Raw genomic sequence first — 56,011 nt, 5'->3', positions numbered from 1 at the left:
CTGTTCCTTCGTGCCGAACATCTTCAGGGGCTGCGGCACGCCGATCGACTGGTGCGCGGAGAGCAGGGCGCCGATGGCAGGGCTGACCGAGCCGACGAGGGCGAGCGCCTTGTTGTAGTAGACCTGGGTGAGGCCGAGGCCGCCGTACTCGGTGCCGATCTTCATGCCGAGCGCGCCGAGTTCCTTGAGCCCGCGCACCGTCTCGTCGGGGATCCGCGCCTCCCGCTCGATGCGCCGCCCGTCGATCTCGTTCTCGCAGAAGTCCCGCAGCCGGGCCAGGAAGGCCTCGCCGCGCCGGACGTCCTCGTCGGCGGGCGACGGGTGGGGGTGGATCAGGTCGAGCCGGAAGCGGCCGAGGAAGAGCTCCTTGGCGAAGCTGGGTTTGCGCCAGTCCTGCTCGCGGGCCGCTTCCGCGACCTGCCTCGCCTCGCGCTCGGTCACCTTGGGCTGTACGGGCCGTGTTGCCGACATCCGGGTACTCACCTCGCCGCATCGGGGGGCCTACCGATCGGTGCTACCTGTCAGTCGTACCCGCTCCGGGGGCCGGGGAAAATACGGGCGCCTGCAAAAGGGGGATCCCCGCCCCGGAGGGCGGGGAGGAAAAGGGGGACGGCCGGAGCCCCCGCACAGTAGGCTCCGGCCGTCGGTCTGGGACCGTACGAGTCGGTCAGATGTCGAGGCCCGTGAGGACCAGGACGCGCTCGTAGGTGTAGTCGTCCATCGCGTAGCGGACGCCCTCGCGGCCCACGCCGGACTGCTTGACGCCGCCGTACGGCATCTGGTCGGCGCGGTAGGAGGGGGCGTCGCCGATGATCACGCCGCCGACCTCGAGCTCGCGGTGCGCGCGGAAGGCGACCTGGACGTCGCGGGTGAAGACGCCGGTCTGCAGGCCGAACTTCGAGTCGTTGACGGCGGCGAAGGCCTCGTCGGTGTTCTCGACCCTGGTCAGGGTCAGGACCGGGCCGAAGACCTCCTCGGTGGCGAGCTTCACGCCGGCCGGGACGTCCGCGAGGACGGTCGGCTCGACCGTGGCGCCGTCGCGCTTGCCGCCCGTGAGCAGCTTGGCGCCGGCGGAGACGGCCTCGTCCACCCAGGACTCGACGCGCTTGGCGGCGTCCTCGGAGACGAGCGGGCCGACGTCGGTGGCGTCGTCGGAGGGGTCGCCGGTGACCTGGGCCCGGACCTTCTCGACGACCTTCTCGACGAGGCGGTCGTAGACGGAGGCGTCGGCGATCACGCGCTGCACGGAGATGCAGGACTGGCCGGCCTGGTAGTTCGAGAAGGTCGCGATGCGGGTCGCGGCCCAGTCGAGGTCGGCCTCGGAGGACCAGTCGGCGAGGACGACGGCCGCGGCGTTGCCGCCCAGCTCCAGGGTGCAGTGCTTGTGGGGCACCGACTGCTGGATGGCGTAGCCGACGGTGTCGGAGCCGGTGAAGGAGATGACCGGGAGGCGGTCGTCCTTGACCAGGGCCGGCATCTTGTCGTTGGCGACGGGCAGCACGGACCAGGAGCCGGCCGGCAGGTCGGTCTCGGCGAGCAGCTCGCCGAGGATCAGGCCGGAGAGCGGGGTGGCCGGGGCCGGCTTCAGGATGATCGGCGCGCCGACGGCGATGGCGGGGGCCACCTTGTGGGCGCACAGGTTCAGCGGGAAGTTGAACGGCGCGATGCCGAGGACCGGGCCCTTGACGAAGCGGCGGGTCAGGGCCAGGCGGCCGACGCCGCCGGCGTCGGTGTCCAGGCGCTGGGCCTCTCCGCCGTTGAAGCGGCGGGCCTCTTCGGCTGCGAAACGGAACACGGACACCGCACGGCCGACCTCACCGCGGGCCCACTTGACGGGCTTGCCGTTCTCGGCGGAGATCAGCTGGGCGATCTCCTCGGTGCGCTCCGCGAGCCGCTTGGACACGTGGTCCAGGGCGGCGGCGCGTACGTGGGCGGGGGTCGCGGAGAACTCCGCCGTCACGGCGTACGCCGCGGCCACGGCCTCTTCGACCTGGGCGTCGGTGGGCACGCTGACCGTGCCGACCAGGCGTCCGTCCCACGGGTTGTGGACGTCGAAGCTGTCCTGGCCGGTGGCCTGGCGGCCGGCGAGCCAGAAGGCGTGGGTGGAAGTCATGCGAATCCCGGCCCTTCGGAGTGTGCGGTGGGTCGTTGTCCCCACCACGGTAGGACTCCGCCGGGCTTTCGGTGTTTATCCGGCATGGAGCACCTTCCCGCGCCCCTGCTCCGCTTTGGCACTGTCCCTCTCCCGGTACTCCGGTCAGGAGGCCGGCGGGCTGGCCTTCAGGGCGAGCCACAGCTCCATCCGGACGTCCGGGTCGTCCAGGGAACGGCCGAGGATCTCCTCGACGCGCTTCATGCGGTAGCGCAGGGTGTGGCGGTGGACGCCGAGGTCGGCGGCGGCCGCGTCCCACTGGCCGTGGCGGGAGAGCCACGCCTGCAGGGAGGCCACCAGGTCGCCGCGGCCGGTCGCGTCGTGTTCCCGCAGGGCCCGCAGGGTGCCGTCCGCGAAGGCGCGTACGGCGTCGTCGGCGAGCAGCGGCAGGACGGAGCCCGCCGCGAGGTCCTCGTGCTCGACCAGCGCCCTCCCCCGCCGCCGGGCCACCGCGAGGGACTGGTCGGCCTGCTTGAGGGCCGCCGCGACCCCGGCCGGGCCGGCCGGCGCCGACAGGCCGACCACCAGTTCGTCGGGCTCCGGCCCGGCCGCGTCCCGGCCGCGCCGGGACTCCTGGGCCTCCGCGTGGTCGGCGCACGCCTGTGCCGCCGAGCCGCCGTCGGCGGCCAGCACCACCAGCCGGCCCGGCTCCGGGACCACCAGCAGCGTCTCCCCGGTCCGCGCCGCCGCCGACTCCACCGCGTCGGCCAGCAGCGCCAGCCCCTCCGGCTGGGCCGTCCCGGGCAGCGCCGGCTCGGCGACGATGATGCGGAACGGTGCCTCCAGCAGGGCCCCGTACAGATCACCGGCCACGGCCCGCGCGTGCTCCGGCTCCCCCTCCAGCAGCATCCGCAGCACCGCCGCGCCCAGCCGGGACTCCGCGTCGTGCAGCGACCGGGAGCGCTCCGTGGTCAGGGTCAGCAGCGCGACGGCAGAGTGCACCGCGTACCGCTCGGCGGTGCCCAGCGGGGCCGCGGTCCCGACGGCGAGGGCGCCCCGGGCCCGGCGCCCGGTGCCGAGGGACTGGAGCTCGACCCGGTCCTCGGCGCCGCCCACCACCGCGCTCGCCGGCGCGGGCCGCTCCCGCAGCCGCTCCACGTCGGGGGTGAGCCGGGCGGCCCGCCGCGCCGCCCAGTCGGGGGCGGCGGCGACGACCGCGCCGGAGGTGTCGTACAGCGCGGCCCAGCCGTGCACGTGGGCCGCCAGCCTCGCCAGCAGGTCGGCGGGGCCGTCGGAGGACAGCGCGGCCCGGGTCAGCTCCCGCTGCGCCTCGAAGCCGGCGGTCACGGCCCGGTACTGGTCGGCGGCCAGCGCGGCGGAGACGGCCTTGCTGATGGCGAGGAACGGGGTGCGCCGCGGCACCTCCAGCAGCGGCAGGTCCTCCTCGCGGGCGGCCTGGAGCAGTGCTTCGGGGATGGCCTCGTAGTTGACCCCGACGGCGAAGCCGATGCCGACGACCCCGGCGGCGGCCAGCCGCCGTACGTAGCGGCGCATCTCCTCGGGGTCGTCCGCGTCGAGCTTCATCGCGGTGACGAGCAACAGCTCGCCGCCCTCCATGTACGGCACGGGGTCGGCGAGTTCGCTGACGTGGGCCCAGCGCACGGGGGTCTCGAGGCGGTTCTCCCCGGCCCGGACGGTGAGCTTGAGCGCCGAGTGCTGGACGAGCGAGGCAAGGGTGAGCGGCATCGGGTTCCAGACGGGGAGGGAGGGGGACGGGGCCGCGGAGCGGGTCTTCGCCGTGTCGTATGAACGACCCTTTCGATTCTGCCATCCCGTACGGGTCCCCTCAGCCGGTGCGCACGCCGGTGCTCAGCCGGTCCCCGACAGCCGGAGCAGCAGCGGAGCGGCCCGTTCCCCCCGTACGGAGGTCAGTGACAGCACCGCGCAGCCGGGCGGCACGGCATGTGCCAGCTCGGAGGCGGACCAGCGTTCGCGCTCGACCTGGCGCACGGTGACCGCGTCGGTGGTCACGGCCTTCCCGGTGACCAGCTTGCGGAAGGCGTGCAGGGCCCGGGTCAGCGGCTGGTCGGCGAAGACCGTCCGGTGGGTGACGTCCCGGGTCTCGACCCACTCGGTGCCCCAGGCCTCGGCGAAGCGCTGCCCGTCCCAGGTGGTGACCCCGGAGAACGCCATCCGGCAGCCGACCGCGCCCAGCAGCGGCGTGCGCAGGGGCTCCGGTACGTCGTCCAGGGTGCGCAGGGTGAGCAGGACCCCGGCGTTGGCCGAGCGCAGGCGCTGTACGCCGCGGACGGTCTCCGGGGTCAGGGTGTGCGCGGCGTCGTCCAGGGCGAGGAAGGCGAACAGCGAGCGGTCGGCGCGGGCGGCGGCGGAGGCGTTGAACTGGGCGAGGAGCAGCCGGGCCAGCATCCGGGAGGCGTCGGCGTGCCCGCGTTCGGGGAGGTCGACGCGGACCCGTACGGGGTGTTCGAGGGCGCGCAGGGAGAAGGGGCGCCCCCGCCGCTCGGAGCCGCCGGCGGCCGCCCGGGCGTCGTAGGCCCCGACGTCGAAGAAGCCGGCGAAGGCGGGCCGGTCCAGGAGGGCGGCCCGGCCGGCGAGCGCCGGTCCGGGGTCCCCGGGGGCACCCTGCTGGCGCAGGCGCGCGTCGAGTTCGCGGAGCATGGCCTGCCGGCCGGTGCCCTCCAGTGCCTGGCGGAGCGCGGTGAGGGCGGAGGGCACCCCGTCGAGCAGTTCGCGCAGTTCGGGTACGGCGGGGAAGCGGCCGTACGCCTCCCGGAAGGGGCCGATCAGCTGGGCGAGGGTGGTCGCGGCCCGGCGTACGTCGACGCCGGGGACGTCTCCGACGAAGGCCTCGGCGAGGAGGCCGGCGGCTTCGTCGGGGTCGGCGGTGCCGCCGTAGAGGTCGAGGTCGTGGACGGAGGCGGGGTCGCCGACGCGCACGACGATGTCGTAGGCGCTGTCGGGGCCGAGCTGCGCACCGGCCGCGCCGACGGCGACGACGGCGGCGCGGCCGGCCAGCGCCTGGAGCGCGAGCGATTCGACGACGGGCCGGACGAGGCGGGCGGTCTTGCCGGTGCCGGAGGGGCCGACGGCCAGCAGGGAGGTGCCGAGCACGCCGGGATCGAGGGCGAGGCCGGTGCCCCGGCGGGCGTAGGGGTTGCGCTCCCCGTCCTCGACGGTGCCGAGCAGCACCTGCCGGGCCAGCAGGTCGTGGCGGGCGGCCCGGGCCGGCAGGTCGCGGTCGCCGGAGGGGTGGACGCAGGCGGCGGCGCCCTTCTCCCGGACGGCGGTGTCGAAGGCCCGCAGCCGGGTGGGGTCGGCCCGTACGGACTCCCAGGCGCGCCGGATGCGGGTGTAGTCCACGTCGTTCATCCGCCCGGCCGCGGCTTCGGCGCCCAGCCGCTCGGCGGCCGCGGCGAGTCCCGCCGCGCGCAGCTCCGGCCAGTCGGCGGGGTCGGCGCCGGGGGCGGCCTGCACGGGGGCCGTCCCGGCCCCCGGAGCGGGGGCGGGCCGGCGGGCCAGCCGGGCGAAGAAGACCAGGACCGGTGCCAGCACCACCCCGTACACGAGCCAGGTGACCAGCTGCTGCACGCCGGGGCTCATCTGCGCGTAGGGCAGGTGGCCCCCGACGAGGCCGAGGAGGGGCACGGTCCGGGTCCAGATGATCACCACGACGAACAGGGCCAGCGCCGCCGCGCCGAGGACCCGCGCGCGGGGGCCGCGGGCCGCGACGAGCCGTTCGAAGGCCAGGCCCCAGGAGCCGAGGCGGCTGAACCACACCACCAGCGCCGCGGTGACGAGCAGCATGTACGCCTGGAGCGCGGCGACGCCGGGCCCGGGTCTGGGCGCGCCGCCGAGTTCCCACCAGTCGTGCGGGGTGAGCAGTTTGACCGGCAGGTCGGTGTACGGGATGTAGTTGTCGGTGATCAGCGACCACAGCAGGACGCAGGCGAGGAAGGAGATGACCACCCCGCTGAGCAGCGACCGGTCCGTGACGGGGTCCTCCTCGCTCCCGGCGCGCGGGACGTGTCCGAAGCGCCAGACGCCCGGTTCGGCCCCCGGGCGCGGGGTGCGCAGCCAGTCGGTGAAGGGGGAGGCTGTGGCGGGGGCGTGCCGGGGCTTCGGCGGCGTCCCGGGCGGCGGCTGCGGCCCCGCCGGCCGTGGGACGTGACCCTCGCGGGTCGACGGTCCGTCGTGCGTGCCCTCGGTGTTCATGAAACCCCTGCCCCCTGCCCGTTCCCAACGCGCCGCGGCGCTCAATCTAGTGCCCGGGCGGGCCCTTGGCCCCGCACCCCGCGGTGATCCGCGGGACGGGCGCCGGTTCCTTCCTATGGCCGTCACGGACAAGGACACGCGGGCACCACTCCCGAACGGAGCATGCCCTACCCCCTCCGGCGGGCCTAGCCTGCGGACAAAGACACAAGTGCGTCCGAAAACACCCCCCAGGAGCCCTCCATGACCGCTGTCCCGCAGGAGCGTCGCATCGTCACCGCGATCCCCGGCCCCAAGTCTCGGGAGCTGCAGGCCCGCCGCCTCGAGACGGTGGCCGGCGGCGTGGGCTCCGTGCTCCCCGTCTTCACGGCCCGCGCGGGCGGCGGCATCATCGAGGACGTCGACGGCAACCGCCTGATCGACTTCGGCTCCGGCATCGCCGTGACCTCGGTCGGCGCCTCCGCCGAGGCCGTGGTGCGCCGCGCGTCCGCGCAGCTCGCCGACTTCACGCACACCTGCTTCATGGTCACGCCGTACGAGGGCTACGTCGAGGTCTGCGAGGCGCTCGCCGAGCTGACCCCGGGCGACCACGCCAAGAAGTCGGCGCTGTTCAACTCGGGCGCCGAGGCCGTCGAGAACGCCGTCAAGATCGCCCGTTCGTACACCAAGCGCCAGGCCGTCGTCGTCTTCGACCACGGCTACCACGGCCGTACGAACCTGACGATGGCGCTGACCTCGAAGAACATGCCGTACAAGCAGGGCTTCGGCCCGTTCGCCCCCGAGGTCTACCGCGTCCCGGTCGCCTACGGCTACCGCTGGCCCACCGGCGCCGAGAACTGCGGCCCCGAGGCCGCCGCCCAGGCGATCGACCAGATCACCAAGCAGATCGGCGCCGACAACGTCGCCGCGATCATCATCGAGCCGGTCCTCGGCGAGGGCGGCTTCATCGAGCCGGCCAAGGGCTTCCTCCCGGCGATCGTGAAGTTCGCCAACGACAACGGCATCGTCTTCGTCGCCGACGAGATCCAGTCCGGCTTCTGCCGCACCGGCCAGTGGTTCGCGTGCGAGGACGAGGGCATCGTCCCGGACCTGATCACCACCGCCAAGGGCATCGCGGGCGGTCTGCCGCTGGCCGCCGTGACCGGCCGGGCCGAGATCATGGACTCCGCCCACGCGGGCGGTCTGGGCGGCACCTACGGCGGCAACCCGGTGGCGTGCGCCGGCGCGCTCGGCTCCATCGAGACCATGAAGGAACTCGACCTCAACGCCGCGGCGAAGAAGATCGAGTCCGTCATGAAGGCCCGCCTGACGGCCATGCAGGAGAAGTACGAGATCATCGGCGACATCCGCGGCCGCGGCGCCATGATCGCGATCGAGCTGGTGAAGGACCCGGTCTCCAAGACCCCGTTCCCGGAGGCGGCCGGCGCGCTCGCCAAGGCCTGCCACGCCGAGGGCCTGCTCGTCCTCACCTGCGGCACCTACGGCAACGTGCTCCGCTTCCTCCCGCCGATCGTCATCGGCGAGGACCTGCTCAACGAGGGCCTGGACATCATCGAGGGTGCTTTCGCGGCGCTCTGACCGAACGTCAGTTCCGCAGGCCTAGAACGCCTGGACGCGGCGCCCGCCCCCTACCACCGGTAACGGGCGGGCGCTGTGAAGAAGCTGTGGGGGGCCGATGGCGGGTGCGCGTTCCCGCTGTCGGTCCCCTTTTCGCTGGCGTACGGTTTCTGCAGATGAGTGAGACAGACCGTTCCCGGGAGACCGGGGACGACACCGGTACCGGGCTTCCCCAGCGCCGTACTGGTCATGCGTTCGCGCACACTCCTCTCCGATCGGACGGCCGTCCGCCCCACACCCCCCGGGGCGCGCGGCAACCCGGTCCGGCCGGCCGCCCCGGAACCATCCCCCCTGTTCCGGGGCGGCCGGCCCTCCTCACCACGGCCCTGTGCCTCGGCCTCTTCGCCCTGATCACCTGGCAGGTCCTGGTGTCGGGGCCGCTCCTGGTCCCGGACCACGCGCTCAGCGGCGCCCTCGTGCGGACCGTGCCCGACGCCGTCACCGAGCGCCTCGCGGACCTGGGCAACGTCCCGGTCGCCGTCCCCGTCCTCGCGCTGGCCATGGCGTACGCCGCCCGGCGCGGCCGGCGCCTCGCCGCGCTGGCGGCCGGCCTGGCGATGGCGCTGGTGCCGGCGCTGATCGTCCCGCTCAAGGCGTGGACCGCCCGGCCGGGCCCGCTGGAGCCCTGGGCCGCCGGGTACTACCCCTCGGGCCACACGGCGACGGCCCTGACCGCCTACGTGGGCGCGGCGCTGCTCCTCGCCCCGTACACCCGCCGTCCCTGGCCGGTGCCCGCCGCGGTCCTCCTCTCGGCGGCGACGGCCACGGGCCTGGTCCTGCGCGGGTTCCACTGGCCCCTCGACGTGCTGGGCGGCGTCCTGCTGTGCGTACCGCTGCTGCTGGCGGTGCGCCGGGCGGCCGGCGCCCGCGGCGGGAGCTGAGCCCCGGCGCCCCGCACCGGGGCGGCCCGGCCCCGCCGCCGGGGTCCGGGCGGTCAGGGCCTGCGGGGCTCCTCCGCCAGTGCCGCCGCGGCCTCGTGCAGCGCGAGTTCCAGCGCCGCCGGGCCGGTGAGCGTGCCGCGCCCGTCCGGCACTTCCAGCCAGCGGACGCCGCCGGTCGCCCGGCCGGGGTACGGGACCACGATCCAGGTCCCGCGCCCGGCCCCCCGTACGCCCGTGCCGATCCAGCGGGCCGCCGTGCCCGGGGGCACGAAGAACCCCACCCGGGCGTCCCCGGAGTCGGCCAGCACCGGGCCGGGCGGAACGGACAGCAGGCGCAGGACGTCGAGGGCGGGCAGCCCCAGCTCCCCCGGCACGATCAGCACGTCCCAGAGCCGGCCGGCGGGCAGCAGGACGACCCCGAGGGGATCGCGCTCCCACTCCCACCGGCAGGCAGCCGGATCCGGTGCTGCCGAAACCAGCCATTCCACCGCGGTCCTCGCTCCCGGGAGCGTCATCGCCCGGCCTCCGTCGTCTCGTCTGGGTGTGGTTCTCACCGGGAGAGAGCGGGGCCGGGCGGGGCTATGACGCGGGTTGCGTTACTCCATGGAGGTGAAGCGCACCCGGGTGGACCGCGGGGGCGCGCCGGGGCGTACGAGTGTGCCGGCGTACGCGTGTGCGCCGTGGCGTACGGGGGTCAGCTGTCGAAGCCGAGCCCGAGGCGGTCCATCGTCCTGAGCCACAGGTTGCGGTGGCCGCCGCGGGCGTCGGCGCGGGCCAGCGACCACTTGGTGAGGGCGATCCCGGTCCAGGCGAGGGGCTCGGGCGGGAACGGCATGGGCTTGGACCTCACCATCTCCAGCCGGGTGCGCTCGGTGGACCGGCCGTCGAGCAGGTCCAGCATCACGTCGGCGCCGAAGCGGGTGGCCCCCACGCCCAGCCCGGTGTAGCCGGCGGCGTAGGCCACCCGGCCGCGGTGCGCGGTGCCGAAGAAGGCCGAGAAGCGGGAGCAGGTGTCGATCGCCCCGCCCCAGGCGTGGCTGAAGCGCACCCCCTCCAGCTGCGGGAAGGCGGTGAAGAAGTGCTCGGCGAGCTTGAGGTAGGTCTCCGGGCGGTGGTCGTACTCGGAGTCGAGCTTCCCCCGGTAGGGGTAGACCGCGTCGTACCCGCCCCACAGGATCCGGTGGTCCCTGGTGATCCGGAAGTAGTGGAACTGGTTGGCGCTGTCGCCCAGTCCCTGGCGGTTCTTCCACCCGATGGAGGCCAGCTGCGCCTCGTCCAGCGGTTCGGTCATCAGCGCGTAGTCGTAGACCGGGACGGTGAAGGGGCGGATGCGGCGCACCAGCGACGGGAAGATGTTGGTGCCCAGCGCGACCCGGCGGGCGAGGATCGTGCCGTAGGGGGTCTCCACCGTCATCGCGGCGCCCGCCTGAGCCAGCTTCAGGCCGCGCGTGTTCTCGTAGATCCGCACGCCCTGCTCCAGGCAGGCCCGCTTCAGGCCCCAGGCCAGCTTCGCCGGGTTGAGCATGGCCACGCCGTCGCGGTCCCACAGGCCCGCGAGGAAGGTGGGCGAGTCGATCTCCGCGCGCAGCGCCTCCCCGTCCAGCCACTCGGAGCCCGCGCCGAGGCCCAGCCGGCGGGCCTGCTCGTGCAGCTCCCGCAGCTCCTCGACCTGGTGCGGCTCGGTGGCCACGTCGATCTCGCCGGTGCGCTCGAAGTCGCAGTCGATGCCGTAGCGGGCGACGGCCTCCTCGATGGCGTCGAGGTTGCGGGCGCCCAGCTCCTCCAGCTTGGCCAGCTCACCGGGCCAGCGGGCGAGGCCGTTGGCCAGGCCGTGGGTGAGGGAGGCCGCGCAGAAGCCGCCGTTGCGGCCGGAGGCGGCCCAGCCCGCCTCCTTGCTCTCGATCAGTACGACGTCCCGTCCCGGGTCGCGCTCCTTGGCGAGCAGCGCGGTCCACAGGCCGCTGTAACCGCCTCCGACGACCAGCAGGTCGCAGCGCTCGTCGGAGGTGAGGGCCGGCTGCGGAGCCGGGCGGCCGGGGTCGTCCAGCCAGTACGAGACCGGCTTCGCTTCGGAAAGGGATTTCGCGACACTACGCATGGCGACTGGGGCCATGGCTTCCAACTCCCTACGGGGATCTACTTCGGTTGTGCCTTCTTGCGGCGGTTGCCGGCCCACTGGCCGGCGAGGACCACCAGCACCGCGATGACGAACATCGCCGTGCCGATGACGTTGATCTGGACGGGCGTACCGCGCTGGGCCGATCCCCAGACGAACATGGGGAAGGTGACGGTGTTGCCCGAGTTGAAGTTGGTGATGATGAAGTCGTCGAAGGAGAGCGCGAAGGACAGCAGCGCGCCCGCCGCGATTCCGGGGGCCGCGATCGGCAGGGTGACCCTCAGGAAGGTCTGCGCCGGTCCGGCGTAGAGGTCGCGGGCGGCCTCCTCCAGGCGCGGGTCCATCGACAGGACGCGTGCCTTGACGGCGGCGACGACGAAGCTGAGGCAGAACATCACGTGGGCGATGAGGATGGTCCAGAAGCCCAGCCGGATGCCCATGTTGAGGAAGAGGGCGAGCAGAGAGGCCGCCATCACGATCTCGGGCATGGCCATCGGCAGGAAGATCAGGGAGTTCACCGCACCGCGCGCCCGGAACCGGTACCGGACCAGCGCGAAGGCTATGGCGGTGCCGAGGACCGTGGCCCCGATGGTGGCCCACAGGGCGATCTGGAGGGAGAGCGCGAGGGAGCCGCACAGGTCGGCGACCCCGCAGGGGTCCTTCCAGGCGTCGAGGGAGAACTCCTGCCAGGCGTAGTTGAACCGCCCGGTGGGGTCGTTGAAGGAGAACACCGTCACGACGACGTTCGGCAGGATCAGGTACGCGAGCGTGGCGAGGCCCGCGATGACCACGAGATTGCGGCGGAGCCAACGCATCAGACCAGGTCCTCCGTCCCCGCTCGGCGGATGTAGATGGTGACCATGATCAGCACGATGGCCATGAGGATGAAGGACAGCGCGGCCGCCGTCGGGTAGTCGAGGATCCGCAGGTACTGCGACTGGATGACGTTGCCGATCATCCGGGTGTCCGTGGAGCCGAGCAGTTCGGCGTTCACGTAGTCGCCGCTCGCCGGGATGAAGGTGAGCAGGGTCCCGGAGACCACCCCCGGCATCGACAGCGGGAAGGTCACCTTGCGGAACACCGTGGCGGGGGTGGCGTACAGGTCGCCCGCCGCCTCGTGGAGGCGGGTGTCGATCCGCTCCAGCGAGGTGTAGAGCGGCAGGATCATGAAGGGGAGGAAGTTGTACGTCAGGCCGCAGACCACCGCGAGCGGTGTGGCCAGGACCCGGTTCCCCTCCGTCATCCCGAGCCAGCCGGTGACGTCGAGGAAGCCCACCGCGTCGAGGGCGCCGACCACCGGGCCGCCGTCGGCCAGGATCGTCTTCCAGGCCAGGGTGCGGATCAGGAAGCTGGTGAAGAAGGGGGCGATGACGAGGACCAGCAGCAGGTTGCGCCAGCGGCCCGCCTTGAAGGCGATCAGGTAGGCCAGCGGGTAGCCGAGCAGCAGGCACAGCGCGGTCGCGGTGCCGGCGTAGAGCAGGGAGCGCAGGAACTGCGGGAGGTACTCGGTCAGGGCGTCCCAGTAGGTCCGGAAGTGCCAGGTGACCTCGAAGCCCTCTTCGAGCGAGCCGGTCTGCACCGAGGTGGAGGCCTGGTAGATCATCGGCAGCACGAAGAAGACGAGCAGCCACAGGATGCCGGGGAGCAGCAGCCAGTACGGGACCAGGCGCTTCTTCAGGGCCGCCCGGTGGACCGGGGGCCCGGCGGGAGCGGACGCCTCGGGGGGCGCGGCGGTGGCCGTCATGCGCCCTCCCCGACCGTCTCGATGCCGGCCTCCATGTCCTGGGCGGCGTCCAGGCCGAAGGTGTGCTCGGGGTTCCAGTGCAGGACGACGTCGGCGCCGGGGACGAGGCGGCTGTCCCGCTCGATGTTCTGGACGTACACCTCCAGCCCGGGGCAGATCCGGCTGTCGATGACGAACTGGGTGGAGACGCCGATGAACGAGGAGTCGGCGATCGTGCCCGCGACCTTGTTGCGGCCGGCCGCGACGGTGGACTCCTCGGCCGCCGGAACCAGGGAGATCTTCTCGGGGCGCACGCCCACGAGGAGCTTTCCGCCCGCGCGGGGCGTGGTCGAGCACCGGGCGGCGGGCAGCCGCAGCGTGGTGCCCGAGGCGGAGACGGTCACGTCGGATCCGGTGGACTCGACGGAGGCCTCGATGAGGTTCGAGGTGCCGAGGAAGTTGGCGACGAAGGTGGTGCGCGGGTTCTCGTACAGCTCGGCGGGGGCGCCCAGCTGCTCGACGCGGCCGCCGTTCATCACGGCGACCGTGTCGGCCATGGTCATGGCCTCCTCCTGGTCGTGCGTGACGTGGACGAAGGTGATGCCCACCTCGGTCTGGATCCGCTTGAGCTCCAGCTGCATCTGGCGGCGCAGCTTCAGGTCGAGGGCTCCCAGCGGCTCGTCGAGCAGCAGCACCTGGGGGTGGTTGATCAGGGCGCGGGCTACGGCCACGCGCTGCTGCTGGCCGCCGGAGAGCTGGTGCGGCTTCTTGCGGGCGTGCTCTCCGAGCTGGACGAGGCCGATCATCTCGTCGACCTGCTTGCGGACGGAGGCGACACCGCGGCGGCGCAGGCCGAACGCGATGTTCTCGAAGACGTCCATGTGCGGGAACAGGGCGTAGCTCTGGAAGACGGTGTTCACCGGGCGCTTGTACGGCGGCAGGTGGGTGACCTCGCGGTCGCCGAGGCCGATGGTGCCCGTGGAGGGCTCCTCCAGGCCGGCGATCATGCGCAGGGTGGTGGTCTTCCCGCAGCCCGAGGCGCCGAGCAGGGCGAAGAAGGAGCCCTGGGGGATGGTGAGGTCCAGCGGGTGCACGGCGGTGAAGGAGCCGTAGTGCTTGCTGATCCCGGCGAGGCGTACGTCGCCGCTCGCGGTCTTGTCGGTCATGGGCCTGGGCCTTCGGTGGTGTGTCGGGGGAGGGGACGGACGGGGCGCGGGGGGGGCGGGGCGTGGGCCCGGTCAGGCGCCGATGAGCTTGGCGAACTTCTCCTCGTACGCCGTCTCTTCCTCGCTGGTGAGGGAGCGGAAGGCGTGGGCCTTGGCTGCCATCTCCTTGTCCGGCACGATCAGAGGGTTGTCCGCGAGCGCCGGGTCGATCTTGGCGAGCTCTTCCTTGACGCCGTCGACGGGGCAGACGTAGCTGATGAACGCGGCGAGCCGGGCCGCGACCTCGGGCTGGTAGTAGTAGTCGACGAGCTTCTCCGCGTTGGCCTTGTGCCGGGCCTTGACGGGGACGAGCAGGTTGTCGCTGGAGGTGATGTACCCGGCGGCGGGGATCGCGTACTTGATGTCCGGGTTCCCGGCCTGGAGCTGGATGACGTCGCCCGCCCAGGCGAGACAGGCCGCCAGGTCGCCCTTGTCGAGGTCGGCGGTGTAGTCGTTGCCGGTGAAGCGGCGGATCTGCTGGGTGTCCACGCCCTTCTGGAGGCGGCCGATCGCCGTGTCGAAGTCCGCGGTGGTGAAGTTCGCCGGGTCCTTGCCCTGGTCGAGCAGGGTCATGCCGACGCTGTCGCGCATCTCGGTGAGGAAACCGACGCGGCCCTTGAGCGAGGGGTCGTCGAGGAGCTGGGTGACGGAGTCGACCTTCCTGCCGCCGGTGGCCTTGGAGTTGTAGGCGATGACGGTGTCGATGCCGGTCCAGGGGTAGCTGTGGGCGCGGCCCGGGTCCCAGTCGGGGTTGCGGAACTGGGGGATCAGGTTGGCGTAGGCGTGCGGGAGGTGGGAGGGGTCCAGCTTCTGCGCCCAGCCGAGACGGATGATGCGGGCGGCGAGCCAGTCGGTGACGACGATCAGGTCGCGGCCGGTGTCCTGGCCGGCGGCGAGCTGCGGGCGGATCTTGCCGAAGAACTCGACGTTGTCGTTGATGTCCTCGGTGTACTTGACCTGGATCCCGGTCCGCTTGGTGAACTCCTCCAGCGTGGGTCGGGTCTTCTCGTCGTCGCTGGTGTCCATGTACTCGGTCCAGTTGGAGAAGACGACCTCCTTCTCCTCGTCCGAGTGGTCGTCGGACGCCACGGCGCCGCCCTCCCGTCTGGCGGGCGGGATGCCGCAGGCGGTGAGGGCCGAGAGGCCGCCCAGGGTGAGCGCCCCGACGCCGGAGGCGCGCAGCAGCGAGCGGCGGGTGAGGGCGCCCCGTCCGCTGCTGAGGCTGCGCCGCATCGCGGCGGTCTGCGCCGCCGAGAGGCGGTCGGGCTCGAACTGCTCCATGCGCGTTGCCCTTTCGGGAGGAATGGCCACTGGTCAGACGGCCGGCTTCTGTCGGTCCCCGAAGATCGTGCGGTGCCAATCCTTCGCGGCTACCGCAGTATTGTCGAACATCACATGCTTGACCTGCGTGTACTCCTCGAACGAGTAGGCGCTCATGTCCTTGCCGAAGCCGCTCGCCTTGTAGCCGCCGTGCGGCATCTCGCTGATGATCGGGATGTGGTCGTTGACCCAGACGCAGCCCGCCTTGAGCTCGCGGGTCGCGCGGCCCGCCCGGTAGAGGTCGCGGGTCCAGGCGGAGGCCGCGAGACCGTACGGGGTGTCGTTGGCCAGGGCCAGGCCCTCGTCGTCGGTGTCGAAGGGCAGGACCACCAGCACCGGGCCGAAGATCTCCGACTGGACGGCCTCGCTGTCCTGCGCGGCGTCGCGGATGAGGGTCGGCCGGTAGTACGCGCCCGCGGCGAGGCTGCCGCCCCCTTCCCCGGTCCGCGGGATCTCGCCGCCGGTGACGACGGTCGCGTACGAGCGGGCGCGCTCGACGAACGCGGCGACCCGGTCGCGCTGGGCGTGTGAGACGAGCGGGCCGAGGTCGGTGGCCGGATCGAAGGGGTCGCCGAGGCGGACGGTCTCCATCAGTTCGGCGACGCGGGCCGTGAAGGCGTCGTGCAGGGGGCGCTGCACGTAGGCGCGGGTGGCTGCGGTGCAGTCCTGGCCGGTGTTGATGAGGGAGGCGGCGACGGCACCCTGGGCGGCGGCCTCCAGGTCGGCGTCGTCGAAGACGACGAAGGGCGCCTTGCCGCCGAGCTCCAGGTGGAGCCGCTTGACGGTGGCGGTCGCGATCTCGGCGACCCTCCTGCCGACCGCGGTGGAGCCGGTGAAGGAGGTCATCACCACGTCGGGGTGGCCGACCAGGTGCTCGCCGGCGTCGCGCCCGGCGCCGGTGACGATGTTGACCACGCCGTCGGGGATCCCCGCCTCCTTGGCCGCCTGGGCGAACATCAGGGAGGTCAGCGGGGTCAGTTCGGCGGGCTTGAGGACGATCGTGTTGCCGGCGGCGATGGCCGGGAGGATCTTCCAGGCGGCCATCTGGAGGGGGTAGTTCCAGGGGGCGATGGAGCCGACGACCCCGATGGCCTCCCGGCGCACGTAGGAGGTGTGGTCCGCCGAGTACTCACCGGCCGCCTGGCCCTGGAGGTGGCGGGCCGCGCCGGCGAAGAAGGCGGTGTTGTCGATGGTCCCCGGCACGTCGAACTCCGTCGACAGCCTGAGCGGCTTGCCGCACTGGAGGGACTCGGCGTACGCGAAGTCCTCCGCCTGCTCCGCCAGTACGCCGGCCAGCCGGTGCAGGGCGTCCGAACGCTCACCCGGAGTGGCGGCCGACCACGCGGGGAAGGCCCGCTTGGCGGCGGCCACCGCCTCGTCCACGTCCGCCGGGCCGGCCAGCTCGTAGGTGAGCACCTCGTCGCCGGTGGCGGGGTCGACCACGGTGTGCGACCGCCCCGAGGTGCCGGAGCGGAGCCGTCCGTCGATGTACTGCGCGCCGTCTGCGAAGCGGTCCTTGACCTGGAAGCGGTTACCCATCGCTCTCACGCTCTCCGTAGCTACAGCTCGAATTGAGTGCCGATCCTGGCAGAGGCGTTCCCCCGCGCCAAGTGATTCCGTTGTTGCCTTTTGATCACGCGACGGAATCGGTCGACCATATGTCGAGGCATCCCCGAAATCCCGTACGAAGTGTCCGTGGTGACTGCGAGACTCGCGTGCATGGACATGTTGGACACGCTGATCGAGCAGGTCAGCCGGGGTCAGCGGGTGAAGTACCTGCCGTTCTGGGGGCACCGGCCGCGGCCCGACGGGAAGCTCGGGCCGAGCTGCCTGAGCCAGTGGTGGCCGTCTCCCTTCACTGTGGGTGACGTCCGGTACGCCACGGCCGAGCACTGGATGATGGCCGGGAAGGCACGCCTGTTCGGGGACGCGGAAGCCGAGCGCGCCGCGCTGGAGGCCCGCGGCCCGGCGGCGGCGAAGAAGGCCGGACGGCTGGTGCGCCGGTTCGACGAGACGGTCTGGGAGCGGGAGCGGTTCGCGCTGGTCGTGGAGGGCAGCGTGCACAAGTTCGGCTCCGACCCGGCGCTGCGCTCCTACCTGCTGGGCACGGGGACGCGGGTGCTGGTCGAGGCGAGCCCCCTGGACCGGGTCTGGGGCATCGGCCTCGCCGCCGACGACGAGCGGGCGCTCCAGCCCGCCCGCTGGCGCGGCCTGAACCTGCTGGGCTTCGCCCTGATGGAGGCCCGGGAGCGGCTGCGCGCGGAGGGGGCGTGAGGGAGCGGCGCCGGGTGGCGGCCGTCATCGTGCGCGACGGCCTGCTCCTGATGGTGCGCGAGCGGCACCGGGGGGCGTCCGGGCTCCATGACGGAGCGGAGTACTGGACGCTGCCCGGGGGCGGAGTGGAGCCCGGGGAGGACCTGGAGGCGGCGGTCCGGCGGGAGGTGGCCGAGGAGACGGGGCTGCGCCCCCTGGAGGTGCGGTACGCCTTCGAGGCGCCCTACCCCTCGGGGTGGACGACCTGCTTCCGGGTGGAGGTGGCGCCCGGGGAGCCGGTCCTGGGGGTCGACGGGGACCTGGAGTGCCCGTGCCCCCGGATGGTGGGGCTGTCCTGGGTCCCGCTGACCCGCGCCGCCCCGGACGGGCCGTACATGGTGCCGACGCTGCTGTCGGCCGCCCCGCTCTGATCCGGGCGGCCGGAGCGGGGCGGCCGGAGCGGGGCCGCCCGTCAGACCCGTTCGCGGGGCGTGTCGATCTGGGACACGGAAGACGGGGAGTCGCTGCCGCCGTCGTAGTCCTCGAGTTCGGGAACCAGGAAGACGAGCAGCGTCATGCCTATGCCGAGCACGACCCCGACCGCGCCGAGGATGATGCCGGCCAGCGCCACACCGCCGTTGGTGGCTTCGCCCCGGGCGGCCTTCCCCCTGCCCAGCGCGCCGAAGACGATCGCCGCGATACCGAGGGCGATCGGGCCGACCATGGTGGCGCAGACGAACACCGACAGGATGCCGAGCACGAGGGCGGTGACCCCGAAGCCGTTGCTCGCGGGCGGCACGGCGTACGGGTACGGGTATCCCGGCCCGCCCGGGTAGCCCGGGTACCCGGGGTGACCCGGCTGGCCCGGGTAGCCGGGGTAGCCCGGCGGGACGGGCGGGCCCGGGTAGGCGTACGCGCCGCCGGCCGGCTGCGCCGGGTACCCGTACGCGGACCCGGGGGCCGGCGGCTGCGGGTACGGGTACGGGGCGGCCTCCGGCGGTGCCGGCTGGGGCGGCGGATACCCGGAGGGGTCGGACGCCGGGTTCGCGCCGGGCATCCCCGCCACCGTCGGCTGGTCGTGCACGGGCGGGACCGGCGGCACCGGACGCGCCCCCGGCGCCTTCTCCGGGCCGGCCGCCGGCCGCTCGGGCGGCGCCCACGGGTCCCTCGGTTCAGGGCTGTGGTCGGTCATGCGGCGCCCCCCTCTCTCGTACGGCCATGCTAAGCGCTGCCGCCGACACCGCCGGGGCCTGCCTACGATGAGGCCGACCCGCCCGACCCGTGTCCTCCCGGAGGCCCCCATGCCCGACCTGCACCCCTTCATCGCGGGGCTGCCCAAGGCCGAACTCCACGTCCACCACGTCGGCTCGGCGTCCCCGCGCATCGTGGCCGAACTCGCCTCCCGCCACCCCGACTCGAAGGTCCCCACCGACCCCGAGGCGCTCGCCGACTACTTCACCTTCACCGACTTCGCCCACTTCATCGAGGTCTACCTGTCGGTCGTCGACCTGGTCCGCACCCCCGACGACGTCCGCACCCTCACCTTCGAAGTGGCCCGTGACATGGCCCGCCAGAACATCCGCTACGCCGAACTCACCATCACCCCCTACTCCTCCACCCGCCGCGGCATCGACGAGCACGCCTTCATGGAAGCCATCGAGGACGCCCGCAAGGCGGCCGAGACCGAGCTCGGCGTCATCCTGCGCTGGTGCTTCGACATTCCCGGCGAGGCCGGTCCCGAGGCCGCCGCCGAGACCGCCCGCCTCGCGGTCGACCTGCGCCCCGAGGGTCTGGTCTCCTTCGGCCTGGGCGGCCCCGAGATCGGCGTCCCGCGCCCCCAGTTCAAGCCGTACTTCGACGCGGCCCGCGCCGCCGGGCTGCACAGCGTCCCGCACGCGGGCGAGAGCACCGGGCCGGAAACCATCTGGGACGCCATCCGCGAGCTGGGGGCCGAACGCATCGGCCACGGCACCACCGCCCCCCAGGACCCGGAGCTGCTGAAGTACCTCGCGGACAACCGGATCGCCCTGGAGGTCTGCCCGACCTCCAACATCGCCACCCGCGTGGTGACCGACCTCGACCGGCACCCCGTCAAGGAGATGGTGGCGGCGGGCGTGCTCGTCACCATCAACAGCGACGACCCGCCGATGTTCGGCACCGACCTCAACAACGAGTACGCGGTGGCCGCCCGCCTCCTCGACCTCGACGAGCGCGGCCTCGCGCGGCTCGCCAAGAACGCCGTCGAGGCCTCCTTCCTGGACCCGGCCGGCAAGGCGGCGCTCCTCGCGGAGATCGACGCGTACACCAGCGAATGGCTCGCCCGCTGACTCTAGTTGCTCCCCGCGCCCCGAGAATGGGGCGCATGAGCAACCTGACTGCCGTCGGTCACCGCGGCGATCCCTACCGGTTCCGTGAGAACACCCTCGCCTCCGTCCGCTCCGCCTTCGCCCGGGGGGCGGACGCGGTGGAGGTCGACGTACGGCTGACCCGCGACGGCGTGCCGGTCCTGCTCCACGACGAGACGCTGGAGCGGCTGTGGGGGCACGACGTGCGGCTCGACGCCGTCACGGCGGCCCAGTTGGAGGAACTCACCGAGGGCCGGGTCCCGACGCTGCGCCAGGCGCTGACGGAGGCCGGCGCGGAGGACGGGCGGCTGATGATCGACCTGCCGGGTGCCTCGTACGAGACGGTGAGGACCGTCGTCGGCCTGGTGCACGAGTGCGGGGCGCGCGACCGTACGTACTACTGCGCCGGGCCGAACACCATGCTCGCGGTCCGTGCCGCGGACCCGGGCGCCGAGATCGCGCTGACCTGGACCACCCTGTCGCCGCCTCGCCGGGTGCTGATCAACGCCGTGGCCCCGCGCTGGCTCAACTACCGCTTCGGCCTGGTCAGCCGCGAGCTGACCGGGGCCCTGCACCGGGACGGGCTGCTGGTGTCGGCCTGGACGGCGGACACCAAGCGGTCGATGCGCCGCCTGCTGAGGGCCGGGGTGGACTCCGTCACCACGAACCGGGTGGACGCGCTGGCCGCCGTACGGGCCGAGCTCGGCCGGTGACCCGCCCGCCGGGGGGAGGGCTGCGCGGACGGGTGCTGCGGGCGGACCCGCGCCGGCAGGACCTGGGTCTGGCGCTGCTGGTGCAGGTGGCGACGACCATTCCGTTCGTGGTGCCCCGCGACCCGCAGCATCCGCCGGCCACCTGGACCGCGTACCTGGTGACGACGCTGGGCACGGTGCCGCTGGTGTGGCGGCGCCGGGCCCCGGTGGCGGCGGTGCTCGGGGTGATCGCGGCGGGCTCCCTCTACCAGCTGGGCATGGACGGCCCCGGGCAGCCGCTGCCGTACGCCGGGCTGATCTGCGTCTACACGATCGCCCTGGTCAGCCCGGCGCGGGTGCGGCTCGTCATGGGCGGGCTCCTGACGGTGGTGATCGCCGTGTCGGTGGCGCTCAACACCGGGTCGGCGCGGGAGCTGCTGTTCTCGCTGTTCGTCTTCGCGGCGGCCTTCGCGCTGGGGCGGCTCCAGGCCACCCGGCAGGCCTACACCGCGGCCGTGGAGGACCGGGCGGCGCAGCTGGAGCGCGCGAACCGGATCGAGGCCGAGCAGGCGGCGGCACGCGAACGGGCCCGCATAGCCCGGGAGATGCACGACGTCCTCTCGCACGCGGTCAGCATCATGATCGTGCAGGCGGAGGCCGGGCCGGTGGCGGTGCGCGCGGCCCCGGCCCGGGCGGAGGCGGCGTTCGAGGCCATCGCCGAGACGGGGCGGGACGCGATGGCGCAGCTGAGGACGATGCTGGGGGTGCTGCGGGCGGAGGAGCCGGCGGCGGCTCCGCGCGCGCCGCAGCCCGGGATCGGGGAGTTGCCGGTGCTCCTGGACCGGGTGCGGGCCGGCGGGCTCGCGGTGTCGTACGGGCGGACGGGCCGGGTGCGCGACCTGCCGGCGGCGCTGGAGGCGACGGTGCACCGGGTGGTGCAGGAGGCGCTGACGAACGTGGTGAAGCACGCGGGGGCCTCGACGGTGGAGGTACGCCTGGAGTACGGGGAGGACGTGCTGACGGTGACGGTCGCGGACGACGGCCGGGGCCCGGCGCCGACCCCGGGCGGCGGGCACGGGCTGATCGGGCTCCGCGAGCGGGCGGCGGCGCACGGCGGGACGGCGCGGACCGGCCCGGGGGCGGACGGGCGGGGCTTCACGGTGCGGGTGACGCTGCCGACCTCGGTAACCTCGCCGCTGGGGGTGGGGAAGTGACGATCCGTGTGGTGGTGGCCGACGACCAGGAGCTGGTGCGCAGCGGCTTCGCGATGATCCTGGACGTCCAGGAGGACATCGAGGTCGTGGCGGAGGCCGGCGACGGGGCGGCGGCGGTGGCGGCCGTGGAGCGGCTCGCGCCGGACGTGGCGCTGCTGGACGTGCGGATGCCGGTGCTGGACGGGATCGAGGCGTGCCGGGCGATCTCCGCGCGCGGCGCGTGCCGGGTGGTGATGCTGACGACCTTCGACTCGGACGAGTACGTGTACGAGGCGCTGCACGCGGGGGCGAGCGGCTTCCTGCTGAAGGACGTGCGGCGGGACGACCTGGTGCACGCGGTACGGGTGGTCGCGGCGGGCGAGTCGCTGCTGGCGCCGTCGGTGGCGCGGAAGGTGATCGAGGAGTACACGGCGGCGACGGCCCGGCCCTCCGGTCCCGCGCTCGCGCTCGCCGCGGAGCGGCTGGAGGTGCTGACCGCGCGGGAGCGGGAGACGCTGCTGCACCTGGGACGGGGGCTGTCGAACGCGGAGATCGCGGCGGCGCTGGTGGTGAGCGAGCACACGGTGAAGTCGCACGTGGGGAACGTGCTGGCGAAGCTGGGGCTGCGGGACCGGATCCAGGCGGTGATCTGCGCGTACGAGACGGGGCTGATCGCGGCGGGCTCCGGGGTCTCTCCCCCCGGGTTCTCTCCCTCGGGCGTCTCTCCCTCCGGGGAGGGAGGGGGCGGCGTGTCGGATCCCTCGCGCCGGTGAGTTGTCGTACCGCTGAAGACCCCTCTCACTGGTGATCCGCGACTGCCCCCGCGGGGAGCAGCATTGAGGTCGTCGGGGCAGTCGGCCCCGTGGAACGGACCGCACACAGGGGGAACCGTCATGAAGGCACGTACGCACACGCTGCTCGCCGCCGCTCTGGTCCTGGGGATCGCCGCCGGACCGGTGGCCGCCGCGCAGGCCGCTCCGGCTCCGGCGCCCGTCTCGGCGGGGGTCGCCCCGCCCGTCTTCACCACGCCGCCGGACGCGGCGGCCCTGGAGAAGGCGATCGCGGGTGTCGGCGCGCGGAACGAGGACGCCACGGCGGCCCTGGTCCGGGTGGGGGGTACGAGCGGCGGCTGGCGCGGCAGCTCGGGCGTCGCGGACGTCCGCAGCGGGCGCGCGGCGATCGAGAACGCCCGCTTCCGGGCCGGATCGGTGACCAAGACCTTCACGGCGGCGGTGGTGCTCCAGCTCGCCGCCGAGGGGCGGGTGGACCTCGACCGGCCCGTGCAGGAGTACCTCCCGGGGCTGCTGCCGGGCGGCCCGGGCGGCTTCAAGCCGGTCAAGGTGCGGGAACTGCTGAACTACACGAGCGGCCTGCGGTCCGCCGACGGCCCCGGGGACGCCTTCGCGGACGAGTACGCGCACCGCTTCGACGTGGTCGACCCGCGGGCGCTGATCGCCAACGCGGTGGCCAAGGGGCCCGAGTACGACCCGGGCAGCAAGCAGCGCTACAGCAACATCCACTACACGGTGCTGGGCGTGCTGATCGAGAGGCTGACGGGGACGACGTACGAGAAGGCCGTGTCCGACCGGATCACCAAGCCGCTGGGCCTGCGCCACACCTCGTTCCCGTCCCGGACCCAGAACCGCATACCCGGCGCCCACAACCACGGCTACCAGGCGGTGGAGGGGGCCGACGGGAGCAGCTCGCTGGTGGACGTGTCGGAGTGGAACTCCTCGTCCAACTGGGCCGCCGGGGACCTGATATCGACCACGGCGGACCTGGAGCGCTTCACGGTGGCGCTGTTCCGCGGCGAGGTCGTCCCGAAGGCGCAGCTCGAGGAGATGTTCACGGTGCCCGACGTCCCGGACGCCGCGAGCGAGACCGGCGCGCACGCCGTGCAGACGTCCGGCATGAAGGAGTTCGTGCTGGAGGACGGCACGAAGGTCTACGGCAAGACGGGGGCGCGTCACGGCTACAGCACGGTCATCGGCGCCGCCCGCGACCTGTCCCGCACGCTCGTCTACTCGGTGAACTCCACCGACGCCAAGGGACGGGACATGAACCGGGTGGCCTACGGCATCGTCGCGGCGGCGTTCGCCAGGTAACCGGGGGCTTGTCCGGCCCGGACGGTGGTCACAGTCCGACGATGGCGTTCCAGCGTTTGGCGAAGGAGGGGCGTTCGGCGGAGGAGATGTCCCGGGCGACGGCGAGGCGTGCGCGCATCGCCCCGTCGGGGAAGATCAGCGGGTTCTCGGCCAGCCGGGCGGTCTCCCCGTCCGGGGAGGCGGCCAGGACCTCTCGGGCGGCGGGCACCGGGCAGACGTAGTTGACGGCCGCCGCGAGTTCGGCCGCGACCGCCGGGTCGTAGTAGTGGTCGACGAGTGCCTCGGCGTTGGCCTTGTGCCGGGCGAGGTTCGGGACGAGCAGGCTCTCGGCCCACAGCTCGGCGCCCTCCTCGGGGACCACGAACTCGATGTCGGGGTTGTCGGCCCGGAGCTGGATGGCGTCGCCCGAGTAGGCCTGGCAGGCGAGGACGTCGCCCTTGCCGAGATCGGAGGTGTAGTCGTTGCCGGTGAAGCGGCGGATGTGCTTCTTCCTCACCATCCTCTCGACCTGGTCGCACATCCGGTGGAAGTCGGATTCGGTCCAGCGGGTGACGTCGGTGCCGTTGCCCTGCATCAGCAGGGAGAAGGATTCGTCGAGCCCGGAGAAGAGGGTCACCCTGCCCGCGAGGTCCGGGTGCCAGAGGTCCCTGACGGATCTGATCTCCCGGCCCAGCGCCCTGCGGTTGTAGGCGATGCCGGTGATCCCGGACTGCCAGGGGACGGTGTGCGTGCGGCCCTCGTCGAAGGCGGGGGAACGCAGCTGCGGATCCAGGTGTCGGGCGACGTTGGGCTGCGCCGAGCGGTCCATCCTCTGGGCCCAGCCGAGACGGACGAAGCGGGCGGCCATCCAGTCGCTGACCACGACCAGGTCGTGGCCGGTCGCCTGGTGGTTCATCAGGGCCGGGCCGACCTTGCCGAAGAACTCGTCGTTGTCGTTGATCTCCTCGGTGTAGCGGACCTCGATGCCGGTCCTCCGGGTGAAGGCCTCCAGCGTCGGACGGCTCTCCTCGTCCTGGTCGTCGGTGTCGATGTAGAGCGGCCAGTTGGAGAAGGCGAGGGCACGGTCGCGGTCCGACAGGTCCCGGCCCCGGCGCCGGTCCTCCGGGACGTACGCGGCGGGCACGCCGCAGCCGGCCAGGGCGGCGAGCAGACCCGCGGCGCCGAGGCCGCGCAGCGCCGCGCGGCGGGAGACGAGTTCAGGCATGGCCTCACCCTCGGACAGCACGACGGGGCGGGCAATAGACAAGGTGTCTACTGCCCGCCCCGTCAGGGCCCTGCGGTGATCAGTGCGCCGGCGCCGGTTGCGCCGGCCGCGGATCAGGCGTCGAGCGAGGTCATCACGTGCTTGATGCGGGTGTAGTCCTCGAAACCGTAGGCGGAGAGGTCCTTGCCGTAGCCGGACTTCTTGAAGCCGCCGTGCGGCATCTCGGCGACGAGCGGGATGTGGGTGTTGATCCACACGCAGCCGAAGTCGAGGTTCTTGGACATGCGCATGGCGCGGGCGTGGTCCTTGGTCCAGACGGAGGACGCGAGGGCGAACTCGACGCCGTTCGCGTACTCGAGGGCCTGGGCCTCGTCGGTGAAGGACTGGACCGTGATGACGGGGCCGAAGACCTCGTTCTGGATGATCTCGTCGTCCTGCTTGAGGCCGGAGACGACGGTCGGGGCGTAGAAGTAGCCCTTCTCGCCGACCTGGTGGCCGCCCGCCTCGACCTTGGCGTGGGCGGGGAGGCGCTCGATGAAGCCCGCGACCTGCTTGAGCTGGTTCGGGTTGTTCAGCGGGCCGTACAGCACGTCCTCGTCGTCCGGCTGGCCGGTCTTGGTGTCGGCGGCGGCCTTGGCGAGCGCGGAGACGAACTCGTCGTGGATGGACTCGTGGACGAGCACGCGGGTGGCGGCCGTGCAGTCCTGGCCGGCGTTGAAGTAGCCGGCGACCGCGATGTCCTCGACGGCCTTGGCCAGGTCGGCGTCCTCGAAGACGACGACGGGGGCCTTGCCGCCGAGCTCCAGGTGGACGCGCTTGACGTCCTTGGAGGCGCTCTCGGCGACCTGCATGCCGGCGCGCACCGAGCCGGTGATGGAAGCCATCGCCGGGGTGGAGTGCTCGACCATGGCCTTGCCGGTCTCGCGGTCGCCGCAGACGACGTTGAAGACGCCCTTGGGCAGGATCGAGTCGATGATCTCGGCCATCAGGACGGTCGAGGCCGGGGTGGTGTCCGAGGGCTTGAGGACGACGGTGTTGCCCGCGGCGATCGCCGGGGCGAACTTCCACACGGCCATCATCATCGGGTAGTTCCACGGCGCCACCTGGGCGCAGACGCCGACCGGCTCACGGCGGATGATCGAGGTCATCCCCTCCATGTACTCGCCGGCCGAGCGGCCCTCGAGCAGGCGCGCGGCGCCCGCGAAGAAGCGGATCTGGTCCACCATCGGGGGCAGTTCCTCGCTGGCCGTCAGGGCCAGGGGCTTGCCGGTGTTCTCCGACTCGGCGGCGATCAGCTCGTCCGCGCGCGCCTCGAAGGCGTCCGCGATCTTCAGCAGCGCCTTCTGGCGCTCCGAGGGCGTGGTGTCGCGCCAGCCCGGGAAGGCCGCCGCGGCGGCCGCCATGGCGGCGTCGACGTCGGCCTGGCCCGACAGCGGGGCGGTGGCGTACACCTCGCCGGTCGCGGGGTTGACCACGTCGGTGGTCCGCCCGTCGGCGGCGTCCTTGAACTCCCCGCCGATGTAGTTGCGCAGACGACGCAGTTCGGTGGTCACTACAGCCACTCTCCTGATCACATGTCCAACGAATGAGACGACCTGCCAAGCCTAGCCCCTCCGTCGACGCTTTCGACAGAGCCGGACCCCACCACCTACGAAATCCGTTCAATCGGAGACCCGCGACAACGGATTTCATCGGTTACGGGTTGCGGAACAGACGACTCCTCGTGCACAGTGAGGTCGTGGTCAGTCGAAGCGCAGATTCCAGGAACAGACAACCGTCCCCTTCGGTCGATGCTGTGTCCCTGGCGATCATCGAGCAACTGCAGGAGGACGGCCGCCGTCCCTATGCATCGATCGGCAAGGCCGTGGGCCTCTCCGAAGCGGCGGTGCGCCAGCGCGTGCAGAAGCTGCTCGATCAGGGCGTCATGCAGATCGTCGCCGTGACGGACCCGCTCACCGTGGGCCTGCGGCGTCAGGCAATGGTCGGCATCAACGTCGAGGGAGACCTCGACCCGGTGGCCGACGCCCTGACCGCCATGGCCGAGTGCGAGTACGTCGTGATGACCGCGGGGTCGTTCGACCTGATGGTGGAGATCGTCTGCGAGGACGACGACCACCTGCTCGAAACGATCAACAAGAAGATCCGCACGCTCCCCGGCGTGCGATCAACCGAAAGCTTCGTTTACCTGAAGCTGAAGAAGCAGACCTACATGTGGGGAACTCGATAGCCCGTGAGCCAGGACCTCTCCAAAACCGCGTACGACCACCTGTGGATGCACTTCACCCGCATGTCGTCGTACGAGAACGCGCCCGTCCCCACCATCGTGCGGGGTGAGGGCACCTACATCTTCGACGACAAGGGCAAGCGCTACCTGGACGGTCTCGCCGGACTGTTCGTGGTCAACGCCGGTCACGGCCGCAAGGAACTGGCCGAGGTCGCGTACAAGCAGGCGCAGGAGCTCGCGTTCTTCCCCGTGTGGTCGTACGCGCACCCCAAGGCCGTCGAGCTCGCCGAGCGCCTGGCCGACTACGCGCCGGGCGACCTGAACAAGGTCTTCTTCACCACGGGTGGCGGCGAGGCCGTCGAGACCGCCTGGAAGCTCGCCAAGCAGTACTTCAAGCTGCAGGGCAAGCACACCAAGTACAAGGTCATCTCGCGTGCGGTCGCCTACCACGGCACCCCGCAGGGCGCCCTGTCCATCACCGGCCTCCCGGCCCTGAAGGCCCCCTTCGAGCCGCTGGTCCCCGGCGCGCACAAGGTGCCCAACACCAACATCTACCGCGCCCCGATCCACGGCGACGACCCGGAGGCCTTCGGCCGCTGGGCCGCCGACCAGATCGAGCAGCAGATCCTCTTCGAGGGCCCCGACACCGTCGCGGCCGTCTTCCTCGAGCCCGTCCAGAACGCCGGCGGCTGCTTCCCGCCGCCGCCCGGCTACTTCCAGCGGGTCCGCGAGATCTGCGACACCTACGACGTGCTGCTCGTCTCCGACGAGACCATCTGCGCGTTCGGCCGCCTCGGCACGATGTTCGCCTGTGACAAGTTCGGCTACGTACCGGACATGATCACCTGCGCCAAGGGCATGACCTCGGGCTACTCCCCGATCGGCGCCTGCATCGTCTCGGACCGCATCGCGGAGCCCTTCTACAAGGGCGACAACACCTTCCTGCACGGCTACACCTTCGGCGGGCACCCGGTGTCCTCCGCCGTGGCCATCGCCAACCTCGACATCTTCGACAAGGAAGGCCTGAACCAGCACGTGCTGGACCAGGAGGGCAACTTCTTCGACACCCTGAAGAAGCTGCACGACCTTCCGATCGTCGGCGACGTCCGCGGCAACGGCTTCTTCTACGGCATCGAGCTCGTCAAGGACAAGGTCACCAAGGAGTCCTTCACGGACGAGGAGACCGAGCGCGTGCTCTACGGCTTCCTCTCCAAGGCGCTCTTCGACAACGGCCTCTACTGCCGCGCCGACGACCGCGGGGACCCGGTCATCCAGCTGGCCCCGCCGCTGATCGCCGACCAGGGCACCTTCGACGAGATCGAAGGCATCCTGCGCTCGGTGCTCACCGAGGCGTGGACCAAGCTCTGACCGGTCCGGGCCGCACCGGCCCGCCCACCCGGCCCGGATCCTCCGTTCGAGTAGAACGCGGGGATCCGGGCCGTGTGCTGTCAGCATCCAAGACGTTCATCCCATTACATCTCCCTGCGGCGCCAGTGACCGAAAGGGCGCCGCTTCGTTCCCCCGGACGGAGGTGTACGCCATGGTGGCTCCACCGGACAAGGCCCGGCCCGACCAGGCCCCGCCGCAGGACGACCTGCTCTGGGCCCGTTCCCTGCACTACTCCCACAGCGGTACGCCCGGCCTGATCGGCGTCTCCGCCGGAGTCCGCCAGGGCGAGATCGTCGCCGTGACCGGCCCGCGCGGCTGCGGCAAGAGCACCCTGCTGCGCTGTCTGGCCGGCCGGCTGGTCCCCGAGCAGGGCGAGGTCTGGTTCAACAGCGTCCCCGTCCACACCCTCGGCGCCGCCGCCCGCGAACGCCTGCGCCGCGACCGGTTCGCCTGGCTCGGGCCCGCACCACAGCTGCTGCCCGAGCTCAAGGTCTGGGAGAACGCCGCCCTGCCCCTGCTGCTCGCCGGCACCCCCCACCGCGCCGCCCGCCGTGCCGCCTCGGCCTGGCTGGAGCGCCTCGACCTCGACGCCTTCGCCCGCAAGCGCCCCGGCGCGCTGAACCGCGGCGAAGCCCAGCGGGTCGCCCTGGCCCGTGCCCTGATCGCCGAGCCCGCGGTCCTCTTCGCCGACGAGCCCACCGCCCCGCTGCACCGGGCCGACCGCACGCTGCTGCTGCGCACCCTGACCACGGCCGCCCGCTCGCACGGCATCACCGTCCTGCTCGCCACCCACGACGAGGAGACCGCGGCCGCCGCCGACCGCGGCCTCGCCCTGCTCGACGGCCGCCCGGCGGGCGCCGCGGCCGCCGCCCCGACGACGGAGGACCAGGCCGCGTGCTCCCTCTCCGCCTAGTACGCGGCTCCCGCCCCCTGGTCCAGGTGCGCAGGCTGCTGGTCGCGGCCGCCTCCGCCGGCAGCGGGTTCCTCCTGCTGTACGTCCTCGCGGAGGCGACGGCCCGGCCCGCCGGATCGTTCCCCCGGCTGCTGTGGGCCCTGCTGCCGCTCGCCGCCACCGTGCAGTTCGCCGTCGCCGTCGCCCGCACCGACCCGGCGAGCCGGCCCCGCGAGGGACTCGACGCCGCCGGGCTGGGCCCCGTGCGGCTCACCCTGGTCGCGGCCGTCTCCACCGCCATCGCCTGCACCCTCGGCAGCGCCCTGGCCCTGGCGGCCTTCCTCCACCTGCGGGGCGACCTCGCCGGACTGCCCTTCGACGGAGCCGCCCCCGGGCTGCTGCACGCCGACCGCCCCCTGCCGGTGGCCGCCGCGCTCACCCTGCTGGCGCTGGTCCCGCTGACGGCCGCCGCCGCCACCGCCCTGGCCCTGCGTCCCCGTCCGCCGCACTCCGGGCTGGCCCCGCAGACCGGCGTGCCCTGGGGGGTGGCGCTCACCGCCTGCGGGCTGGCCGCCCTGGCGTACGCGCGGCCCGCCGGAGCCGCCGTGCCGGCGGGCTGCGTACTGATCGCGGTCGGGCTCGCCCTCGCCGGGCCGGGACTGGCCTACGCCTGCGGGACCCTGGTCCAGGCAGTGCGGCCCGGTCTGCTCCGGCTGCTGGCCGGGCGCGGGCTCCAGGAGGAGGCGCCCCGGCTGGGGCGGCCGCTCGGAGTGCTCTGCGCCGTCGGCGCGGCCGCCCTCACCGCCCTCGCCCTGCGCGGCCAGGGCGGACCGGTCACCCCGCTCGGGCCGCTGACCGTCCCCGCCGCCGCCCTGGTGGCCCTGTGCGCGGCCGGGACCCTGCTCTCCTCGGCGCTCGAGGCCCGGCAGGCCCGCTCCGCCCAGCGCGAGGCGCTGGCCGGGCTCGGCACGCCGGGCACGGTACTGCGTACCGCCGTGGCGCTGCGGGCGGTCACGCTCCTCGGGGCGGCGGGGGGACTCGGCTGGGGTGTGGCGCAGCTGACGTCACTGGCGCTGACCCGCTGAGACGGCCAGCCCTTAGGGTGGGCCGAATGGTCAACGCAGACATCGAGATCGAGACGCTCGCCGAATTCGACCGGGTCGTCGCCGGCGGCTCACTGAGCGGCTACCGCGTCCAGTCGCTCAACCTCCTCGAGCGGACCTTCGCCCTGCTGTCCGCGGACACCTCGGCCGCCGTGTTCCTGGGCTGCGCGATGGAGCCCGACGCCTCGGTGAAGGTCCGCGCGGACGGCGCCCTCGTCTTCCCGCCGATACCGGACCTGCCGTTCGACCCGTACCGGGGTCTCCTGTACACCCCCGAGGAGCTGTTCGCCGGACTGGCCGAGGGGTACGCAGCGACCCCTGACGCGCAGACGTACGCCTGGTTCCAGGAGACCGGGACCGACCGCGACGTGTTCTCCTCGATGCTCCGCTCCCTCCACGACGACGCCGTCTCCGACGCCCTCGACGAACGCCTCGCCGGCTCCCGCGTCGTCGGCGTGATGGGCGGCCACGCCATGGCCCGGGGCAGCGCGGCCTACCGGGGCGCGGCCGGTCTGGGACGGGCCCTGTCCCGGTCCGGGCTGACGGTCGCCACCGGGGGCGGCCCGGGCGCGATGGAGGCCGCCAACCTCGGGGCGTACCTGGCGCCCGCGCCCGACGAGGCCCTGCCCGAGGCACTGGAGCTGCTGGCGAAGGTGCCCTCCTTCAGCCCGTCCGTCACCGACTGGGCGCGCGCGGCCTTTGCCGTGCGCGAGCGCTGGCCCGCGGGCGGCGACTCGGTCGGGATCCCGACCTGGTTCTACGGGCACGAGCCGCCGAACGCCTTCGCGGGGCAGATCGCCAAGTACTTCGCGAACGCCACCCGCGAGGACGGGCTGCTCGCCCGGTGCGACGCGGGCGTGGTCTTCCTGCCGGGCGCCGCCGGCACCGTGCAGGAGGTCTTCGACAACGCGACGCCGAACTACTACGAGTCGCGGTCCGAGCCGACCCCGATGATCCTGGTGGACCGCGCCCACTGGACCACTCGCCTGCCCGTGTGGCCCCTGCTGCGGGAGCTGGCGCGGGGCCGGGCGATGGAGTCCAGGATCGCGCTGGTTGACTCCGTGGACGAGGTGCCCGACGTGCTCGCGGCCATGTCCTGAGCCCCGCGCGGGCAAAGAACCGGTCAAAAGAAATCCCTCCCGCAGGCAACTTCCCGGCCGGTTACGACGTCTGGCAGAGGTACCGCCTTTTCACTGCCAGACGTTGAACGGAGCCCTCTGTGCTCATAGGCCTGCTGACCGCCGTCGCGGCGTCCATCTGCTACGGCACGGGCTCTGTCCTGCAAGCCGTGGGCTCGCGCCGGGCCGCCCGGACGTCCCCCGAGGCCGCCGGGGTCACCGCCCACGGCGGACCGAACCTGACCTCCACCGCCAAGGCCGCGATGACCTGGGAGTTCATCGTCGGCACCGTCCTGGACTTCGTGGGCTTCGGGCTGGGCGCGCTGGCGGCCCGCATGCTGCCCCTGTTCCTCTCCCAGACGGTGATCAGCGCCAACCTGGTGATCACCGCCATCCTCAGCGTGCGGATGCTGGGCATCCGGCTGACCCGCAAGGAATGGACCTCGATCGGGGTCGTCTGCGCGGCTCTGGTGCTGCTGGCGACCGCCGCCGGCCACGAGGGCGACCACCACGCCCCGATGTCCACGCACTGGTGGCTGCTGGCCGTGACCCTGGTGATCATCGTCGGCGGCACGGTGGCCGTGCGCTTCCTGGGCGGCCGGGCCGCGATCCTGGCGGGCCTGCTGTCGGGTCTGGCCTTCGGCGCGCTGGGCGTGGGCGTGCGCATCCTCGACGGCGTGGACCCCTTCGACCCGGTCACGTTCCTCACGGACCCTGCCCTGTACGCCATCCTGGTGGCGGGCTTCGGAGGCATGTACCTGCACACGGTGGCCCTGCAGATCGGCTCGGTGAACGGCGCGACCGCCGCCCTGGTCGTCGGCGAGACGGTGCTGCCGGGCGCGATCGGCGTCCTGTGGCTCGGCGACGCCTCCCGGCCGGGCCTGGCCTGGCTCGCGGTGACCGGCTTCGTCCTGGCGGTCGCCGGCGCCGTCGCGGTGGCCTGGTACGGCAACCACGACGGAGCCGAGGAGCCCGCCGCGGAACCGGTTCCGGCACCGGTGGCCTGACCGGCGGCCGGCGTCAGGCCCGCGGGAGGACGACGACCTCGGACGGGCTGAAGGCCACCGCGACCCGGTCCCCCACGGCCGGCGCGGCGGCCAGTGCGCACTCGGCGTCCAGCACCGGCCCCGACGCGGGTTTCAGCCGCAGGGCGACGTGCGTGCCGCGGAAGGTCCGGGACTCGACCACGCAGTCCAGGCCGGCCGCGGACAGCACCACCCCGGCCGGCCGGACCAGCAGCCGCTGCTCCCCCTCGGGCGTGCCGGCCGGGACGGGGACCCGGCCCCACGCCGTGGCGGCGGCGGCACCCGCCACCGTCCCCGGGACCACGTTCTCGAAGCCGAGGAACCGGGCCACGAACTCCGACGCGGGCCGCTGCCACACCTCCAGCGGGGTCCCGGCCTGCGCGATCTTCCCGTCCCGCATCACCACCACCCGGTCGGCCAGCGCGAAGGCCTCCCCCTGGTCGTGGGTGACGGCGAGGACGGTGGTGCCCAGCCGGGAGAAGAGCCCCTGGAGCTCGACCACCAGCCGCTCGCGCAGCCCCCGGTCCAGCTGGCCCAGCGGCTCGTCCAGCATCAGCAGCCGGGGCGAGGGGGCCAGCGCCCGGGCGAGCGCGACCCGCTGCTGCTCGCCGCCGGAGAGCGAGGAGACGGCCCGCCGCTGGGCCCCCGGGAGCCCGACCAGCTCCAGCAGCTCCGCGACCCGGGCCCCGTACGCCGCCTTCGCGGAACGCGGGCGGAGCCCGGAACCGGCGCCGAGCCCGGAACCCGCGCGGAGCCCCGGGCCGCGCACGCGCAGGCCGAAGGCGACGTTCCCGCCGACGTCCCGGTGCGGGAACAGCTGGTGGTCCTGGAACATCAGGCCCACCCCCCGGCGGTGCACGGGCACTCCGGCCTGGTCGGTGCCGCCGAGCAGCACCCGGCCCCCGGACACCGGCTGGAGCCCGGCCACCACCCGCAGCAGGGTGGACTTGCCGCTGCCGCTCGGCCCGAGGACGCACACGGTCTCGTGCGCGGCGACCTCGAGGTCGACCGCGTCCACCACCGCCCGGTCACCGAAGCGGACCGAGACCCCTTCGAGCTGGAGCAGGGTCATCAGAACTCTCCCGAGGTCTTGTCGGGTCGCAGCCGCTCCAGCACCAGCAGGGACACCGCGCACACCAGCATCAGAATCGTGCTCAGGGCCATCGCCTGCCCGTAGTTCATCTCCCCGGCCCGTCCCAGCAGCCGGGCCACGGCCACCGGCAGTGTCGGGCGGTCCGGCCGGGCGATGAAGACGGTCGCGCCGAACTCGCCCAGCGACACCGCGAAGGCGAAGCCCGCCGCGATCAGCAGCGCCCGCCGCACCAGCGGCAGGTCCACCTCCCGCCAGACCCGCAGCGGCGAGGCCCCGAGCACGGCCGCCGCCTCCCGCAGGCGGCCGTCCACGGCCCGCAGCACCGGCAGCATGGTCCGTACGACGAAGGGCACCCCGACCAGCGCCTGCGCCAGCGGCACCAGGATCCACGAGGTCCGCAGGTCCAGCGGGGGCTCGTCCAGGGTGATCAGGAACCCGAAGCCCACGGTCACGGCGGACACCCCGAGCGGCAGCATCAGCAGCGCGTCGAAGCCGCGTACGAAGCGGCCCGCGCGCCGGGTCAGGGCGGCGGCCGCGAGCCCGCCGACGGCCAGGGCGATGGCGGTGGCGGCGAGCGCGTACTGGAGGGAGTTCCAGACGGCCTCCAGCGGCGGCACCAGAAACGTTCCGCCGCCGGAGCCCGCGTCCTGCAACGCCCGGTAGAAGCCGAAGCCGTAGCCGCCCGGCGCGTCGAAGGACCGTTCCACCAGCACCGCCAGCGGTGCCACGACCAGCAGCACCACCGTCAGCAGCACCCCGCCCAGCAGGGCGCGCTGCCCCCGGCCGCGCGGCGGACGCGCGGTGCGCGCCGGGTCCACGAGCCGCAGCCCGGTCTCCCGGCGGCGCACCGTCCAGGCGTGCACGGCCAGGACGGCGGCGATGGCCGCGAACTGGACCATCGTCAGCACGGCGGCGGTCGGCAGGTCCAGCAGCTGCGCCGTCTGCCGGTAGACCTCCACCTCCAGGGTCGCGTACGCGGGTCCGCCGAGGATCTGCACGACGCCGAAGGAGCTGAAGGTGAACAGGAACACCATCAGCGAGGCGGCGGCCACCGCCGGTGCGAGCGCGGGCAGCGTCACCCGCCGCCACGCCGTGATCCGCCCGGCGCCCAGCACCCGGGCGGCCTCCTCCTGGCGCGGGTCCAGCTGCGCCCACAGCCCGCCGACCGTCCGTACGACGACGGCGTAGTTGAAGAAGACGTGGGCGAGCAGGATCGCCCAGACGGTGGTGTCCAGCCGCACGCCCCACAGCTCGTCGAGCAGCCCGCCCCGCCCGACCAGCGCCAGGAAGGCGCTGCCGACGACCACCGTCGGCAGGACGAAGGGGACGGTGACCAGCGCGCGCAGCAGCTGCTTTCCCGGGAACTCCAGGCGGGCGAAGACGTACGCGCCCGGCAGCGCGAGCAGCAGGGTCAGGGCGGTCGAGGCGAGCGCCTGCCAGGTGGTGAACCAGAGCACGCCGGCGATGTCGGGCCGGGCCAGGACCTCGCCGATCCGGCCGAACTGCCAGCCCGCGTCCGTCTTGAGCCCGCGGCCTACGATCGCGGCCACGGGAAAGGCGAAGAACAGTCCGAAGAAGGCGAGCGGCACGGCCATCAGAGCGAGTCTGACGACCGTGGCGCGCCCGCCCTCCGCGGGAAGGCGCTCTACTTCACGACGAGCGAGGACCACGTCTTGACCCACTGCTCACGGTTCTTCGCGATGGTCTCCGGAGCGACGTTCTCCGGCTTCTCGACCACCACGCCGTGCTTCGTGAACAGCTCCGGCAGCTTCGCGTCCTTGACGACCGGGTTCACGAACATCTGGAGCGGCATGTCCTCCTGGAACTTCCTGGAGACCAGGAAGTCGATGAGCGCCTTGCCGCCCTCCTCGTTCTTCGCGCCCTTCAGCAGGCCCGCGAACTCGACCTGGCGGAAGCACGTGCCCGTGGCCACGCCCGTGGGGGCGTCGGCCGGCTGCGGCTCGCCGTAGAGGACCTCGACCGGAGGGCTGGAGGCGTAGGAGACGACCAGCGGCCGGTCGCCCTTGGCCTTCTTGCCGCCGGCGGAGCCGGAGAAGCGCTCGTTGTAGGCCTGCTCCCAGCCGTCGACGACCTCGACGCCGTTGGCCTTGAGCTTGCTCCAGTAGTCCTTCCAGCCTTCCTCTCCGTACTTGCCGACGGAGGCGAGGAGGAAGCCGAGGCCGGGCGAGGAGGTCGCGGCGTTCTCGGTGACGAGCAGGTTCTTGTACTCCGGCTTGAGCAGGTCGTCCAGCGTCTGCGGCGGGGCGATCTTCTTGTCGGCGAAGTAGGCCTTGTCGTAGTTGACGCAGATGTCGCCGGAGTCGACCGGGGTGACCCGGTGCTGCTGGTCGAGGACGAACTCGGGCTTCACCGTGTCCAGGCCCTTGGCCGCGTACGGGGTGAAGATGCCGTTGTCGAGGGCCCGCGAGAGCAGGGTGTTGTCGACGCCGAAGAAGACGTCGCCGCGCGGGGATCCCTTGGTGAGGATCTCCTGGTTGAGGGCCGCGCCGGCGTCGCCGGACTTCAGGACCTTGACGGTGTAGCCGCTCTGCTGCTCGAACTCCTTGAGGACCGTGTCGGTCACGTTGAAGGAGTCGTGGGAGACGAGCGTGACCGTCTTGGACCCGGGGCCGCCGGTCGCCGCGGACGAGTCCTTGGCCTCGCCGCCGCCGCAGGCGCCGAGGGTGGTGACGCCGAGCGCCGCCGCGAGCGCCGTGCCCGCGATCTTCCTGGTGGTGCTCACTGGTGTATTCCTCCTGGGATGACCAGGAGAAGACGCGGCCCCGCCCGGCGCTCCTCGCGAGCGGTCGCCGGGCAGGGCGCAACAGCTTGAGTGGTGACCGAACTTCCTACCCCGAATGACCGGGGCGAGGTTCAGAGGGTCTGCGGATGACGGATACCGCACTCTCAGCGCTGTGGCGCTCCCCTGTCGGAATATGCAATTGGTTCGGCCACAGGGTACCCCGTGGCCGATTCGGGCACGCTCCTGTCCGGATCGCAGCCGGGACGCAGCCGGAATCTATCGTTCCGAGGCCGCGAGCTGGCCGCAGGCGCCGTCGATCTCCTGGCCGCGGGTGTCCCGGACGGTCACGGGCACGCCGTGGCGGGCGATGGCCTCGACGAAGGCCTTCTCGTCCTCGGGGCGCGAGGCGGTCCACTTGGAGCCCGGCGTCGGGTTCAGCGGGATCAGGTTGACGTGGACGCGCTTGCCCTTGAGCAGGCGGCCGAGCAGGTCGCCGCGCCAGGCCTGGTCGTTGATGTCGCGGATCAGGGCGTACTCGATGGAGATGCGGCGGCCGGACTTCTCGGCGTACTCCCAGGCCGCGTCGAGGACCTCGCGGACCTTCCAGCGGGTGTTCACGGGGACGAGGGTGTCGCGCAGCTCGTCGTCCGGGGCGTGCAGGGAGACCGCGAGGCGGCACTTGAAGCCCTCGTCGGCGAAGCGGAGCATGGCCGGGACCAGGCCGACGGTGGAGACGGTGATGCCGCGCTGCGACAGGCCGAGGCCGTCGGGCTCGGGGTCGGTGAGGCGGCGGATGGCGCCGACGACGCGCTTGTAGTTGGCGAGCGGCTCGCCCATGCCCATGAAGACGATGTTGGACAGGCGGGCGGGGCCGCCGGGGACCTCGCCGTCACGCAGGGCGCGCATCCCGTCGACGATCTGGTGCACGATCTCGGCGGTGGAGAGGTTGCGGTCCAGGCCCGCCTGGCCGGTGGCGCAGAACGGGCAGTTCATGCCGCAGCCGGCCTGCGAGGAGATGCACATCGTCACCCGGTCCGGGTAGCGCATCAGCACGGACTCGACCAGCGTGCCGTCGTGCAGCTTCCACAGGGTCTTGCGGGTGGTGTCGTCGTCGCAGCTGATGTGCCGCACGACGTTCATGAGCTCGGGGAGCAGCTCCTGCTGGAGCTTCTCGCGCGAAGCCGCGGGGATGTCGGTCCACTCGGCCGGGTCGTGCGCGTAGCGGGCGAAGTAGTGCTGGGAGAGCTGCTTGGCCCGGAAGGGCTTCTCGCCGATCGCGGCCACCGCCTCCCGGCGCTCGGCCGGGGTCAGGTCGGCGAGGTGGCGGGGCGGCTTCTTGACCCCGCGAGGGGCGACGAAGGTGAGCTCACCCGGAGCGGGACGGGGGGCCATGCGGTACTCCTCAGTACGACGGGGTGGGGGTCACCCCGCGCGTGCAGGGCCGGTCCGCGGCTCGGCCGCCGGACGGAAAGGGCGCGCCGCGTGAACACGGCGCGCCCTCCAGGATAACCCGGCCCGGACCCGTCAGCCGGTGGTCCGCCCACGGCCCCGGGGCGGCCGCTCAGCCGGTGCCGACGAACGCCGCCAGCAGCAGCCAGACCACGGGGGCCGTCGGCAGCAGCGAGTCGAGCCGGTCCATGATGCCGCCGTGGCCCGGGAGCAGCGTGCCCATGTCCTTGATGCCCAGGTCACGCTTGATCATGGACTCGCCGAGGTCGCCCAGGGTGGCGCTGACCGCGACCGCGAGGCCGAGCAGCAGGCCCTGCCACCAGGCACCCCCGTCGATCAGGAACTCCATGCACAGGGCGCCGGCCGCCATCGCGAAGGCGACGGCTCCGAAGAGCCCCTCGCGGGTCTTGCCGGGGCTGATGCGCGGGGCGAGCTTGGTCTTGCCGAAGCGCCAGCCCACGGCGTAGGCCCCGGTGTCGCTGACCACGGTCAGGACCAGGAAGGTCACCACGCGCTGCGGACCGTCGTCGGGGGTCAGCAGCATCGCGACGAACGTGGCCAGGAAGGGCACGTAGAACGCCGCGAAGACGCCCGCGGTGACGTCCCGGAGGTAGTCCTCGGGCGGCTCGGTCATCCGCCACACGAGGACGGCCAGCGCGGTGAGGGCCATGGCCACCCACGCGCCCTCCGCCCCGCGCACGTATCCGGCGATGATCATCGCCGCTCCGCCGACCGCGAGCGGGACCAGCGGGGCCTTGATGCCCTTCTTCTCCTGGAGCCGGGAGGTGAGCTCCCACAGGCCGACCACGATCGCGACGACGATGACGCCGACGAAGACGGCCTTGACGATGAACAGCGAAGCGAAGATCACCGCGCCGAGGCCGACGCCGACCCCTATGGCGGCACGCAGATCCCGCCCCGCGCGCTTCTTCGGCGGCGGGGGCGAGGCGTCCTGCGGGGCCTGCGGGGGCGGAGGCGGGGGGCTGGGCATGGGCTCCTGCAACGGCGTCTCGGCGCGGAACGGGGGGCCGCCGGCGAAGGCGGCCCCCCGATCGCGTGCGTCCCGGTCGTCGAAGGCACGGCCGGCGGCATCGGGCACGATGGGCATGGGCGCAGTGTGCGGGCCCACCAGCGCATCGTATGCGGGACCCGCCGGAACCGGCTCCGCGGCCCAGGGAGAGTCGTTCATCAGACCTCGAGGAGCTCGGCTTCCTTGTGCTTGAGCAGCTCGTCCACCTGCGCGACGTACTTCGCGGTGGTGTCGTCGAGCTCCTTCTCGGCGCGGCGCACCTCGTCCTCGCCGGCCTCCTTGTCCTTGACCAGCTTGTCGAGGGCGTCCTTGGCCTTGCGGCGCACGGAGCGGATGGAGACCTTGGAGTCCTCGGCCTTGTTCTTGGCGACCTTGATGTACTCCTTGCGGCGGTCCTGCGTCAGCTCCGGGAAGGTCACCCGGATGATGCGGCCGTCGTTGCTCGGGTTGACACCGAGGTCGGAGTCGCGGATCGCCTGCTCGATGTTGCGCAGCGCCGAGGCGTCGAACGGCGTCACGATCGCCATGCGCGGCTCGGGCACGGCGAAGGAGGCGAGCTGGTTGATGGGCGTGATGGCACCGTAGTAGTCCGCCACGATCTTGTTGAACATCGCCGGGTGCGCACGGCCCGTGCGAATCGCGGCGAAGTCTTCCTTGGCGACGACGACGGCCTTCTCCATCTTCTCCTCGGCCTCGAGGAGGATTTCTTCGATCACCACGTGCTCCTGCATGTCAGATATGGATGGTTCAGGCGGGCGCGGGCGGTCCGGGCCGCCCGGACCGGGCCCCTGCGGGCCCGGCTCGGTGTGCTCAGACCCGGGTGCCCTGGTCGCTCACGAGCGTGCCGATCTTCTCACCCTTGACGGCGCGGGCGATATTGCCCTCGGCGAGCAGCTCGAAGACCAGGATCGGCAGCCGGTTGTCGCGGCACAGCGTGATGGCCGTGGCGTCGGCGACCTTGAGGTCCCGGGACAGCACCTCGCTGTACTCCAGCGCGTCGAACTTCACGGCGTCCGGGTTGGTCTTCGGGTCGGAGTCGTAGACCCCGTCGACGCCGTTCTTGCCCATGAGGAGGGCCTCGGCGTCGATCTCCAGGGCACGCTGGGCGGCCGTGGTGTCGGTGGAGAAGTAGGGCATGCCCATGCCGGCGCCGAAGATGACGACGCGGCCCTTCTCCAGGTGGCGCACGGCGCGGAGCGGGATGTACGGCTCCGCGACCTGGCCCATGGTGATGGCGGTCTGGACGCGGCTGTCGATGCCCTCCTTCTCCAGGAAGTCCTGGAGGGCGAGGCAGTTCATGACGGTGCCGAGCATGCCCATGTAGTCGGACCGGGCCCGGTCCATGCCGCGCTGCTGGAGCTCGGCGCCGCGGAAGAAGTTGCCGCCGCCGATCACGATCGCGATCTCGGCGCCGTCGCGGACGACGGCCGCGATCTCGCGGGCGATGGCGTGCACGACGTCGGGGTCGACACCCAGTCCGCCGCCGCCGGAGAAGGCTTCGCCGGACAGCTTCAGCATGAAGCGGCGACCCTTCTTCTCGTGGTCGCTCTTGTCGTCGGATGCGGTGTGGGGGTCCACGCCCTGATTCATGGAGATCTCCTCGTGCACATACGAAGAAGGCCATTGCCGGTGGGTCCTCGCGGTTCCCTCTGGGGCAATGGCCTCCTCGTCAGATCTGCGGTCGTCCTGCGCGGGCACGGACGACTGCTTCAGACCCTATAGGGGTCCGGTGTCCGTCGCGTACGGACGGACTCAGATGCCGACCTTGATGCGGGTGAAGCGCTTCAGGGTGACACCGGCCTCGTCCAGAACCTTCTGGACGGACTTCTTGTTGTCCAGCGCGTACGGCTGGCCCAGGAGCGTGACGTCCTTGAAGAAGCCGTTGACGCGACCCTCGACGATCTTGGCGATCGCGGCCTCGGGCTTGCCCTCGGCGCGGGTGACCTCTTCGGCGACGCGACGCTCGGACTCGACGACCTCGGCCGGAACGTCCTCGGCGGTCAGGTACTTCGGCGCGAAGGCGGCGATGTGCTGGGCGATGCCCTTGGCCAGCTCGGCGTCGGCCTTGTCCAGCTCGACCAGGACACCGATCTGCGGGGGCAGGTCGGGCATGGTGCGGTGCATGTAGGCGGCGACGAAAGCGCCCTCGTACTGCGCGAAGCGGTCCAGGACGATCTTCTCGCCGAGGTTGGCGTTGGCCTCGTCCACGAACGCCTGGACGGTCTTGCCGGCCTCGATCTCGGACGCCAGCAGCGCCTCGATGTCCTTGGGCTTGGTCTCGGCCACGTGGGCGGCGAGCTGGTCGGCGACGGCCAGGAACTTCGGGCTCTTGGCCACGAAGTCGGTCTCGCACTTGAGCTCGAGGAGCACGCCGGAGGTGGCGTCCTCGGCGATCAGGGAGGTGACGGCACCGTTCTCGGCGGAACGGCCCTCGCGCTTGGCGACACCCTTCAGGCCCTTGACGCGCAGGATCTCGTTGGCCTTGGTGACGTCGCCGTCGGCCTCGACGAGCGCGTTCTTGCAGTCCAGCATGCCGGCGCCGGTGAGCTCGCGGAGCTTCTTGACGTCAGCGGCGGTGTAGTTCGCCATGAGTCTGTGATTCTCTCTCGAAGTCGTAGATCTACGGGTGAACAGCGGAGGAGCGCGCTCGTGGCGCGGCTCCCCCGCCGTCATCGTCCGTGCTGCGAATGCCCGGCGGATGAACGCCGGGCACTCTCAGGGGGTCAGGCCTGCTCGGCGGCCGGAGCCTCGGCGGCCGGAGCCTCGGCCTCGGTGGCCTCGGCAGCCGGGGCCTCGGCCGCGGGGGCCTCGGCGTCAGCCTTCTTCTCGCCCTCGAGCAGGTCGCGCTCCCACTCGGCGAGGGGCTCGGCGGCGGCCTTCTCGCCCGGCTTCGAGTCACCGGTCGCGGCGCCGGAACGGGCGATGAGGCCCTCGGCGACGGCGTCGGCGATCACGCGGGTGAGCAGGGTGACGGAGCGGATCGCGTCGTCGTTGCCCGGGATCTTGTAGTCGACCTCGTCGGGGTCACAGTTGGTGTCGAGGATCGCGACGACCGGGATGTGCAGCTTGCGCGCCTCACCGACGGCGATGTGCTCCTTCTTGGTGTCGACGATCCAGACGGCGCTGGGAACCTTCGACATCTCGCGGATACCACCGAGGGTCTTCTCCAGCTTGGCCTTCTCGCGGGAGAGGACCAGGAGCTCCTTCTTGGTGAGACCCGAGGCGGCGACGTCCTCGAAGTCGATCGCCTCAAGCTCCTTCAGACGCTGGAGGCGCTTGTAGACGGTGGAGAAGTTGGTGAGCATGCCACCCAGCCAGCGCTGGTTGACGTACGGCATGCCGACGCGGGTCGCCTGCTCGGCGATGGCCTCCTGCGCCTGCTTCTTCGTACCGACGAACATGATGGAGCCACCGTGCGCGACGGTCTCCTTCACGAACTCGTAGGCGCGGTCGATGTACGACAGCGACTGGAGCAGGTCGATGATGTAGATGCCGTTGCGCTCGGTGAAGATGAAGCGCTTCATCTTCGGGTTCCAGCGACGGGTCTGGTGACCGAAGTGGACGCCGCTCTCCAGCAGCTCCCGCATCGTTACGACGGCCATGGCCATCTCCTTGGTTTCTCGGTTTGGTTCCTGACGCCCCGCCGCGCCCTGCCCCTGGAGGGACCGAGAGACGCTCTCACCTGACCGGAACCGGTCGGCGCTGGGGCGTGCGAAGTCGACCCGGTGACCCGGATCGCCACAAGAAGTGTACGGGACCCGGCGGTATGCCGGGTGACGCCGTTGTCCACACCGCGACGGCCGTCCACAGGCGCGGACCCGCCGGGCGGCCCGCGCGGGATCCTGCGGGGCATGACGAAACTGCTGCTCATCCTGCTCCTGACCCTGCCCCGGACGCTGCCCGCGCCGCCGGCCGCCGTCGTGCCGGCCGCCCCCGGTCCCGCGTCCGCGGCGCCCGGCGCACCGGCGCACGGGGCGGCGGGCCTGCGCGGGGCGGCGCGAGTGCGCCCCCTGCCCGCGCCGCTGTCCGTGACGCGCTGGTGGGATCCGCCGCCGACCCCGTACGCGGCCGGGCACCGCGGGGTGGACCTGGCGGCGCCGGCCGGTGCGCGGGTCCGGGCCGTGGGCGCCGGGCGGGTGCACTACGCGGGGCGGGTCGCGGGGCGCGGAGTGCTCTCGCTCACCCTCCCGGGCGGCCTGCGGACGACGTACGAGCCGGTGCGGCCGCTGGTCGCGGAGGGGGAGGCCGTCGCGGCGGGCCAGGTGGTGGCCGTGCTGACGGAGGGGTCGCACTGCCCGGGCCCCTGCCTGCACTGGGGACTCCTCACGGGCGAGAACTCCTACCTCGACCCGCTGACGCTGCTCCCGCCGCCCACGCCCCGGCTGCTGCCGGCCGCCGCCCCGGGCGCTCCCTGACCGACGACGCCCCTCAGCGCCATCGCGACGGCCGTCTCCGTGATCACGGCCGGGTCCTCGGCGGCGCCGAGCTCGATGCGGCGGGCCGCGGCGTCCACGACGCCCTGGAGCAGCATCGCGGACAGGCGGGGCTCCGCCAGCCCGAGGGCGTCCAGGGCCTCGACGATCATCGCCACCAGGCCGCCGTGCGCGGCGCGGATCTTCTCCCGCGCGCCGGCGTCCAGCTCGCCGGCGGAAATGGCGACCACCGCGCGGTGGCGGCGGTCCCCCACCAGCCCCAGCTGGGTGCGCACGTACGCCTCGATCTTCGCTTCCGGAGTGGGCTCCCGCTCCATCGCCGCCTCGATCTCGGCCGCCCACACGGGGAAGTCCACCGCGCACAGCTCTTCGACGACGGCCGCGCGCGACCGGAAGTACTCGTACACGGAGGACCGGGCGAGTCCGGTGCGCTCCGCGAGGGCGGGGAAGGTCAGGGCTTCCGTCCCGCCTTCGGACAACAGGGCACGGGCGGCGTCCAACAGGGCGCCGCGCTGCATCGACCGGTGCTCGGCCACGGAGGCCGCTCGAATCCTGGGCACGTCACCACTGTACGGAGGTCCCGCAAGGGCTGTCCGCCGCGATCCGGACGCCGCGGCTCAGCGGCCGACGTCGGCGAGCTTGGCGCGCAGCTGGAGCACGGACTTCGTGTGGATCTGGCTGACCCGGCTCTCGGTGACGCCCAGGACGTTCCCGATCTCGGCGAGGGTCAGGCCCTCGTAGTAGTAGAGGGTCACCACGGTCTTCTCCCGCTCCGGGAGGGTGTTGATGGCCCGCGCGAGCAGGCGGCGCAACTCCCGGTCCTCGGCCACCTCGACTGGGTTGTCGGCGGCGGTGTCCTCCAGGGTGTCCATCAGGGAGAGGCGGTCGCCGCCCTCCCCGCCCACGTGCAGCAGCTCCTCCAGGGCGACCACGTTGGCCAGGGACAACTGGCTGAAGACCGTGTGGAGTTCCTCCACCGCGATGCCCATCTCCCCCGCGACCTCACCCTCCGTGGGGGTGCGGCGCAGCTGGGCCTCCAGCGTCGCGTAGGCGCGTTCCACCGCCCGCGCCTTCTGCCGCACGGAGCGCGGGATCCAGTCCAGCGCGCGCAGCTCGTCGATCATCGCGCCGCGGATCCGGGTGATGGCGTACGTCTCGAACTTGATGGACCGCTCGATGTCGAACTTCTCGATCGCGTCGATCAGGCCGAAGACCCCGGAGGAGACGAAGTCGGCCTGCTCCACATTGGGCGGCAGGCCCACGCTGACCCGGCCCGCCACGTACTTGACCAGCGGCGAGTAGTGCAGGATCAGCTGTTCCCGCAGCCGTTCGTCGCCCGAGTCCTTGTATGAGCGCCAGAGCACCTCCAGGGACGAGGGCGCGGTGGACCGCACGCTGCGACGGGCAGCGGGGGGAACCGCGGCGCGGTCGGACCCTGAGGTGTGCTGGGGCATGCTTCGCCTTTGCCGGAGCGGGATTCCTTGGGAGCGTAGCGTGACGGAAGTGTCGCGGTGCGCGAAGAGTACGGGATGGCGCAGGGGCGCAAGGGCGTCCGTCCTCGCGCGGGCGGCCCGGGACCGGCGCCTCGCGCACGGTCCCGGCGAGTGCCACCGGGAGGACCGCGTCTGTCATCGCCGTCACTCTTTCACCGGAACGCCCCAGGTCAACGACCGCCTCGCCGGTCGGCTCCGGAATGCACCCCCTCTCGCGACGTCCGCGGGGTCAACCGCCAGCCGTCGCCCTGCCGTTCGACGAACCCCAGAGAGTGAAGTTCGTACAGTCTGCCGATGACTTCATCGGTGCCCGTGGCCGCGGCGAGGGCGATCTCATCCAGGCCCGCCGGACGGCCCGCCGGGAGCGCTTCGAGGACCCGGGCGGCGCCGGGCTCCAACAGGTCCCGGGCGAGGACCGGACCACGGCGCGCGGGAGCCAGCTCACCCATCTCGCCGACCAGTTCGACGATCTCGTCGGCGTCGGTGACGAGCACCGCCTCGCCGCGCAGCAGCTCGTGCACACCGGCCGAGAGGCCACTGGTGGCGGCTCCGGGAACGCCCATGGTGAGGCGGCCCAGCTCCTGAGCGCGGCGGGCGGTGACCAGGGAGCCGCTGCGGTGGGCGGCCTCCACGACCACCGTCCCCCGGGTGAGGGCCGCGATGACCCGGTTGCGCAGGACGAACCGGCTCGGTGTCGGGTGGGTCCCGGGCGGCAGCTCGCCCAGCACCAGCCCCTGGCCGCTGATCCGGCCCAGGAGCCCGGCGTGGCCGCGCGGGTAGGCCACGTCCACCCCGCAGGCCAGGACCGCCGCCGTGGCGCCACCCGAGGCGAGGGCCCCCCGGTGGGCGGCGCCGTCGATCCCGTACGCCGCCCCGGAGACGACCACCCAGCCGCGCTCGGCGAGCCCGGCGGCCAGGCTCTGCGCCATGTGGGCCCCGTACGGGGTACACGCCCGGGCCCCGACCACGGCGACCGACCGCAGCGCCCAGGTCCGCAGGTGGGGCCGGCCCCGCAGCCACAGCCCGACGGGCCGGGCGTCACCGAGGTCGTCCAGCTGGGTCGGCCACTCCGCCGAGCCGGGGCAGACGAACCGGCAGCCCGACCCGGCGGCGCTCTCCAGATCCCGCAGGGGCTCCGCGGCGGCGGCCCTCCTGCGGTATCCGGCCAGCCGCTCGGGCCCCACCCCGGTCAGCGCCCCGGACTCCGGCTCCGGGCCGGTCAGGAGCCGTATCAGTCCGACGGCCCCGAGTTCCCGGATCCAGCGGCCGCCGTGATCGTCCCCCGGCTCCAGCACCCGGGTCAGCGCGGCCCTGGCCAGGTGCTCCGGTTCGTACCCGGCGGCGGTCACGGCCCCGCCCCCACGGCCTGGGCCGCCCCCCGGGCGATCCCGGTGCGCAGCTCCAGCGCGACGGCCGCGTCCAGGGCGTCGGGGCGGTCGCGGCCCCGCAGGTCGGCGACGGTCCAGGCGACCCGCAGCACCCGGTCCAGCCCCCGCGCGGTGAGCAGTCCCCGCTCCATGTCGCGCTCGGCCAGCGCCAGGGCGCCCGGGCCGGCGGGCCACCGGGTGCGCAGCTCGTGCCCGGGCACCTCCGAGTTGAGCCGCCACGGGGTGTCGGCGAGCCGGGCGGCGGCCCGCTCGCGGGCCTCGCGGACGCGGTCGGCGACGGCGGCGGTCGCCTCGCCGCGCCCGCCGCGGCCCAGCAGGTCGGAGCGGGTGACCGGCTCGACCTCGACCCGCAGGTCGACCCGGTCGAGCAGCGGCCCGGACAGCCGGGCCTGGTAGCGCCGGATCACCGAGGCGGGGCATTCGCAGCCGGACCCGTTCAGGGTGTGCCGGCCGCAGGGGCAGGGGTTGGCCGCGAGGACCATGAGGAAGCGGGCGGGGAGCCGTACCACTCCGGCGGCCCTGGCGATGACCACGTGCCCGGCTTCGAGGGGCTGCCGCAGGGCGTCCAGCACCTTCCCGCTGAACTCCGCGGCCTCGTCCAGGAAGAGAACCCCCTTGTGCGCCAGGGAGACCGCTCCCGGCCGGGGGATCCCGGCTCCGCCGCCGACCAGCGACTGCATGGTGGCGGAGTGGTGGGGGGCGCAGTACGGGGCCCTGCCGACGAGCGGTTCGCCGGGCGGCAGGATTCCCGCGACCGAGTGGACCGCCGTCACCTCCAGGGAGTCCCGTCGGGTGAGCGGCGGCAGGAGCCAGGGCAGCCGCTCGGCGAGCATCGTCTTGCCCGCGCCCGGAGGTCCGCTGAGGAAGAGGTGGTGGCCCCCGGAGGCCGCCACCTCCAGGGCCCGGCGGGCGCCGTGCTGCCCGGCGACGTCGGCGAGGTCCGGGAAGTCCGCGGCGTCACCCCGGCCCGAGAGGCCCGTCCCGAGCCCCGCGCCGGGAACGACCAGCCCGGCGAGCATCGGATCCGGGCGCCCGGCGTCCCGGGGCGGCTCCTCCTCGGGCACCTCCCCGCCGGTCAGCACCGCGATCAGCTGCCGCAGGCTGCGCACGCCCAGCACCGACACGTCCGGGACGAGGGCGGCCTCGGCCGCGCACTGGTGCGGCACCACCACCTGCCGGTACCCGGCCTCGGCGGCCGCGAGCACGGCGGGCAGGATCCCCCGGACGGGGCGCACCCGGCCGTCGAGACCCAGTTCCCCGATGAGCACGAGGTCGGCGATCTTCGCGGGGTCGACGACCTCGGCGGCGCCCAGCACGGCCGCGGCGACGGCCAGGTCGAAGTGGGCGCCGGCCTTCGGCACGGACGCCGGGCTGAGTCCGACCGTGAGCTTCTTCTGCGGCCAGGGGGCGCCGGAGTTCACCACCGCCGCCCGTACCCGGTCGCGGCTCTCCACCAGGGTCTTGTCGGGCAGCCCCACCAGGGTGAAGGCGGCCACCCCGGGCTCCAGATCGGCCTGTACCTCCACGAGTACGCCCTCGACGCCCACCAGCGCCACGGAGCAGGCCCGCGCGAACCCCATCAGGCCGCCCCCCTGACGTGCTCCACCACGGGCGCCCCGCGCCGCGGCAGCAGGACTCCGACCAGGTCGATCCGCACGCCGCCCGGCGGCGGCCCCCCGTGGTCGGCGAGCCAGCGCCCGGCGAGCCGGCGCAGCCGCTCCGCCTTGCCGGCCCGGACGGCGGCCATGGGGTGTTCGAAGCCGCCCGCGCGGCGCGTCTTGACCTCGCACACGACGAGCGCGTCCCCGTCGCGGGCGACGATGTCGATCTCCCCGGCCCGGCACCGCCAGTTCCTGGCGATCACCGTCATCCCGGACTCGGTCAGCCTCCGCGCGGCGAGCTCCTCGCCGTACCGCCCCAATGCCCGCTGTGCCACGCTCTTCGCGTCCATCCGGCACCACCTCCGGCACCGACGGTCCCGCGTCCCGGCCCACGGCGTGGATCTTGGTGGACAACCCGGGCGTTGTGGATATCCGGCTCACCCGCGGGGGTGAACCGGCCCGTGGATCAGCCGGGGAGGTCACCGCCCGGCAGTTCGAGGTCGCTCTTGTTCAGCTCCTCGATGTTCACGTCCTTGAAGGTCAGCACGCGGACCTGCTTGACGAACCGGGCCGGACGGTACATGTCCCAGACCCACGCGTCGGCCATGGAGACCTCGAAGAACACCTCGCCCTGGACCGAGTGCACCTGCATCTCGTAGTCGTTGGTCAGGTAGAAACGTCGCTCGGTCTCGATCACGTACTTGAACAGCCCGACGACGTCGCGGTACTCCCGATAGAGCTTCAGCTCCATCTCGGTCTCGTACTTCTCGAGGTCCTCGGCACTCATGGCATGTTCCCCTTCAGCCGTGCGTCCCCCTATTGTGCGCCAGGGCCGTACGCCCCTAAACGATTTCCGGGGCGAGGACCACCGGAGCGCCCGGAGGACCGTCGTCGAGCAGCGTCCGGAGCAGCTCGGCCAGTCTGGTCGGGTACACCGTCTCACGGGCCGCGAGGAGTTCCTCGGAGGTCCACCACCTGGCTCCCGCGACGCTGCGCCGCTCCAGCTCCGTGAGACCGCCCATCTCGGTGGCGGTCTGGGCGGTACGCGCCAGGAAGTACCACTCGTCCTGCTCCCAGCGCCTCCCGTCGAAGGGGAAGGCGCAGTACCGGTGCCACAGCACCGGCCCCAGTTCCACCTCTGTGATCCCGGTCTCCTCGGCGAGTTCCCGCAGCGCCGCCTGCTCGCGGGTCTCGTCGCCCTCCAGGCCGCCGCCCGGGGTGAACCACCAGTCGTCGGCGGGGTCGTCCGGTTCGAAGCCGTGCAGCAGCAGGATCCGGTCCTCGGGGTCGAGCAGGATCACCCGGGAGACCTTCCGCGGGGGCGTCCCGGACGGCTCAGCGGCCACGGGAGCCCGCCCGCCCGCGCCCGCGCCCCATGAGCCGCGCGAGCGGCCCGTAGGCGGCGCCCAGCAGCACCAGGGCCGCACCGGCCAGCGCCGCGGTCACCTGGAGCCGCAGCGGTCCGGAGGCCGAGGTCCCGCCGGGCAGGGCGGCGAAGGTCCGGGGCCGCTCCAGCATCGTCATGGACGGCCACGCCACGGCGTCGACCCGGCCCCGGACCGCCGAGCGGGGCACCGTCCCCTGGCCGGCCTCCTGGAGGTGCGCCCGGGAGTCCAGCGACCCGCCGCGCCGGTCACCCATCAGGAAGAGGTTGCCCTCGGGCACCTTCACCTCGAAGGAGGTCGTCCCCGCGGCCGCGGCCCCGTCGCCCTCCCGGTCCACGTAGGGCTCGTCCAGCGGCACGCCGTTCAGGGTCACCCGGCCGCCCTGGCCGCAGCAGGCGACGGTGTCGCCGCCGACGGCCACGACCCGCTTGACCATGGGGGAACTGCTCCACACGGTGTCGGTGAAGACGACGACGTCACCGCGCCGCACCTCGGCGCCGTCGATCCGCTGGGCCAGCACCCGGTCGCCCGGCCGTACGGTCGGCACCATCGAGTCCGTCGGCACCGTGTACGGCTGGTACACCAGCGCCCCCCAGCCGAAGCCGCCGAGGAAGAGCACGAAACCGATGGCCACGGCGATCCCCGACAACGTGTTGCCGAGGTTTCCGTGGCCATCCCTGCGCGTGCGTATTGCCTGCGTTCCGCCCATTGCAGCGCCCCCTGCCTCGGAGATCGTCCACCTGGGCGGCACCCTACCGGGCGGTACGCCCCTTGGTCAGCCTCCGCCGGCGCCACAGGACGACGGGGACGGCCCCCGCGAGGCCCAGGGCGGCCGGCGCGACCCCGGCCGGGCCCAGCCCGCTCGCCTGCGGCGAGTGCAGCGGCGCCGGGGGCTGCTTGCCGATGCCCGGCTGGTCGAAGGTGTCCGGGACGGGGAGCGTGGACCAGCGGGTGACCGGCCACGCCACGACCACGGCCCGGCCGACGACGTCCTTGACCGGGACGAAGCCCTGGGTGGAGTCCTGCTGGTGGTAGCGGGAGTCCTGGGAGTTCTGGCGGTGGTCGCCCATCACCCAGATCTTGCCCTTGGGCACCGTGATCGGGCCGAACGGGAAGTCGTCACAGGCCGAGTTGCCGGGGAAGATGTACGGCTCGTCGAGCGCCTTGCCGTTGACGACGACCGGTCCCCCCTTCTTGCACTCCACCGTGTCCCCGCCGATGGCGATGGTCCGCTTGATCAGGTCCTTCTCGTCGGCGGACGGCATCAGGCCGATCTTGCTGAGGATCTGCTGCGCGATGTTGGGCTCCGGGGTGGGCTCCCCGGCCAGCCAGTTCGCGGGGTCGTGGAAGACCACGACCTCGCCGCGCTCGGGCTCCGAGCCGAACCACGGGGTCAGCTTGTCCACCAGTACCCGGTCACCGCGCTGCAGGGTGTTCTGCATCGAGTCGGACGGGATCGAGAACGCCTGCACCAGGAAGGTCTTGATCAGCAGGGCCAGCAGCAGGGCGATACCGATGAGGAGCGGGAGCTCCTTCCAGAAGGAACGCTGCGGCCTGCCCGCCTCGGCGTCCTCCTCCGCGGTCTCGTGCCCGACGGCGTCGTCCGGCCGCTCCTCACCTTCATCGCGTCCGGATCGTGCGCCTACCGCCACATCCCCCACATCCACTCCTCACTCGGAAAACCGCCGCCCGCTCCGGGATCAGACGCGGGCCCTCCCCTCCCCTAACGAGCGGGAGTTCCCTAAGGCGCGGGAGACCAGGGCCACACTATGCGAACGGCGTGCCCCGGCGGCGCCGACCGGGCCCGCGCCGCCGGCCGCCGCGGACGGGATCCGGCACCGACAGGAAGGTCGCCGGCTGGTCGAGTCCGCGCCAGTGGCCGAAGGGCCAGGCGATCACGACCGCCTGCCCGACCACGCCCTTCTCGTCGATGGTGCCCTCGAAGGCCTCGTCGAGGTGGTAGCGGGAATCGGCCGAATTCGCGCGGTGATCGCCCATCACGAAGAGCCGCCCGGCCGGCACGCGCACCTCGAACCGGATCTCGGAAGGAGCGTTGCCGGGTGACACGTAAGGCTCATCGAGCGGCGCTCCGTTGACGGTCACCCGGCCCCGGCCGTCGCAGCACTTGACGGTGTCCCCGCCGACGCCGATGACCCGCTTGATCAGGTCCTGCTCGTCCGCCGAGGGCAGCAGGCCGATGAAGGTGAGCGCCTGCTTGATCTGCCTGACGCCCGCGGGGTCCGGAGCGGGCCTCGCGGCCTCGCCCTTGAGCCAGCCTCCCGGGTCCTTGAACACGACGACGTCGCCCCGCCGGACCTCCGACCCGAACCAGGGCGTGAGCTTGTCCACCAGCACGCGGTCGCCGATCCGGATCGTCTGCTCCATCGAGCCGGACGGGATGAAGAACGCCTGCACCAGGAAGGTCTTGAGGACCAGGGCGATGCACAGCGCGACCGCCACCAGCAGCGGCAGCTCGCCCACCCGGCGCGTACGCCTGCGCCGGCGCACCCTGCGCGCCAGCCGTCGCCGCTCGGCGCGCCCGCCGGGCTCTCCGGGACCGGCTCCGTCGGCGCCGGACGCCGGTGCCGGTGCCGGTCCCGGTCCCGGTGCCGCCGGCACGGGGCTCCCCGACGCCTCCCGCGCGTGCGACGGCTCCTGCCCCGGCCCGGATCCGCGCCGCGGCCGCTCGGGCTCGGGTTCCCGGTCCGGCCCGGGCCGGCGTCCGCCCCTCGGGCGGCCCCGGCTACCCATGTGGGCCGTCCCCGGTCCGCGCATCCGGCACCGAGCCCCAGCGCGACACGGGCCAGCCGATCCAGTCGGCCCGCCCGATCACCTTCTCCACCGGCACCATCCCGCCGCCGGGCTCGCCCAGGTGGTCCCGGGAGTCCCGGGACTGGGAACGGTGGTCGCCCATGACCCACAGGGTCCCCAGGGGGACGACGATCCGGAACGGCACCTTCGAGGCCGCGTCCCCGGGATACAGGTACGGCTCTTCCACCGGTACGCCGTTGACCTGGATCCGGCCCGCCCCGTCGCAGCACACCACGTCGTCCCCGCCGACGCCCACGACCCGCTTCACGAAGTCGGTGTCCGAGGGCTCCACGAGCCCGAGCGCCGAGAAGGCCCCGCGCACGGCGTCACCGACCGGGTTCCCGCCCGCGGGTTCCCGTACGAAGGACCCGGCGCCGTCGAAGACCACCACGTCCCCCCGCCGGGGCACGGCGCCGAAACGGTACGCCAGTTTGTTGACCAGGACCCGGTCGCCCACCTCCAGGGTCGGCTCCATGGAACGGCTCGGGATCTGGAAGGGCTGGACCACGAAGTTGGCGAAGAGCAGCAGGAAGAGGGCGCACAGCGCGCCGAGGAGCCCGGCCCGGCGCCAGGAACGGGAGCCGGCCCCGGAATCGGAACCGGAACCGGAACCGGAAAAAGCAGAACGCGGCCGCCCCTCCCCCTGTTCGGGAGAGGAGTGGCCGCGCTGTGTGAGCTCTGCTTCGGTGTCCATCGGGTGCGAGCCTATCCGCCCGTCCCCGGGACCCGGAGGGGAGATCAGCGGTCGCGCTTCTCCTTGATCTTCGCGGCCTTGCCGCGGAGCTCACGGAGGAAGTACAGCTTGGCGCGACGCACGTCACCGCGGGTGACGAGCTCGATCTTCTCGAAGATCGGGGAGTGGACCGGGAAGGTGCGCTCCACGCCGACGCTGAAGGAGACCTTGCGGACGGTGAAGGTCTCGGAGACGCCAGAGCCCTGGCGACGGATGACAACGCCCTTGAACTGCTGGATACGGGAGCGGTTGCCCTCGATCACGCGGACGTGCACGTTGATGGTGTCACCGGGGCGGAAGGCCGGGACGTCCGTGCGCAGGGAGGCGGCGTTGACGCCATCGAGCAGGTGAGACATGTTGTTCGTCTGCTTTCTTCGCACGACGCCACAGGTCGCCGGTGCGGGTTTCCGGAGAGAATTCGGGAGCCGTGGCACTCCCCGTACGGCGGTCCCCCTGTGGCAGGAGCGTACGGAAGCACACAGCAGCCGCCTATTCTTCCACGGCCTCCGGCCTGCGCCAAAATCGGCCGTCCGCCGACGGCTTCCAGCCCAGGATGCCGAGGATCTCGCGGTCCTTCTTGTCGAAGGCGGAGGCCTCGCAGCGCTCGATCAGGTCGGGGCGGTTCCGCGCCGTGCGGCGGAAGGCCTCGTCGCGGCGCCACCGGGCGATCTTCCCGTGGTGGCCGCTGAGCAGCACCTCGGGGATGCCCCGGCCCCGCCACTGCGGCGGCTTGGTGTAGACGGGCCCTTCGAGGAGGTTGGCCATCTCGCCGGGGGCGAAGGAGTCGTCCCGGTGCGATTCGGCGTTGCCGAGCACACCGGGCAGCAGCCGGGCCACGGCCTCGGTGACGACCAGTACGGCCGCCTCCCCGCCCGCCAGGACGTAGTCGCCGATGGAGACCTCGTAGACCGGCATACGCGTCGCGTACTCGTCCATGACGCGGCGGTCGATGCCCTCGTACCGGGCCGGGGTGAAGACCAGCCAGGGGCGCTCGGAGAGCTCGACGGCCAGCTCCTGGGTGAAGGGCCGGCCGCTGGGCGTGGGCACCACCATGACCGGGCCGTGCGCGCCGGACTCGTAGCCGTCGGCGAGGACCGCGTCGAGGGCCTCTCCCCAGGGGTCGGTCTTCATAACCATGCCCGGGCCGCCGCCGTACGGGGTGTCGTCGACCGTGTTGTGCCGGTCGTACGTCCACTCCCGCAGGTCGTGCACGTGCACGTCGAGCTGTCCGCGGGCCCTGGCCTTGCCGACGAGGGAGACGTTCAGCGGCTCCAGGTACTCGGGAAAGATCGTGACGACGTCGAGCCGCATCAGTCGTCGTCCCCGGACTTCTCGGCGCCCTCGGTGTCCGCCGCCGCGGCCTCGTCACGCGCCGAGACGACCACGGCGCGGTCGTCGATCAGCCCGGGCGGCGGGGTGATGACGCAGCGCTGCTCCTCCAGGTCGATCTCGGCGACGATCTCCCCGACGAAGGGGATCATGACCTCGCTGCCGTCCGGGCGCTCCACGATGAAGAGGTCCTGCGACGGCAGGTGCGAGATCTCGGTGATCCGGCCGATCTCGGTGCCGTCCTCGAGCACGACGTCCAGGTCCATGAGCTGGTGGTCGTAGTACTCGTCCTCCTCCTCGGGCAGTTCCGCCGGGTCGACGTCCGCGATCAGGAGGGTGTTGCGCAGCGCCTCGGCGCCGGTGCGGTCCTTGACGCCCGCGAAGCGGAGCAGGAGCCGGCCGCTGTGCACCCGGCCCGTCTCGATGGTCAGCGGACCCGCCGACGCCGGTTCGGTCCGCAGCACGGCGCCGGGCGAGAGCCGCAGCTCCGGCTCGTCGGTCCGCACCTCGACGGTGACCTCACCCTTGATCCCGTGGGCGCGGCCAACCCGCGCGACTACCAGCTCCACCTTTAACTCCTGTTCGGAACGACAACGGGCCGGGGCGGGCACGTATGCCCTCCCCGGCCCGTGCCGGTGTTCAACTGCTCAGCGGACCTGGTCCACGTCGACGAGGTCGACGCGGATCCCCCGGCCGCCGATGGCGCCCACGACGGTACGCAGAGCACGTGCGGTGCGGCCGTTGCGGCCGATCACCTTGCCGAGGTCGTCGGGGTGCACCCGGACCTCCAGCACCTGCCCGCGGCGCAGGTTGCGCGAGGCGACCTGCACGTCGTCGGGGTTGTCCACAATGCCCTTCACGAGGTGCTCAAGAGCCTCCTCGAGCATGCTCAGGCCTCGGTCGACTCGGCGGCGGCCTCGGCCTCGTCCGCCTTCTTGTCGGCCTTCTTCTTCTGCGTGATGGCCTCGCCCTTGCCCTCGCCGATGCCCTCGAGGGCCTTAGCGAACTCGTCGAAGGAACGACGCTTGTCTTCCTTCGTCGCCGGCTGCAGCAGCGGCGCCGGGGCCGGGAGGCCCTTGTGCGCCTGCCAGTCACCGGTGAGCTTCAGGATGGCGAGGACGGCCTCGGTGGGCTGGGCGCCCACGGACAGCCAGTACTGCGCGCGCTCGGCGTTGACCTCGATGCGCGAGGGGTTGTAGGTCGGCTGGTAGATGCCGATCTCCTCGATCGCGCGACCGTCCCGGCGGGTGCGGGCGTCGGCGACGACGATGCGGTAGTGCGGGGAGCGGATCTTACCGAGGCGCTTGAGCTTGATCTTGACTGCCACTGGAGTGGTGTCTCCTGAACTTGACGTGGTTGGGCACTTGAGATGCCACGTGGGGTTGCGGTACTCGGGTGCCCGATGGACGCGTCAGCCGGAGGAGAGAGGGGTCCTATGCGACTGTCGAGTACAGCTGCCCATTGTGCCACATGCCCGCGTCCCGCCCGACAGGCGGGAGCCACCGTCCCGCCCCGGCGGGACGGTCCGGTCACCGGGCCCGTACGGCGGCCCCGCGGCCGCCCCCGGCCCGGTCCGGGCACGTCACCGCCCCGCCGGGAGGCGTCGCGTCAGGAGGCGGCCGCGGTGGCGACCTCGGGGATCCGGAAGGGCTTCATGCAGCCGCCGCACACGATCGGCGCCTGCGCCAGCACGGAGGGGACCACCCGGACGTTGCGGCCGCAGTCGCAGACCGCCTTGACCCGTACGCCGCCACCCGAGGAGCCGTGCCGGGCGGCCGGACCCCGGAAGCTGCGCT

55 protein-coding genes and 1 pseudogene (2 of these 56 cut by a window edge) are annotated in these 56,011 nt (G+C 72.6%); 16 read left to right on the top strand and 40 right to left on the bottom strand.

Going from position 1 to position 56,011, the window contains the following annotated elements; all coding sequences use genetic code 11:
• The 4 genes from ACZ514_RS09670 to ACZ514_RS09655 all read right to left on the bottom strand — a co-directional run.
• Positions 1–471, bottom strand: the beginning of a protein-coding gene (locus ACZ514_RS09670) for an acyl-CoA dehydrogenase family protein (protein ID WP_468166738.1). Its footprint begins 1,479 nt before the window's first position; 471 of the gene's 1,950 nt are visible here — the first part of the coding sequence; the start codon lies at positions 469–471; the stop codon falls past the left edge of the window.
• Between the two features lie 196 nt (positions 472–667).
• Positions 668–2,113, bottom strand: coding sequence for an aldehyde dehydrogenase family protein (locus ACZ514_RS09665; protein ID WP_469124457.1), 1,446 nt, complete (start codon positions 2,111–2,113; stop codon positions 668–670).
• Positions 2,114–2,257: 144 nt separating this feature from the next.
• Positions 2,258–3,838, bottom strand: coding sequence for a PucR family transcriptional regulator (locus ACZ514_RS09660; protein ID WP_469124456.1), 1,581 nt, complete (start codon positions 3,836–3,838; stop codon positions 2,258–2,260).
• Between the two features lie 123 nt (positions 3,839–3,961).
• Complete coding sequence (locus ACZ514_RS09655; protein ID WP_469124455.1) at positions 3,962–6,325, bottom strand: ATP/GTP-binding protein; 2,364 nt, start codon at positions 6,323–6,325, stop codon at positions 3,962–3,964.
• A gap of 240 nt (positions 6,326–6,565) precedes the next feature.
• Here ACZ514_RS09655 and gabT point away from each other — a divergent pair, with 240 nt between their 5' ends.
• A complete protein-coding gene (gene gabT / locus ACZ514_RS09650; protein WP_469124454.1) occupies positions 6,566–7,900 on the top strand; it encodes a 4-aminobutyrate--2-oxoglutarate transaminase in 1,335 nt (444 codons plus the stop codon).
• 155 nt (positions 7,901–8,055) lie between these two features.
• Entirely contained in the window at positions 8,056–8,820 is a 765-nt protein-coding gene (locus tag ACZ514_RS09645) for a phosphatase PAP2 family protein (RefSeq protein ID WP_469124453.1), read from the top strand.
• Between the two features lie 53 nt (positions 8,821–8,873).
• Here the strand turns inward: ACZ514_RS09645 and ACZ514_RS09640 are convergent, their stop codons facing one another.
• From ACZ514_RS09640 to ACZ514_RS09610, 7 genes are all read right to left on the bottom strand, one after another.
• The gene (locus tag ACZ514_RS09640; RefSeq protein WP_469124452.1) at positions 8,874–9,335 is read right to left on the bottom strand and encodes a hypothetical protein; all 462 of its coding nucleotides are present in this window, start codon (positions 9,333–9,335) and stop codon (positions 8,874–8,876) included.
• 179 nt (positions 9,336–9,514) lie between these two features.
• A complete protein-coding gene (locus ACZ514_RS09635; RefSeq protein WP_468166728.1) occupies positions 9,515–10,933 on the bottom strand; it encodes an NAD(P)/FAD-dependent oxidoreductase in 1,419 nt (472 codons plus the stop codon).
• 23 nt (positions 10,934–10,956) lie between these two features.
• Positions 10,957–11,751 (bottom strand): ABC transporter permease, encoded by a 795-nt coding sequence (locus ACZ514_RS09630; protein ID WP_468695593.1) that lies wholly within the window; start codon positions 11,749–11,751, stop codon positions 10,957–10,959.
• Positions 11,751–12,680, bottom strand: coding sequence for an ABC transporter permease (locus ACZ514_RS09625; RefSeq protein ID WP_468166724.1), 930 nt, complete (start codon positions 12,678–12,680; stop codon positions 11,751–11,753). The genes ACZ514_RS09630 and ACZ514_RS09625 overlap by 1 nt, the downstream gene beginning before the upstream one ends.
• On the bottom strand, positions 12,677–13,825 hold the full coding sequence (locus ACZ514_RS09620) for an ABC transporter ATP-binding protein (RefSeq protein WP_468166722.1): 1,149 nt from the start codon (positions 13,823–13,825) through the stop codon (positions 12,677–12,679). Before ACZ514_RS09620 ends, ACZ514_RS09625 begins: the two co-directional genes overlap by 4 nt.
• A 72-nt stretch (positions 13,826–13,897) precedes the next feature.
• On the bottom strand, positions 13,898–15,145 hold the full coding sequence (locus ACZ514_RS09615; protein WP_468166720.1) for a polyamine ABC transporter substrate-binding protein: 1,248 nt from the start codon (positions 15,143–15,145) through the stop codon (positions 13,898–13,900).
• Positions 15,146–15,178: 33 nt separating this feature from the next.
• Entirely contained in the window at positions 15,179–16,723 is a 1,545-nt protein-coding gene (locus ACZ514_RS09610; protein WP_469124487.1) for a gamma-aminobutyraldehyde dehydrogenase, read from the bottom strand.
• 180 nt (positions 16,724–16,903) lie between these two features.
• Here ACZ514_RS09610 and ACZ514_RS09605 point away from each other — a divergent pair, with 180 nt between their 5' ends.
• Together ACZ514_RS09605 and ACZ514_RS09600 are read left to right on the top strand one after the other, a co-directional pair.
• The gene (locus ACZ514_RS09605; protein WP_468166716.1) at positions 16,904–17,458 is read left to right on the top strand and encodes an NADAR family protein; all 555 of its coding nucleotides are present in this window, start codon (positions 16,904–16,906) and stop codon (positions 17,456–17,458) included.
• Positions 17,455–17,868 (top strand): NUDIX domain-containing protein, encoded by a 414-nt coding sequence (locus ACZ514_RS09600; RefSeq protein ID WP_468166714.1) that lies wholly within the window; start codon positions 17,455–17,457, stop codon positions 17,866–17,868. The genes ACZ514_RS09605 and ACZ514_RS09600 overlap by 4 nt, the downstream gene beginning before the upstream one ends.
• 41 nt (positions 17,869–17,909) lie before the next feature.
• Here the strand turns inward: ACZ514_RS09600 and ACZ514_RS09595 are convergent, their stop codons facing one another.
• Positions 17,910–18,629, bottom strand: coding sequence for a DUF4190 domain-containing protein (locus ACZ514_RS09595; protein WP_469124451.1), 720 nt, complete (start codon positions 18,627–18,629; stop codon positions 17,910–17,912).
• Positions 18,630–18,738: 109 nt separating this feature from the next.
• Here ACZ514_RS09595 and ACZ514_RS09590 point away from each other — a divergent pair, with 109 nt between their 5' ends.
• The 5 genes from ACZ514_RS09590 to ACZ514_RS09570 all read left to right on the top strand — a co-directional run bounded on the left by ACZ514_RS09590 (position 18,739) and on the right by ACZ514_RS09570 (position 23,772).
• Positions 18,739–19,764 carry an adenosine deaminase gene (locus ACZ514_RS09590; protein WP_468695606.1) on the top strand — a complete coding sequence of 342 codons (1,026 nt, stop codon included), beginning with the start codon at positions 18,739–18,741 and terminating at the stop codon, positions 19,762–19,764.
• Between the two features lie 35 nt (positions 19,765–19,799).
• Positions 19,800–20,495 carry a glycerophosphodiester phosphodiesterase gene (locus tag ACZ514_RS09585; RefSeq protein ID WP_469124450.1) on the top strand — a complete coding sequence of 232 codons (696 nt, stop codon included), beginning with the start codon at positions 19,800–19,802 and terminating at the stop codon, positions 20,493–20,495.
• Positions 20,492–21,688: a sensor histidine kinase gene (locus tag ACZ514_RS09580; protein WP_469124449.1), complete on the top strand. Its 1,197-nt coding sequence runs from the start codon at positions 20,492–20,494 to the stop codon at positions 21,686–21,688. Before ACZ514_RS09585 ends, ACZ514_RS09580 begins: the two co-directional genes overlap by 4 nt.
• Entirely contained in the window at positions 21,685–22,440 is a 756-nt protein-coding gene (locus tag ACZ514_RS09575; protein ID WP_469124448.1) for a response regulator, read from the top strand. Before ACZ514_RS09580 ends, ACZ514_RS09575 begins: the two co-directional genes overlap by 4 nt.
• Before the next feature lie 120 nt (positions 22,441–22,560).
• Positions 22,561–23,772, top strand: a complete 1,212-nt coding sequence (locus ACZ514_RS09570) for a serine hydrolase domain-containing protein (RefSeq protein WP_469124447.1) — start codon at positions 22,561–22,563, stop codon at positions 23,770–23,772.
• 28 nt (positions 23,773–23,800) lie between these two features.
• On the opposite strand, the gene ACZ514_RS09565 is transcribed toward ACZ514_RS09570, so the two are convergent.
• Entirely contained in the window at positions 23,801–24,976 is a 1,176-nt protein-coding gene (locus ACZ514_RS09565) for a polyamine ABC transporter substrate-binding protein (RefSeq protein ID WP_469124446.1), read from the bottom strand.
• Positions 24,977–25,089: 113 nt separating this feature from the next.
• Complete coding sequence (locus ACZ514_RS09560; RefSeq protein ID WP_468166698.1) at positions 25,090–26,529, bottom strand: gamma-aminobutyraldehyde dehydrogenase; 1,440 nt, start codon at positions 26,527–26,529, stop codon at positions 25,090–25,092.
• 170 nt (positions 26,530–26,699) lie between these two features.
• On the opposite strand from ACZ514_RS09560, the gene ACZ514_RS09555 reads away from it, so the two are divergent.
• The 6 genes from ACZ514_RS09555 (at position 26,700) to ACZ514_RS09530 (ending at position 32,709) form a co-directional block, all read left to right on the top strand.
• Positions 26,700–27,203 carry an Lrp/AsnC family transcriptional regulator gene (locus tag ACZ514_RS09555; RefSeq protein ID WP_007266859.1) on the top strand — a complete coding sequence of 168 codons (504 nt, stop codon included), beginning with the start codon at positions 26,700–26,702 and terminating at the stop codon, positions 27,201–27,203.
• A 3-nt stretch (positions 27,204–27,206) separates the two neighbouring features.
• The gene (locus ACZ514_RS09550; RefSeq protein WP_361597958.1) at positions 27,207–28,568 is read left to right on the top strand and encodes an aspartate aminotransferase family protein; all 1,362 of its coding nucleotides are present in this window, start codon (positions 27,207–27,209) and stop codon (positions 28,566–28,568) included.
• Between the two features lie 172 nt (positions 28,569–28,740).
• Complete coding sequence (locus ACZ514_RS09545; protein ID WP_469124445.1) at positions 28,741–29,502, top strand: ABC transporter ATP-binding protein; 762 nt, start codon at positions 28,741–28,743, stop codon at positions 29,500–29,502.
• Positions 29,484–30,566 (top strand): hypothetical protein, encoded by a 1,083-nt coding sequence (locus tag ACZ514_RS09540; protein WP_469124444.1) that lies wholly within the window; start codon positions 29,484–29,486, stop codon positions 30,564–30,566. Before ACZ514_RS09545 ends, ACZ514_RS09540 begins: the two co-directional genes overlap by 19 nt.
• Before the next feature lie 26 nt (positions 30,567–30,592).
• Positions 30,593–31,684 carry an LOG family protein gene (locus ACZ514_RS09535; RefSeq protein ID WP_468166692.1) on the top strand — a complete coding sequence of 364 codons (1,092 nt, stop codon included), beginning with the start codon at positions 30,593–30,595 and terminating at the stop codon, positions 31,682–31,684.
• A 119-nt stretch (positions 31,685–31,803) separates the two neighbouring features.
• On the top strand, positions 31,804–32,709 hold the full coding sequence (locus ACZ514_RS09530; protein WP_468166690.1) for a DMT family protein: 906 nt from the start codon (positions 31,804–31,806) through the stop codon (positions 32,707–32,709).
• 13 nt (positions 32,710–32,722) lie between these two features.
• Here the strand turns inward: ACZ514_RS09530 and ACZ514_RS09525 are convergent, their stop codons facing one another.
• The 9 genes from ACZ514_RS09525 to rpsB all read right to left on the bottom strand — a co-directional run bounded on the left by ACZ514_RS09525 (position 32,723) and on the right by rpsB (position 42,644).
• Positions 32,723–33,799, bottom strand: coding sequence for an ABC transporter ATP-binding protein (locus ACZ514_RS09525; protein WP_469124443.1), 1,077 nt, complete (start codon positions 33,797–33,799; stop codon positions 32,723–32,725).
• Positions 33,799–35,415: an ABC transporter permease gene (locus tag ACZ514_RS09520; RefSeq protein WP_468166686.1), complete on the bottom strand. Its 1,617-nt coding sequence runs from the start codon at positions 35,413–35,415 to the stop codon at positions 33,799–33,801. The genes ACZ514_RS09525 and ACZ514_RS09520 overlap by 1 nt, the downstream gene beginning before the upstream one ends.
• Before the next feature lie 50 nt (positions 35,416–35,465).
• Positions 35,466–36,563, bottom strand: coding sequence for a thiamine ABC transporter substrate-binding protein (locus tag ACZ514_RS09515; protein WP_468166684.1), 1,098 nt, complete (start codon positions 36,561–36,563; stop codon positions 35,466–35,468).
• 276 nt (positions 36,564–36,839) lie between these two features.
• Positions 36,840–37,955 carry a dual-specificity RNA methyltransferase RlmN gene (gene rlmN / locus ACZ514_RS09510; RefSeq protein WP_388941981.1) on the bottom strand — a complete coding sequence of 372 codons (1,116 nt, stop codon included), beginning with the start codon at positions 37,953–37,955 and terminating at the stop codon, positions 36,840–36,842.
• A gap of 169 nt (positions 37,956–38,124) precedes the next feature.
• A complete protein-coding gene (locus tag ACZ514_RS09505; RefSeq protein WP_467891070.1) occupies positions 38,125–39,201 on the bottom strand; it encodes a phosphatidate cytidylyltransferase in 1,077 nt (358 codons plus the stop codon).
• Positions 39,201–39,758, bottom strand: a complete 558-nt coding sequence (gene frr, locus ACZ514_RS09500; RefSeq protein WP_243630638.1) for a ribosome recycling factor — start codon at positions 39,756–39,758, stop codon at positions 39,201–39,203. Before frr ends, ACZ514_RS09505 begins: the two co-directional genes overlap by 1 nt.
• 94 nt (positions 39,759–39,852) lie before the next feature.
• On the bottom strand, positions 39,853–40,632 hold the full coding sequence (gene pyrH, locus ACZ514_RS09495; protein ID WP_388941988.1) for a UMP kinase: 780 nt from the start codon (positions 40,630–40,632) through the stop codon (positions 39,853–39,855).
• A 162-nt stretch (positions 40,633–40,794) separates the two neighbouring features.
• Positions 40,795–41,631: a translation elongation factor Ts gene (tsf, locus tag ACZ514_RS09490; protein ID WP_468166682.1), complete on the bottom strand. Its 837-nt coding sequence runs from the start codon at positions 41,629–41,631 to the stop codon at positions 40,795–40,797.
• Between the two features lie 134 nt (positions 41,632–41,765).
• The gene (gene rpsB / locus ACZ514_RS09485; protein ID WP_468166680.1) at positions 41,766–42,644 is read right to left on the bottom strand and encodes a 30S ribosomal protein S2; all 879 of its coding nucleotides are present in this window, start codon (positions 42,642–42,644) and stop codon (positions 41,766–41,768) included.
• Positions 42,645–42,893: 249 nt separating this feature from the next.
• Between rpsB and ACZ514_RS09480 the strand changes: the two genes are divergently transcribed.
• Entirely contained in the window at positions 42,894–43,457 is a 564-nt protein-coding gene (locus tag ACZ514_RS09480) for a M23 family metallopeptidase (RefSeq protein WP_469124442.1), read from the top strand.
• Here ACZ514_RS09480 and ACZ514_RS09475 read toward each other — a convergent pair.
• The 17 genes and pseudogenes from ACZ514_RS09475 to ACZ514_RS09395 form a co-directional block, all read right to left on the bottom strand.
• Positions 43,382–44,011 carry a TetR/AcrR family transcriptional regulator gene (locus tag ACZ514_RS09475; protein ID WP_469124486.1) on the bottom strand — a complete coding sequence of 210 codons (630 nt, stop codon included), beginning with the start codon at positions 44,009–44,011 and terminating at the stop codon, positions 43,382–43,384. The two genes, ACZ514_RS09480 and ACZ514_RS09475, sit on opposite strands and share 76 nt — an antisense overlap.
• 81 nt (positions 44,012–44,092) lie before the next feature.
• Positions 44,093–44,929: an RNA polymerase sigma factor WhiG gene (gene whiG, locus ACZ514_RS09470; protein WP_468166676.1), complete on the bottom strand. Its 837-nt coding sequence runs from the start codon at positions 44,927–44,929 to the stop codon at positions 44,093–44,095.
• Positions 44,930–45,138: 209 nt separating this feature from the next.
• The gene (dprA, locus tag ACZ514_RS09465; RefSeq protein WP_469124441.1) at positions 45,139–46,317 is read right to left on the bottom strand and encodes a DNA-processing protein DprA; all 1,179 of its coding nucleotides are present in this window, start codon (positions 46,315–46,317) and stop codon (positions 45,139–45,141) included.
• A complete protein-coding gene (locus tag ACZ514_RS09460; RefSeq protein ID WP_469124440.1) occupies positions 46,314–47,936 on the bottom strand; it encodes a YifB family Mg chelatase-like AAA ATPase in 1,623 nt (540 codons plus the stop codon). Before ACZ514_RS09460 ends, dprA begins: the two co-directional genes overlap by 4 nt.
• Positions 47,936–48,307, bottom strand: a complete 372-nt coding sequence (locus tag ACZ514_RS09455; protein WP_467891088.1) for a YraN family protein — start codon at positions 48,305–48,307, stop codon at positions 47,936–47,938. Before ACZ514_RS09455 ends, ACZ514_RS09460 begins: the two co-directional genes overlap by 1 nt.
• A gap of 116 nt (positions 48,308–48,423) precedes the next feature.
• Positions 48,424–48,744: a DUF2469 domain-containing protein gene (locus ACZ514_RS09450; protein WP_267032412.1), complete on the bottom strand. Its 321-nt coding sequence runs from the start codon at positions 48,742–48,744 to the stop codon at positions 48,424–48,426.
• A 55-nt stretch (positions 48,745–48,799) separates the two neighbouring features.
• Complete coding sequence (locus tag ACZ514_RS09445) at positions 48,800–49,303, bottom strand: NUDIX hydrolase (protein ID WP_468166670.1); 504 nt, start codon at positions 49,301–49,303, stop codon at positions 48,800–48,802.
• A complete protein-coding gene (gene lepB, locus ACZ514_RS09440) occupies positions 49,293–50,051 on the bottom strand; it encodes a signal peptidase I (protein WP_469124439.1) in 759 nt (252 codons plus the stop codon). The genes ACZ514_RS09445 and lepB (ACZ514_RS09440) overlap by 11 nt, the downstream gene beginning before the upstream one ends.
• Before the next feature lie 43 nt (positions 50,052–50,094).
• Positions 50,095–51,003 carry a signal peptidase I gene (gene lepB, locus ACZ514_RS09435; RefSeq protein ID WP_468166666.1) on the bottom strand — a complete coding sequence of 303 codons (909 nt, stop codon included), beginning with the start codon at positions 51,001–51,003 and terminating at the stop codon, positions 50,095–50,097.
• Positions 50,963–52,093 (bottom strand): annotated as a pseudogene (gene lepB / locus ACZ514_RS09430) (signal peptidase I). The gene lepB (ACZ514_RS09435) and the pseudogene lepB (ACZ514_RS09430) overlap by 41 nt, the downstream one beginning before the upstream one ends.
• A complete protein-coding gene (gene lepB / locus ACZ514_RS09425; protein WP_469124438.1) occupies positions 52,086–52,847 on the bottom strand; it encodes a signal peptidase I in 762 nt (253 codons plus the stop codon). The pseudogene lepB (ACZ514_RS09430) and the gene lepB (ACZ514_RS09425) overlap by 8 nt, the downstream one beginning before the upstream one ends.
• Positions 52,848–52,891: 44 nt before the next feature.
• A complete protein-coding gene (gene rplS / locus ACZ514_RS09420) occupies positions 52,892–53,242 on the bottom strand; it encodes a 50S ribosomal protein L19 (protein WP_030227407.1) in 351 nt (116 codons plus the stop codon).
• A 133-nt stretch (positions 53,243–53,375) separates the two neighbouring features.
• Positions 53,376–54,197 (bottom strand): tRNA (guanosine(37)-N1)-methyltransferase TrmD, encoded by an 822-nt coding sequence (gene trmD, locus ACZ514_RS09415; RefSeq protein WP_469124437.1) that lies wholly within the window; start codon positions 54,195–54,197, stop codon positions 53,376–53,378.
• On the bottom strand, positions 54,197–54,784 hold the full coding sequence (gene rimM, locus ACZ514_RS09410; RefSeq protein ID WP_468166658.1) for a ribosome maturation factor RimM: 588 nt from the start codon (positions 54,782–54,784) through the stop codon (positions 54,197–54,199). The genes trmD and rimM overlap by 1 nt, the downstream gene beginning before the upstream one ends.
• A gap of 78 nt (positions 54,785–54,862) precedes the next feature.
• A complete protein-coding gene (locus ACZ514_RS09405) occupies positions 54,863–55,102 on the bottom strand; it encodes an RNA-binding protein (RefSeq protein ID WP_007266827.1) in 240 nt (79 codons plus the stop codon).
• 2 nt (positions 55,103–55,104) lie between these two features.
• Entirely contained in the window at positions 55,105–55,542 is a 438-nt protein-coding gene (gene rpsP, locus ACZ514_RS09400) for a 30S ribosomal protein S16 (RefSeq protein ID WP_125817063.1), read from the bottom strand.
• Between the two features lie 281 nt (positions 55,543–55,823).
• Positions 55,824–56,011, bottom strand: partial view of a hypothetical protein gene (locus ACZ514_RS09395; RefSeq protein ID WP_468166656.1) — the 3' portion only. 409 nt of this gene lie beyond the right edge of the window; the window shows 188 of its 597 coding nt (coding positions 410–597); its start codon lies beyond the right edge, outside the window — the gene reads right to left on this strand; the stop codon is at positions 55,824–55,826.

The organism is Streptomyces sp. NPDC034086 (assembly GCF_055575515.1).
This window is presented reverse-complemented; position numbering and strand designations above follow the sequence as displayed.

Bases quoted from the DNA above. Each gene is read 5' to 3' on its own strand.
- ACZ514_RS09665 (WP_469124457.1), bottom strand. From the start codon at position 2,113: ATGACTTCCACCCACGCCTTCTGGCTCGCCGGCCGCCAGGCCACCGGC.
- ACZ514_RS09535 (WP_468166692.1), top strand. From the start codon at position 30,593: ATGGTCAACGCAGACATCGAGATCGAGACGCTCGCCGAATTCGACCGG.
- ACZ514_RS09620 (WP_468166722.1), bottom strand. From the start codon at position 13,825: ATGACCGACAAGACCGCGAGCGGCGACGTACGCCTCGCCGGGATCAGC.
- ACZ514_RS09640 (WP_469124452.1), bottom strand. From the start codon at position 9,335: ATGACGCTCCCGGGAGCGAGGACCGCGGTGGAATGGCTGGTTTCGGCA.
- ACZ514_RS09605 (WP_468166716.1), top strand. From the start codon at position 16,904: ATGGACATGTTGGACACGCTGATCGAGCAGGTCAGCCGGGGTCAGCGG.
- lepB (WP_469124438.1), bottom strand. From the start codon at position 52,847: ATGGACACCGAAGCAGAGCTCACACAGCGCGGCCACTCCTCTCCCGAA.
- ACZ514_RS09625 (WP_468166724.1), bottom strand. From the start codon at position 12,680: ATGACGGCCACCGCCGCGCCCCCCGAGGCGTCCGCTCCCGCCGGGCCC.
- pyrH (WP_388941988.1), bottom strand. From the start codon at position 40,632: ATGAATCAGGGCGTGGACCCCCACACCGCATCCGACGACAAGAGCGAC.
- trmD (WP_469124437.1), bottom strand. From the start codon at position 54,197: ATGCGGCTCGACGTCGTCACGATCTTTCCCGAGTACCTGGAGCCGCTG.
- ACZ514_RS09405 (WP_007266827.1), bottom strand. From the start codon at position 55,102: ATGCTCGAGGAGGCTCTTGAGCACCTCGTGAAGGGCATTGTGGACAAC.
- ACZ514_RS09545 (WP_469124445.1), top strand. From the start codon at position 28,741: ATGGTGGCTCCACCGGACAAGGCCCGGCCCGACCAGGCCCCGCCGCAG.
- ACZ514_RS09615 (WP_468166720.1), bottom strand. From the start codon at position 15,145: ATGGAGCAGTTCGAGCCCGACCGCCTCTCGGCGGCGCAGACCGCCGCG.
- ACZ514_RS09645 (WP_469124453.1), top strand. From the start codon at position 8,056: ATGAGTGAGACAGACCGTTCCCGGGAGACCGGGGACGACACCGGTACC.
- ACZ514_RS09635 (WP_468166728.1), bottom strand. From the start codon at position 10,933: ATGGCCCCAGTCGCCATGCGTAGTGTCGCGAAATCCCTTTCCGAAGCG.
- ACZ514_RS09610 (WP_469124487.1), bottom strand. From the start codon at position 16,723: ATGGGTAACCGCTTCCAGGTCAAGGACCGCTTCGCAGACGGCGCGCAG.
- ACZ514_RS09455 (WP_467891088.1), bottom strand. From the start codon at position 48,307: ATGGACGCGAAGAGCGTGGCACAGCGGGCATTGGGGCGGTACGGCGAG.
- ACZ514_RS09520 (WP_468166686.1), bottom strand. From the start codon at position 35,415: ATGGCCGTGCCGCTCGCCTTCTTCGGACTGTTCTTCGCCTTTCCCGTG.
- gabT (WP_469124454.1), top strand. From the start codon at position 6,566: ATGACCGCTGTCCCGCAGGAGCGTCGCATCGTCACCGCGATCCCCGGC.
- whiG (WP_468166676.1), bottom strand. From the start codon at position 44,929: ATGCCCCAGCACACCTCAGGGTCCGACCGCGCCGCGGTTCCCCCCGCT.
- ACZ514_RS09590 (WP_468695606.1), top strand. From the start codon at position 18,739: ATGCCCGACCTGCACCCCTTCATCGCGGGGCTGCCCAAGGCCGAACTC.
- lepB (WP_469124439.1), bottom strand. From the start codon at position 50,051: ATGGGCGGAACGCAGGCAATACGCACGCGCAGGGATGGCCACGGAAAC.
- ACZ514_RS09565 (WP_469124446.1), bottom strand. From the start codon at position 24,976: ATGCCTGAACTCGTCTCCCGCCGCGCGGCGCTGCGCGGCCTCGGCGCC.
- ACZ514_RS09525 (WP_469124443.1), bottom strand. From the start codon at position 33,799: ATGACCCTGCTCCAGCTCGAAGGGGTCTCGGTCCGCTTCGGTGACCGG.
- ACZ514_RS09595 (WP_469124451.1), bottom strand. From the start codon at position 18,629: ATGACCGACCACAGCCCTGAACCGAGGGACCCGTGGGCGCCGCCCGAG.
- ACZ514_RS09480 (WP_469124442.1), top strand. From the start codon at position 42,894: ATGACGAAACTGCTGCTCATCCTGCTCCTGACCCTGCCCCGGACGCTG.
- tsf (WP_468166682.1), bottom strand. From the start codon at position 41,631: ATGGCGAACTACACCGCCGCTGACGTCAAGAAGCTCCGCGAGCTCACC.
- rplS (WP_030227407.1), bottom strand. From the start codon at position 53,242: ATGTCTCACCTGCTCGATGGCGTCAACGCCGCCTCCCTGCGCACGGAC.
- ACZ514_RS09655 (WP_469124455.1), bottom strand. From the start codon at position 6,325: ATGAACACCGAGGGCACGCACGACGGACCGTCGACCCGCGAGGGTCAC.
- ACZ514_RS09460 (WP_469124440.1), bottom strand. From the start codon at position 47,936: ATGGGGTTCGCGCGGGCCTGCTCCGTGGCGCTGGTGGGCGTCGAGGGC.
- ACZ514_RS09505 (WP_467891070.1), bottom strand. From the start codon at position 39,201: ATGAACGACTCTCCCTGGGCCGCGGAGCCGGTTCCGGCGGGTCCCGCA.
- ACZ514_RS09570 (WP_469124447.1), top strand. From the start codon at position 22,561: ATGAAGGCACGTACGCACACGCTGCTCGCCGCCGCTCTGGTCCTGGGG.
- rlmN (WP_388941981.1), bottom strand. From the start codon at position 37,955: ATGGCCCCCCGTCCCGCTCCGGGTGAGCTCACCTTCGTCGCCCCTCGC.
- ACZ514_RS09660 (WP_469124456.1), bottom strand. From the start codon at position 3,838: ATGCCGCTCACCCTTGCCTCGCTCGTCCAGCACTCGGCGCTCAAGCTC.
- rpsB (WP_468166680.1), bottom strand. From the start codon at position 42,644: ATGGCCGTCGTAACGATGCGGGAGCTGCTGGAGAGCGGCGTCCACTTC.
- ACZ514_RS09630 (WP_468695593.1), bottom strand. From the start codon at position 11,751: ATGCGTTGGCTCCGCCGCAATCTCGTGGTCATCGCGGGCCTCGCCACG.
- ACZ514_RS09450 (WP_267032412.1), bottom strand. From the start codon at position 48,744: ATGAGTGCCGAGGACCTCGAGAAGTACGAGACCGAGATGGAGCTGAAG.
- ACZ514_RS09585 (WP_469124450.1), top strand. From the start codon at position 19,800: ATGAGCAACCTGACTGCCGTCGGTCACCGCGGCGATCCCTACCGGTTC.